Origin of the sequence: Butyrivibrio sp. TB, from assembly GCF_900110805.1 — a bacterium.
Classification (GTDB): domain Bacteria; phylum Bacillota; class Clostridia; order Lachnospirales; family Lachnospiraceae; genus Butyrivibrio; species Butyrivibrio fibrisolvens_C.
In genome coordinates this window covers 57,672-115,342 of sequence record NZ_FOER01000001.1, presented here as the reverse complement: position 1 = coordinate 115,342, position 57,671 = coordinate 57,672, and the positions used below count along the sequence as shown (strand labels likewise).

Below are 57,671 nucleotides of genomic sequence, written 5' to 3'. Positions count from 1 at the left end.
CTCCTGACTGAACGCCTTCCAGATAAGCATCTTATCAAGCTTCACTATATTAAAAGGATACATAAGAAGATAATTCATATTGGCAAGACCAGATCCATAGTCGTCAAGCGAGAACCTGATACCGCCATGAAGCATGACATTCATAAAATCAAGGAGCTGTTCGCTTGATGAGACTGCAGCTGTTTCTGTTATCTCAAGATTGATCATTTCCGGCTTTACATGATATCTTTTCATGATAATCTGTAGTTTGTCCCTAAGATCTCTTTGGATACACTGAACAGCAGACAGATTGATCTCGACATAATCTATGCCAAGCTCTTCGAACTTGCGACTCCTTATAGTCTTACAGACTTCTTCAAAGACATACTCGCCTATTTCTATTATAAGTCCGCTCTTCTCAGCCCTTGGAATGAACTCTTCGGGGCTTATAAATCCGTAGTCTTCATCATACAAGCGCAGCAGCGCTTCGCAAGAGTGATACTCTCCTGTTGCTGCATCTCTTATAGGCTGGTAGAAAACCTTAAAGCCATAGTTATGCATAGCTTCGCGCATGATGCGGTCCATGTCCGCATTTCTTTTGACCTGCTTGAGAATAAGAGAATCGGCATAGATAACTTCCTGGGTATTGGACTTCTCCAGCTGCCTCATACAATATGTGATGGCATCCTCAAGTTCGAATGAAGTCTTGCCATGATCAGGATATCTGACCACAATAAGCTGAGGACGGAGCCTTAGCTCTATATCGCCAACCTGAAACTCTCTTCTTAAGTCGAACTTGATCTGGGATATGATAGAATTCTCATCCATTCCCTTATCATGGATAAGGACTGTGAAGCGGGTTCCTGAATTATAGAACAGGTTCTCTTTGCCAACAATATTCCTAAGCCTTGAAGCTATCATCTCAAGGATCCTGTTACCTGCTACGATGCCTGCCGTCTCATTGACTTTCCTAAAGTCCTGCAGCTTGACCGTAACTATGGTAAAAGGGTTCCTAGTCTTAACAAATCCGCTCAAAGTATCCTCGAATGCCTGTTGATTAAAGGCTCTTGTGAGGGGATCGACATAATTGTCAACATCCTGAATCGACATGTATATTACAAGAAGAGCCATGGATACAGTAAAAGAAGTTATAAGCTGATTGGGATGGAACATCTGGAATATAACGGAAAATAAATTGCCTACAGTAACAGACACCATTCCCATTATCTGTCCGAATTTGAGAGAATCTCTGTTCCTGATGGTCTCAAAGACGCAGTTTAGGAGCATAAATAAAGATACAGCGTACAAGACGATCTTAAAATCTCCCGAACAATATTCATATCCGTCAAAATAAAATATAGCTTTGGTCCAAGGATTGGATAATATAAGGAGAACATCTACCATACCGCACACAATAAGGAATATCTTGTTGAGCATAGTAAATGGTCTGGTCTTGTATATAATCCTCAGAAGATAATAGCAATACCAGAACAGTACGGTATTCATAGATAGGAAGAACACGGAATTGATAAAATAGTTAAAGAAAACAGGAACCTTGTCCGCATTAGGGATTGTATAGCCGGTAATCGCATCAGAAACAGCCGCAACAAGAGAATCCACCAGCAGGATGAGGTAAGCTGCATTGGAACTGGTGGCATAATTCTTTCTTGCGAGGAACAACACAAGAACAAATACAAATATTACAATTGCGCATATGTCAAAAGAAATGTTATATTGCATAAAGTCCTCAGCTATTTCTTTATAGTTATTGCAATCTGATACTATATCGGCATTTTAAACAAAAATAATAAGTTTTATTTCATGGGCATTTTAAACAAAAATTTTTTTAAGAAAACTACCACAAATATTCTCTATATGCTTTCTTAACCCAAAAACAAGTTCAAACAATTAAAGCTTTTTGTGTATACAATTAGTATACTCCATTACCAGTCTATTATAATCCATATAGCTTCCTAATGCACCCCTTTATAACATTTTTGGTAATATTTGACCATAAAATTGCACAATTTTATAAATATTCGATGCCTATGTAAGGTCTTTGCAATATCCACGCAAAAAGGCTGCCACAAAATGCAGCAACCTTCTTGTTCGTTAATAAAGTATAATTTTGGATTTCTGAGAAAAAACAGGAATCTATACTTTTTACCAAGTCTTAAATATCAAGATATCCCTGTCTTGGAGTAACTTTAAAGAAATCTGCAAGTTCTTTCAGTTCAGAATCCTTGATAGTATTGACCTTAGGAAGCGCTGCGCACTTCATGTATACTTCGGCAGCCTTCTCAGCTGTCTCTATAAGTCCGAAGGTCTCATCAAGATCCTTGCCGGCACCATAGATACCATGTGCTGCCCAGACAACAAGACGAGCTGTCTCCATCTTCTTTGCAGTAGCCTGCCCTATCTCATTTGTACCGCAGAGCATCCACGGAAGGACGTTAACACCGTCAGGGAATACTACAATACATTCTGTAGAGAACTCCCAGAGTGTATGAGTGAACTTCTTCTCATCAAGGTCATGAACATAAGTCATAGCCAGAAGATTGGTAGGATGGCAATGCATAACTACATGATTGTCAGGATCTACTGATAGACGTGTGATATGGCTCATAAGATGAGCAGGAAGCTCTGATGTAAATCTTCCGCCGTCATTATATCCCCACAAAAGCTCTGCTGTGTGCCCGTCCTTACCGATTCTGAATAGTCCCATGTTCTTCTCAGGATCATACTGGACATTTTTAAAATACTTGCCTGTACCTGTTACCAGAAAGTATTTTCCAATAAGGGCTGTTGCATCAAAAGGGATATCTATAGTGCGGATAACCGCATCAGTATTTACGTAGTCTTTGATCTTCTCTTCTTCAAGAAGAAGTGAGACATTGCCTCCGTTACGCTCGTCCCAGCCATGGGCATACATATTGGTAACTGTTCTGATCATCTCGATCATAAAAGGTGCTTCTAGAATATTAAACATGACAAACCTCTTTAAGTTTTTATTAGTTCTTCAAATAATACCAAGTTCTTCTTTAGAAGAATGTATTTAAACACTTATGATTAAACGTATATTTATTGACTCTTCTTTAGAAGAACAGCGTTTACCCATTCAGGATTAAACGCACATCACATGAGTTTTCTGAACATAGCAAGTACGTCAGACTTTGTAGCTTCTCTTGGGTTACCTGGGCAGCATGCATCTGCAAGTGCGTCATCTGCAAGCTGTGACAGATCTTCTTCCTTGATCTTCTCATTCTTTTCCGGAATACCTACATCCTTGGAGAGCTTACGAACAGCTGCAATAGCGGCATCACGGTACTCTTCCTGAGACATGTTGTCAACGCCCTCTACATGGAAAGCTCTTGCGATCTCTCTGTACTTCTCGCCAGTGTAATCACGGTTGTATTCCATAGAGATAGGCAGGAACATAGCACATGCTACGCCGTGTGGTGTGTCATAGTGAGCAGAAAGTGTGTGTGCCATAGAATGATCAATTCCAAGACCTACGTTAGAGAATCCCATACCTGCGATATACTGTGCAAGTGCCATCTTCTCACGACCTTCAGGGTCATTCTCAACAGCTTTTCTAAGGTTGTCAGCGATAAGCTGGATAGCCTTTAAGTGGAACATATCTGTAAGCTCCCAGGCTCCCTTGGTTGTGTAGCCTTCGATAGCATGTGTAAGAGCGTCCATGCCTGTAGCTGCTGTAAGTCCCTTGGGCATAGAGCTCATCATATCAGGATCTATAACTGCATATGCAGGGATATCATGCTCATCAACGCATACGAACTTACGCTGCTTCTGAACATCTGTGATAACGTAGTTGATAGTAACTTCTGCAGCAGTACCGGCTGTTGTAGGAACTGCGATAGTCTTTACAGCGTGGTTCTTGGTAGGTGCTACGCCTTCGAGCGAGCGAACATCTGCAAACTCAGGGTTTGTGATGATGATACCGATAGCCTTGGCAGTATCCATGGATGAACCGCCGCCTATAGCTATGATAGAGTCAGCGCCTGCCTTCTTATAAGCTTCAACACCTTCTACAACATTCTCTACTGTTGGGTTTGGTTTGATTCCGGAAAAAAGCTCATAAGCAATGCCTTCTTTTTCGAGAAGATCTGTAACCTTGGCTGTAACCCCAAACTTTACAAGATCAGGATCTGAGCATACGAAAACTTTGGTGAAGTTCTCTCTCTTTGCAATGCCCGGAATCTCTTCAATTGCGCCTTTTCCATGATAAGAAACTGTGTTAAGTACGATACGATTTGCCATAAATCTCTCCTCCTTTGTGTTTTTCAAACTTTCCATTGAATCCGGATGATCATGCCATCTGCCTGTAACACTCTAGTTCCAAATACAAACAGAAAGTTTGAATTGTTTATAGTTATGATATTTACTTTTTAATGTATTCAAACTTCATGCTCTCTTTGAAAGCACTTCTTGTTCGTAGCGCTTGATCTCGTCGTACCAGGACTTATCAGCAGGGACGTTTTCTCGTTTGCAGTATTCTGCCCAAACGTCGGACCATGGAAGTGACTTCATCTCTTCTGAAAGCATAAGACGCTTAGTATAGTCAGCATCATCCTGAGCTTTCTTTAGCTCTTCATTTGGCTGAAGAAGGGCTAAAAGAAGAGCCTTTTGCGTAGCACGAGTTCCGATAACCCAGGCTGCTACTCTATTAATAGACGCATCGAAGAAGTCAAGACCAAGAATAACCTTATCAAGAGCATCATTCCTTACAACTTCCTTCATGACTTCAATAAGCTCGTCCTGAAGGAGAACTACGTGGTCTGAATCCCAGTTAACAGGTCTTGTCACATGGAGCGGTATCTTATCAAAAAATGGAAGAAGCGCAGGAATTTTGTCGCTTACATATTCACTTGGATGATAGTGTCCCATGTCAAGAAGGTTGTATACACCGGGGTGAGTTGCTGCATAGCTCATATAGAACTCGTTAGATCCTGTTGTATAGCTCTCAACACCTATTGCGAAGAACTTGGATTCTACAGTGTCAATAACATGTGGACACTTCTCTGCAAAGATCTGATCAAGAGAGTCTTTAAGACGAAGTCTTGGTGTAAGGCGGTCAGCAGGAATATCCTTAAAGCCATCCGGAATCCATACATTGTTCAGTACCATGTCATTAAGTTCCTGACCAATTCTCTCTGCAATCCTTCTTGAAGCAATTGCATGACGTATCCAGAAATCACGAACCTCTTTCTTTGGAGATGAAAGTGACAGACCATCAACCATCATCTTGTGTGAAAAAATAGTAGGATTGAAGTCAATTCCAAGGTTATGCTCCTTGGCAAAATCAACCCATGGCTTAAAGTGCTCATATGTCTGCTCATCACGGTCCACCCATGGATGCTCATCATCATAGATTGCATAGCAGGCATGAAGATTGATCCTCTTCTTGCCGGGGATCTGGCTTATAGCTTCAAGGAAATCCGCCTTGAGCTCTTCAAATGTTCTGGCGCGTCCCGGATAATTACCTGTTGTTGCAATGCCGTCTCCAGCTCCTCCATTTGGATTATCAAATCCAACAACATCATCTCCCTGCCAGCAGTTAATGCTGATCTCTTTATTTCTGAGAAGTGAAATTGCTTTTTCTGTATCAACGCCATAACTGGCGTAAATCTCTTTTGCTTCTGCGTAACTCATTTTTCCTCCTTTAGCCTTAATTCAAGGCTTGTAGCTTCGATTTTTCTATTCGATGTTTGTTAAATATAGTTTTTATATCAAATACTTATTATCTATATAGCTATTCAACTGATATCACTTAGTCTTCAATACATTTAATATCAAAGCTCTTCTTTATTGCATCTCTTGCTTCCTGAAGATCCTTGTACTCTCCTGAGCATATAAACTGCACTATCAGGTTTCCAAGAGCTGTTCCTTCTGTTGGTCCTGCAAACACAGGAAGTCCTGTCGCCTGAGCGGTTCTTTGGTTCAGGTACATATCCTGTGATCCGCCACCAACAATGTTGATGGATGTGTATTTATTACCGGTAAGTTTTTCAAGCGTCTTAACAGTTCTTCTGTAATCATCAGAAAGAGAATTGTAGATTACTGCCATGACTTCGCCTGTTCCTGCAGGAAGGCTACCTGGAGTATCGCTTGCTTCAGATTTTTTTACATCAGGATTATCTTTTCCTGATTTGTCTATATCTGATAATTTCTTACTATCTTTTTCTCTGTCCAAGAGTTCCTTACCATAGTGATAATCTTCATTGGTACAGGCAAGCGGTCTTCCGGCATCTTCGCAGGCATTTTTTATTTCATCTATCATTGACTTAGGTGCAAGGAATCTTGCATCATCAACATCAAGCACTACGTCAACATCTTTTGCCTGCTTAGCTGCTTCAATAAGCTCTGGGAAAGAAGGCTTTGTGCCTGTAATCTCACCGATCTCACGCCTTACAGACTGGATCATCCAAAGTCCCATGATGTTCTTAAGATATCTATAAGTATTGTTATAGCCACCTTCGTTGGTGAAGTTAGCTTCCTTAGACTCGCCATTTGTTATAGATTCTTTGTTCTCAACTCCCATAAGTGACCATGTGCCTGATGACAGGAACACTGCCTTGTCATCCCTTGCAGGAACAGCAAGATATGCAGAACCTGTATCGTGGGTAGCCGGAAGTATCACATCAAGGTCAAAACCTACATAGTTCCTGACTTCCTGAGTAAATCTTCCAAGCTTTGTACCAGGCCTTGAAAGTTTACCGAATATCTTCTTTGGAAGACCGAGCTTTTCTATAAGTTCATAGTCCCAGTCGCAGGTCTTTGCATCCACAAGCGCAGTCGTAGAAGCATTGGTATATTCATTAGACTTTATACCTGTCAGCTTATAATTAAGATAATCCGGAATCATGAGAAAGCTCTCTGCCTGCTCCATGTATTCAGGATGCTCTTTTTGAAGTGCCACAAGCTGATAGATCGTATTAAATTTCTGATATTGGATTCCTGTTTTAGAATACAGATCGTCAAAAGAAAGGATGCCCTTATCTTCAAGCTCCTGCCTGATGCCATCTGTTCTTTCGTCTCTGTAAGCGACTGTATCACCAAGGATTTCCCCATCGCTGTCAAGAAGCACGAAATCAACTCCCCAGGTATCAATTCCCATGGTATCCGGCGTGAGATTCTGGTTTCTGCACTCTCTGATACCATCTATAATATTTTGATACAATAAATTTATATCCCAGCACAGATGATCGTTCTTCTCAGATACCCCATTTTCAAATCGGTAGACTTCCTGCAGCTTCATAATGCCATTATCTACTCTACCGATAATGTGTCGGCCACTGGAAGCTCCTATATCAACCGCTAAGTGATTTAGTCCCATAGCTATCTCCCATATTTTTAGTATTGTTCTAAATAGCAAATTGATATTACTCCAATAAGTCGGCGTTGATTCTTTTTGTATTATTCCAATGAATCTAATGCCGAAAAATAGTTGTATTATTCCAATTTTGCTTTATCTAGAACTATATTTATTATTTGGCCTGACCTAATACTGATTATAACGTCATATAGTGCCTGTACCATTGTTCAAAGTCCGAAAGACTTTTGCAAAAGTCCACTCTTTAACAAAAAACAAATAACCCTCAATTGAATGCACAAATTTCAATTGAGGGCTATTTGTTCTAAAATTGTATCTTCCTAATATTCAAAAAAATGTGGGAAGCTCAAAGCTTCCCACTCATTAAAGCTCATCTCTTTACGGATAATCCGAAGGTTAATGGAGACCTTTCTAACTATATATTACACTATTTAGTACCTTTTACAACTCAAATATCAAGATTGACTATTTCTGAAAATCAAATAAATTCATAAATAATAATGGCTTTCTGCTATATGGTAGTAATTTTTCACGCAACCGCAGCCATCTCTTCATTGATCAGATCCTCACTCTCAGCCATAGCTTTAAGTGTCATCTCGAGAAGTTTATCAAGTTCCCAGCCAAGTTGTGCCGCGCCACGTTCAATGACCTCTCTTGAGCAGCCTGCAGCAAATCCATTGCTCTTATACTTTTTCTTAAGAGATTTCAGCTCCATATCCTTAGTACTCTTCGAAGGTCTCATAAGAGCAGCTGCCCATACAAGTCCTGTAAGTTCATCTGCTGCAAAAAGAACCTTCTCCATCTCACGAGTTGGCTCAACATCAATAGTCACACCGCATCCCACAGTGATTCCATATCCGTGTGAACATACAGCATGAATGATATCATCACTAACTCCCCCATCTTTTAAAAGCTCTGGTGCCTTAAGGCAATGTTCCTCGGGATAAAGCTCAAAATCAATATCATGAAGAAGTCCGACAATTCCCCAGTACTCAGCTTCATCTGCATATCCAAGTTCATTGGCGTACCATTTCATAACAGCTTCCACTGTCAGCGCATGCTGGATATGAAAAGAATCCTTATTGTACTTTTTAAGAAGTTCAAATGCTTCGTTTCTAGTTATCATCTCTTTACTCCTCCTTTACTATGTCTGCCTTTATCACGCTCCATGCCTCCACCAGTTTATCCACTGACCATGCTGCGTTAGCCGGACTTGTAGACGGAAGGCATATTGCTTTTCTATTAGTCACTTTCTCTGTATACTTTTTGTAATATTTCTCTGCAGTCTTACCATTAACAAAGATTGCTTCAATAGGCGCATTATCCAGTATTACAGACAGATCATTAGCTACTACGTTCTTAATTGTTGAATCAGCAGATCCTTCAATATCGCAGGACGCGATCACATCCCACACTGCAATATGGTTTCTTAATAGAAAAGCTCTTTTCTCATCAATTGTCTGTGGCACACTCTCACCAAATACCGCCGCAGTCACCTTCCAAAACCTGTTCTGTGGATGTCCATAGAAAAACATTACCTCCCTGGACTTCACTGACGGAAAACTGCCTAGTACTAATATTCTTGAATTGTTGTCATATACCGGATTAATTGGATGTTTAATCATTTAACCACCTTCACAATCTCCCATGCCCTTAAAATATTCTCTGCCATGTGAAACTCCTTAGTCGCAAGTTCCCTATCATACGTAATATTTTCAGGAACTTCATCAAAAAGTTCAATTTTATCCATTTCGCTTTCAGGAAGTTCTCCAAGGCAGTGTGCAATCGCCAGATATACACGTCCATTGTTCTTATGAATCCCATCATCCCATAGCTGTTCATAATCCCATAATGGAATGATGTCGCAGTCTGTAATACCAGTCTCCTCGTACAATTCACGCTTTGCAGCCTGCATAGCACTCTCGCCTTCTTCTACATGTCCCCCGGGATTCTCGGAGCTCTTTCTATACTTGTGCCAACACATCACCCACTTATCCTGATACCTTGTAAATATAACCGCAAATTCTATATTTTCAAGCTGCCCCAAAATACAATTTCTTTTTTCCATAAGATGTCTTCCCCTCTAGCAAAATTGCAGTGCCAAGCACTAATCAAATAGATATCATTCAATCTACAATACTTGTTATATCAAATCAATCATATTCATAAATGTTTTTTTATTTCATGAAAATGATACATTTTTGATGCATAATATTTGTAATAATTAACGCAAAAAACTGCCACCAGGAAACTGATGGCAGTTTTTTAATACTAAAAACTCCCGGCAGTGAGTAAATCTCACAATACCGAGAGTTTTTGTTCTGAGAGAACAACTTCTAAATTTAAACAGCCCAGGCACTTCCAGATCATACTAGACTATAACTGCAACAAACTCGTATGGCTTCAGTGTCATGGAATGCGCTTTAAGATCTATATCTCTATTATAGTTTTGTATTAGTATACTTCCCTTAGAAAGTTTTTCCCCTATGGATACTTCTACCTCGTTGTTGTCGAGGTTTCCATATACATAAATTGCCTTCTCTTCAAGACTTCTCTTATAAGCAAATACGCTCTCAGGTACAAGTATATTTTCAGATGGTAATATCGACTGATATTCGTATTCTTCAGATTCTATTTTCTCTTTAAGATCTTTAAAGATATTTTCATATTTAGCTTTAGCCATCTGTCTTACTCCGATTATCTTGTTTTTATCGCAACTTCTTTTCCCGAAAATGCCATGCCAAGTTTGATGATATCACTAATTCCAGCCTGTACCATTTCAGTGTCATAGTGCTTGTCATCTATTTGTGACAGTGCTTTGCCTGCCAGATTAGATAACGCCTTTTGATCTAAATCTTTTTCCCATTTTATTTCCATAATTATTCCTGCATGCTCTTTGTCTTTAGGAAAAAGGCTGACATCATATCTGCCATCACCAGATTCACGATTAGACTTTATCTTGTACTGATTGTCCATGAGAGCTATGAGTCCAAGAACAAGTCCATGATAAAACCCTTCTGCTCCGGCATCGTAAAAACTTATTGATTTAGTCATATATTCGCCAATAGCTTTTTGAAGTCTTTTTTTATCATTGGAATAAAGGCTCTCTGCTATAACATTAGAAGTCGTATCCTTTATAATTCCTATGCTTGTATAATATGATAGTATCTCAGACTTATAGACCGCAAATATTTCGTTATTGGGAATAGCGATTTCACACATGTAGCTTCCATCTGATTGAAGCTGCTTTTTGACAGTTTTCAGATAGCCTGCAACCAGGAGTATGCTGTATATATTTGCCGGATCATCAGAAAGCGATCTATAAACAGTAGTCTGATTGACCCTTGCTACCACTCTATCACCCTGCATTAAAGCAAGTAGTCTTTCATAGACATCATCAGAAGACGTCTTCATAACATCTTCTATGATTTCGTTTCTACCCGCATTAACCCAGTACGCCTGAGGAACACACCCTTTTGATATATAATTGATAACAGACCATGGATTATAAATTTCCTGATCCCCAAAGATATACCCATCATACCACTGTTGCAGCTCACTTTCCTTGTGGGCACATCCATAGTATTCCAGCATCTGATGTACTTCAGAACTTGAAAAGCCAAAAAAGCTTTCGAAATCACTATCCAATATAGTATTGACAGAAAGATTATTTAATCCACTGAAAATACTCTCCTGAGCTATGCGTAAGATCCCTGTCAAGAAGCCATATGCAAGATATTTGTTATCCTTAAATCCTCCGGAGAAAAGATTACGCATAAAACCTATGATCTCGTCATAGAAGTTTTTGGAATACCCTTCCTGTATAGGCGTATCATACTCATCAACGATTATTACGGCATTAGTCTCATAGTGTTCAAACAGCATCCTGGAAAGATTCTCCAAAGCTGCAGATAGCTCTACTTCGTCAGCCAAGCCACTTACTATCTTGTTATAATATACCTTTTCATAATCAGCCAGTTTAGAACTGTCTGCAAGTTCACCGTGTCTGCCATATTCCGTTTGAAGGATTGCTGATATCTTCGACAAAGTAGCTTTCCAGGAATCAAATTTTACATCCTTGAAAGACAAAAAAATGACTGGATATTTCCCCTGATGTTTTGTATACGTCTCTCCACAGGCCCATATCTGCTTATCTTTAAAATAAATACTAGTATCTTCTTCTGACTTTTCAAAGAAAACTCTTAACATATCCATATTGAGAGTCTTACCAAATCTTCTAGGTCTGGTGAACAGTGAAACCAATGGCTTTTTATCCAAAAAATCCTTTATCATCAAAGTCTTATCAACGTAGTAATATTCAGATTGCGCACGGATATAGTCAGAGATACCTATTGGTAAAGGTTTTCTGGAAATATCAGTATCATCTCCGTTAAAATTATCTGCATCTGATCCTTGCGCTGAAACCTTTTTCTTATATCCGCCAGTTTTAACCCTGCTATCTGACGGTTTCCTAGCATTGTCAGGAATCTGCCAACATCTTCCTTCTTTATATGCACCAGGAATTCTCCCATTACTGCACAAATATGAAACTGTCCGTTCTGATAATCCCCATTTAATTGCGATTTCTTTGCTGGTTTTCATATAATCTCCATAATCAGAAGCTATGTTCTTGTTACACTTAACTCTATTATAAATATATTGCGGCAATATATCAAGTTTTATAGAATATATTGCCGCAATATACTATTTTTTCAGATGTATTGCCGAAATGTAGCATCTTTTTTCGGCAATATACAGGCACATCAAATATATTACCGCAATTTATTTATTAGTCACATAGTTTTCTTTTTATTTCATACATTTAATAGTTCTTTTGGTATTATCATTATGCAATAAACAACATTTTGCTCATTGTGACAACGATTATGTTACTATTAAAACGTACGTTTTTATCATTATATTTGCAGGAGAATCCTCATGTTAACTTATACAATGGATGTCGAAAAAGGAAGCATATGGCAAAGAACAACGCCCAGCCAGGCAGCTCTCTCACAGCCTTATGTCGTAACCGAAGCAGGCCTTTTCTATGGCAGGGAGAAATTCTCAACTTCAAGAGGTAACAAAGAAAGCTATCTCATCTTCTATACCATCGAAGGTTGCGGTCAGATAAGCCAAGGAGGGGATACTATCCTTCTTAAAAAAGGCGAAGCCCTTCTTCTAAACTGCAGAACACCTCAAAGCTATGGAACCTATAAAGAAGCCGGCAAGTGGCACCACTACTGGATTCATGCCGACGGTGCAGGTGTTAAGGCTATGGAGCCGTATCTTATTCCAGACGGAAAGCTTCGCAGCGTTCACATTCCAAGGTCTACAAGAGATATATTTGAAAGTATGCTGGGAAAGCTCCCTGAAGAAACCACAGAATCTGCTCTTTCAAGCGGTATGTATGTTCATAGAATACTTAACAGAATGGTCAGGAGCCTTCTTTCAGAGAACACTGAGCATGGCAATGACCATAAAAAAACAATGGAAGCCATCGCAGAATATATAAGGCTACACTATCAGGAAGAGATAAGTATGCAGGATCTGTTAAAAAAGGCTCACATGAGTAAGTCCTACTTCCTGCAGCTATTCAGACAGTATATGGGTACAACTCCCTATAACTTTCTGACCAACTACCGCATTACGCAGGCAAGAGAGCTTCTTGATCTAACAGATCTACCCGTAAGCCAGATAGCAGTTAAAGTCGGATTCAATGATGAATCCAACTTTTCCACAAGGTTTTCAAAGATTACAGGGCAAAGCCCTATGCAGTATAGAAAGAGCGCGATTGCACAGAATCAGACTTCATAATCAAAAGGATTGACACATGCCATTATTATATTTTAATCAAGAATTTTATCTAATAAGTAAACCCTATTAAAAGGTATAGAGAAATAGTATCCGTCGCTGAAGTCTTTGGTCTTAGCGATAACATCTCTAACTACAGATACACCTACCATTTCGCCTTCTTCGCGGCTCATGTCAGGTTTATATCTGGCAATCACTTCATCAGGAACATTAATACCGGACATTTCGTTCTGAATAAAGAGTGCATTCTTGTAGCTTACAAGAGGCATAAGGCCGCAGAAAAGCTTAACGTCAGAATTAACCTCTTTCATCTTGTCTTTAAAGAATGAAAGCTTCTCTATATCCTCATCAGAAAATACAGGCTGTGTGAGGAAGAAGGAAGCACCTGCTTCTATCTTCTTGATCATACGTGACAGCTCAACATGTGTGTTAGGCCTGTTATATGATAATGCTCCGCCATAAGTGATAGGATCCTTATAAAACTCTTCCCTGTTAAGCTCTGCAAGAACTTTCATAAGTCCTACAGAATCAAAGTTAAATACACTTTTGGCTTCCTGTCTCATAAGTGTCGGTACAGGATCTCCTGTAATAGCAAGTACATTTCTTATACCATTCATATAGGCTCCAAGGAGGCCGCTTCTAAGACTTATGATATTTCTGTCACGGCAGCATATATGAGGTATAGTTGCTATTCCCGTTTCAGTGGTAACTTTAAGTCCTGCCAGGATAGAATCTGCTCTTGTTCTTCCTGATGGAGAGTCAGGCAGTGTTATGGCATCAACATTATACTTGGTAAGAGCATTGGCGCTATCCATGAGCTTTTTGTCATCTGCCCCAAAGGGCGGTGCAAGCTCTACTGCTATGAGTTTCTTAGAAGTCTTGCCTACCCAGAATGAAGAGTCCTTCTCTCTTACCTTGATGCTAAGATCAGATTCACCTTTGAAGGCGTGACTCTTTTTAGTACTAAGATCCAGCTCTGCGATTTTGGATGTATAGTCAGGGCTTGTACCACAGCAGCCACCTACAATATCAGCTCCAAGAGACAGTATCTCTTCCATCTTGGAAGCAAAATACTTCTCATTACCTGAAAAGATAGGCCTTGAAAGCATACCCTGAGGGAAGCTTGCATTAGGGAATGCTGATACATACTTTATACCTGTGAAGTCTATCTCATCAAGGATATTCCTCATGGAAGCTGGTCCAATACCGCAGTTAAGTCCTGCTGCATCAACGAGCTTTTTTGCAGATAATTCTTTTATTATATTTCTAACGTGGATTCCTTCGTTAGTATATCCATGTTGATTTGAACACAGTTGAACCCATACAAAAAGATCAGGCTCGTTTTCCTTTTTTTCTTTGAGCCAGTTAAGAGATTTTAGAATATTATCAATTCCAGCAAAAGTTTCGAAAAGGAATATCTTAATTCCGCTGTTATACATAGTCTGGACCATGAAAAAATACTCTTCAGAAATCTTTTCATCATCCTGTCCTGGAATAAATGGAATCGGTCCAACATCTCCTGCTACAAAGATCTGTCTTTTACCCTGATTAGCAGCATTTGTATCATTAATGCGTGCATCAGAGTTTTCATCTGATCCAGATTTGTCGGTATATGAAATTCCTGTATTTGGTATTCCTGTATTTGAATCTTGTATATCAGAAGTATCAGAGTACAGAGAAGAAGCCATAAATGCAAGTCTGCATCCGGCTGATATATGATCGCCCAGCTTCTTCATATCAGGCCCGAGATTTAAAGTATTACAGGCAAATGTATTGGTCCTTATAAGATTGGCCCCGGCTTTGATATAATCGCTATGTATATCGATTACTTTGCTTGGGTCAGTAATATTAGCGCATTCGGGAAGAGCGCCCGTCCCGTACTTTGATGCAAAGTATGTTCCGAACGCTCCGTCTGCGAGCATTATTTTATTATTTAAATAATTCTCAAATGTCATATAATGTCCAGTCTTTAGCGGGCACTCTTATCGTATGGAATACCCTCAGCTTTAGGTGCTCTCGAGTTCATGGATGTAAATGCAAGAACTATAAGAGAGATGATGTATGGCAACATGTTGTAGAAAGTACTTGGGAGGTTAAGCTGTTTGAAAAATGCAAAACCTGTATAAACGTTTGAAAGAGCTCTGAAGAAACCAAACAGTATAGCTGAAAGAGCGATAAGGTGTGGTTTCCACTGACCGAAGATCATAACCGCAAGTGATAAGAAACCAAATCCGGCAACGCCGTATTCGAACTTCCACTCACTAACACCGGCTGTGATATATACGATACCACCAAGTCCGCCGAACATACCTGATATAAGTACACCTGACCATCTCATACGGTTAACGCTGATACCAACGCTATCTGCAGCCTGAGGATGCTCACCGCAGGCCATAAGACGTAGACCAAATCTTGTCTTATATAAAAGTACATAAGCAACAATAAGAGCGATAACAGCAATAGCCATGAACCAGTTGAACTCAAACTTGCCAAAATAAACAAGAAGTGCTTTCTTGGCATTAACATAAGAGATTGTAGCTGATACGTTATCAGGATCAGCGATTGTATTCATAGTTTTAGCAATGATAGTTGCTACAGCTGTAGCCAGCATGTTAAGAGCGGTACCTACCAGTGTCTGGTCAGCCTTAAAATTAATGCAGGCTATACCCAGAAGGCAGGAATAGATCATTCCTGAAAGCATAGAGCAGATAACTGCTGCAAGTACTACAACTATAGCAGGAACAGAGCCATTTGCATAAGATACGTTAAAACTCTTAAGAGCAAGGGCGCCGCCGAAGGCTCCCATAACCATTATTCCTTCAAGTCCAAGGTTGATAACACCGGAGTGCTCTGCATAACAGCCTCCAAGTGCTACAAGTGTAAGAACTGATGTGAACAGAAGTGTGTATTGAATCAGAGGTATCATTTACCTTCGCCTCCTTCCTTAGCTTTATCATCTTTTGTAACTTCTACAGTAGCCTTGGCAGCTCTCTCTTCCTTGTTACGAAGGTAATTATTGATGCAATACTTAAAGAAAAGAGTAAATCCGCAAAGGTAGATGATGATAGCTGACATAAGATCAGCAATCTGAGAAGGATATACGTTAAGATTGATCTTAGATCCTCCAAGTGTGATATGCTCGATGAAATATGCTGCAAATACAGTTCCTATAGGGTTAAGACCGCCAAGGAATGTGGCTGCGATACCATTAAAGCCCATGTCCGGAACGCTTGAACTTGTAGTAGTCCACTGCTCCATACCTGTCAGGTAGTACATACCTGCACCCATACCGGCAAGAGCTCCGCCAATGATAAGAGTTATGATGATATTCTTGCTTCCCTTCATACCTGCATATTTGGCAGCTTCCTTGTTATAACCTGTAGCAATAAGAACATATCCAAGAGTTGTATTCTGCTGGATGATATAGATCACGATAGCGATGATGATAGCAAGAGGAATAGCTATTCCTACATACTTATTACCACCAAAGAGGTTTTCAAGACCAAGGCTTGGAAGAAGTGACTGCTTACTAACAGACTTGATCGGAATAGTATATGGGCTTGTTGACTCTTTGACATTGCCTGTAAGCATGTTAACAAGGTACAGTCCTATCCAGTTAAGCATGATACCGGAGATAACTTCGTTAACATTTCTGTAAGCCTTAAGGAATCCTACAATAGCTCCCCATAATGCACCTACTGCTGTAGCCAGAAGAAGGCATACAAACCATGGAAGATTCCATGCAAGTGCCGCATAAAGGCTGATACCTGCACCTACAGCATACTGTCCTGCTGCTCCGATATTGAAAAGACCGGTCTTGTAACAGAACTGAATAGAAAGACCGCACATAACAAGAGGCGCTGTCTTAACAAGTGTACTTCCAAAATTCTTGAGTCTAAGGTTTGCCTTAGATGCTGCAAGGAAATTCTGAAGGATAGTTGTCATCGCTTCATTAGCACCTGCAGGATTGATACACAGAAGTACTATATAACATATGATGACACCAAACAAAATGCACAGAAGCGATGAAAGGATCGTCTGAAAAGCATTTGATTTTAAGATATTCTTTTTAGTCTTCATGCCTTGACCTCCTCTCTCCTGGCTCCTGACATATACATACCTATCTCTTCTCTTGTAGTAGTCTTAGGATCAAGCTCACCAACGATCTCGCCCTCATACATTACAAGGATTCTGTCTGACACACTAAGAACTTCTTCAAGTTCAAGAGAAACAAGAAGAATAGCCTTACCTGCGTCACGCTCTTTAATGAGCTGACTGTGAATATATTCGATAGCTCCTACATCAAGACCACGAGTAGGCTGAACTGCTATAAGAAGATCATGGTCTCTGTCCATCTCACGGGCGATGATAGCCTTCTGCTGGTTACCACCTGACATACTTCTGGTGATAGTAGCTGTGCCCTGACCCGAACGAACATCGAACTGATCTATGAGTCTTGAAGCATAGTTCTTGATATTCTTTTTCTTAAGGAATCCAAGCTTTGTTCTGAACTCCGGCTCGAAGTATCTCTGAAGCACCATGTTATAAGCAAGTGAATAGTCAAGGACAAGTCCGTGTCTCTGACGATCTTCAGGGATATGTGAAAGTCCTGATGTATTCCTCTCACGGATACTCATCTTGGATATATCCTTGCCATCAAGAGTTATAGTTCCGCCTGTAGACTTGGTGATACCTGTGATACCGTATACAAGCTCAGACTGACCATTGCCGTCAATACCTGCTATACATACGATCTCACCTTTTCTAACCTTGAATGATACGTTGTTAACAGCATTCTTGTGATGATGGTTTGATGGAACCACAAGATTCTCAACATCAAGAACAACATCTGTAGGCTTGGCATCCTTTTTGGATACTACAAGCTGTACATCACGGCCTACCATCATCTTACTGAGCTCTTCCTTGGTAGTACTCTTGATATCAACTGTTCCTATATACTTACCACGTCTAAGAACTGTACATCTGTCAGCAACAGACATGATCTCATTGAGCTTATGAGATATGAAAAGAATTGATTTGCCTTCTTTGGCAAGATTCTTCATGATCTGCATAAGTTCATCGATCTCAGAAGGTGTAAGAACGGCTGTTGGCTCGTCGAAGATAAGAATATCATTGTCCCTGTAGAGCATCTTAAGGATCTCAGTCCTTTGCTGCATACCAACAGTAATATCCTGAATAAGCGCATCAGGATCTACCTTAAGACCGTACTTCTCAGAAAGCTCCATAACACGCTTTCTGGCTTCCTTTTTCTGTAAAAAGCCGTATTTGGTAGTTTCAACGCCCAGAATAATATTATCCAGTACAGTGAAACACTGGACAAGTTTGAAGTGCTGATGAACCATTCCTATGCCAAGATCATTGGCATCATTAGGATTGTTGATCTTAACTTCCTTACCATCTTTTTTGATGATACCTTCTTCAGGCTGATACAATCCGAAAAGAACACTCATAAGAGTACTCTTACCAGCACCGTTTTCTCCAAGAAGTGCATGGATCTCGCCCTTTTTAAGCTGCAAAGATATGTTGTCGTTTGCAACTATTCCGGGGAATCTTTTCGTGATGTTCAGCATCTCAATAGTGTAATTATCCTGCATGCTGAATTCTCCTTATATAAAATAATCGCTTCCCATTAGCGACCTGGTCTATATCATGACCACAGCTCGGTAAACCATGAAAAATAGCAACCAGAATTACTGATTGTAAATTCCATCGATTATCGAGCTCTGATCAGGATATTTTTTAATCCTTAGAATCATAATTCCAATTCATTAAAGAATCAATAGAGAAGTTAAATTTTTTATAGTAAAAATTATCAAAAGCCATTTTATAAAAAGACTGCGGAAAATTCAAGTATTTCCGCAGTCTATTTATTTTTACCTTAATAAAGCAAATTACTTAATGCTTTCCTGATATGTTCCAATCTTAACGTTCTTGCATCCAAGGGATGAAGGATCAGCATTGGAAGAATCGTTATTAACTGTAACTTCACCATTGAACATAGCTGCAACGAGTGCCTTATAATCATCTTCTGTGAAGTCATCGTTGTAGAGTGTAGAATCAGCAAGACTTACATAGTTAAGTGAAAGATCATCAGCTGAAACAAGTCCAAGATTCTGGATCTGTCCTGCATAGTTGTCCCACTCACCGTTCTGGATAGCAGAAAGAAGTGTGTTAACTGTAGCTGTAAGACCCTTACAAGCTGATGTAATTGTCATGCCTTCGCCATAAGAACCATCGATAGTACCCTGCTGGTCAACGTCAACACCGATAACCTTGCCGCCAACCTTCTGAGCTGCTTCTGCTGCAGATGTGTAGATACCGCCGCCGCATGCAAATACAACTTCTGTTCCACCCTGATACCATGTATCCATAACTGCTGTGATATCAGAATCGCCGTAGAACTGTCCGCCGTAAGCGTAGTTAACTGTTACTTCAATGCCAAGCTCAGCTGCAGCTGCGTCAGCACCCTGTACGAAACCAAGACCATAACGGATAACTGCTGGAACAGCCATACCACCAAGGAATCCAAGGTTAGTATAACCAAGCTTTACTGCTGCATAGCCAGCCATGTATCCAGGAAGTTCTTCCTGATAGATAGCTGAGAATACGTTAGGCTAAGAATACTCTTCGCCGCCATTAGCTGTATCGAAGTCATACTGTGATACGTCAAGTGCTACAAACTTAACATCAGGGTTATCTTCTGCTGTCTCTACAACTGCTTCTGCGAATGCATAACCTGGCATAACGATAACGTTATATCCCTCGTCGATAGCCTGCTCGATAGATGAAACACGGTCATCTGTTGAGTTATCAGCAGGTTTGAAGTATGAGAACTCTACTCCGTTCTCGTCACAGTAAGCTTTGCAAGCTTCGTATGTTGTCTGGTTGAATGACATATCAGTGATATCACCGTAGTCAGTAACCATAGCAACTTTCATATCTGTAACTTCTTCAGAAGAGCCTGTCTCTTCAGAACCAGTTTCTTCAGAACCTGTCTCCTCAGAACCTGTCTCCTCAGAACCTGTTTCTTCTGTTGTCTCTTCCTTATCTGTTACATCAGCATCATTGTCAGCTGAACCGCCGCAAGCTACAAGTGACATAGTCATTGCAGTTGCCATTGCAACAGAAAGAATCTTGTGCATCTTTCTCATAATAATGTCTCCTTCCTTAATACGAGTCTGTGACTCTACAAATTGTTTAAAAACAACTCAAAAATATTATACAATAAATTAATATTATTTTCATTATTATTATCAAAAATAAAACTTCCTGTACCCTCTTTTGACAAAATCAGGTACAGGAAGTTTTTGGTTCTAATAATTATCAGCTATTCTCATTAACGTAGATGTTGATCCTGCTCTGAATGATTCCGGCAACATCATCTACTGACTTTTGGCCATTAAAATATGCAGCAGCTTCTTCGGAGATGATATTGAATATCTCTTCATCATATACAACATGTTCAGTTACTCCCTCTATGAAGCCTACAATATAATCTCTTTCTGCCTGAGTCAAAGGAGTAACTTCTACTTCTGTTCCACCCACATACATAGTAGGAGTATATGTCTCTTCCACTCCTTCTTCATTAATCCAGGTTTCAGGTTTCATAGCATCGTCAGCCATTTTTTCAAATGTGCTTCTCTTTACAGGGAAATATCCATAGTCGACATATTTCTGCTGATACTCATCACTAAAGAAACTCTTAAGGAATTCCCAGCAGCCTTCCTTCTTATCAGTAGAAGCGCTTATACATATCTCATTGGTAGGTATGATGGCACTTCCTGATGATCCCTCTGCTGAGTCATTTGTAGGGAAGCCAATCATAGTAACATCTTCGCCAAATGTTCCTCTAAGAACATCCTTATAGGAATCGAAATCGCCCAAATACTCAAGTTCTGCAAGAGCTTTTCCTTTTCTCCAATAGTCCGAAGTATCTTCATAGTTGGAGTAGTCATAATCTTCAGGGAACTCCTTCATAAATGTAAGGAATTCTTTGAACTCATCCGAATCAAAGTAACACTCGTGCTTGTCCCAATTGATATATGACGAAGCATTAAGATATACAGCCATACTCATGATATTATTTCTGGTATATCCAAGTCCGAACATATCCTTGTATTCTATTCCTTTAGAATCAGCGATCTGCTTCATCTCTTTCATAGTCCATGATGTCTTACCTCCTACAGCAGATGTCGCAACTGCTATAGTATAAACCGAGAACGCAGGCACAAGTGAATAGAGTTTGCCATCTCTTCTAAAAGAATCAAAAACATTCTGAAGATAATCATCCGGGACGAATTCGCTGTCCGCCTCAATCAGCGGATCCAGATCCATAAATATATCCTTGGCTACATAAGCCTCCATAGGAAGCTCCGTGGACGCAAGCACGATATCCGGAACATTACCGGCAACTATATCTGTATTAAGTTTGGTAACACCGGCACCATAGTCATTATCCGTGTCATATAGAGAATAGTCAGTGACAGATATACGATATTTAGGATTGGACTTGTTAAAATCCACAATAGCATTTCTTACTGTCGAATCCATCCAGTAACATGCAAGAGTGATTATCTCCTGAGACTTGGCTTCTTCGGCAGGCACTTTCACAACTTTAGTAAGCTTATATGTATAATCTTCCTCATCCATAAGAAGAAGGAGAAACTCTGTATCTGAAAGCTGAACAGCACCTTCTACCATGTCAGAGTTTATATCTGAATCAATATAAGAGCAGCAATATGTTACATCGCTATCTCCATAGTTGTAGGTATAAATTCCGTCTCTTGCAAGAAGAAGAAGGTCCGAATAAGTACCCTGAAGGCAGTAAGAATAATTGCTAAAGCTTCCGGGGAATTCAATATCTTTGCCGACCTTACCATCATCCAGGCTGAATTCCTGAAGTTTGTATACGTCATCATCCCAAGTATATATAAGTACATTGTTGTCCTTTGGAACAATCTGCTGCAGGTATTCAACACCTGTATCATAATCCTTTATGAGTTTGCCATCTTCCTCGGAAAACAGGCCAATCTTACTTCCACCATATGTAAGAACGCCCCTGCCTTCAATTATATAGATGCCATCCCCTGTTATATCTGTATCAGTAATTTGGCTCTGCCACAGCTGTTCTCCTTCCGAAGAATATTTTTCCAGATAATAGTCATCGTAATTATCTTCATCTTCCCCGTAGTTGTACACATTTTTGACCATATAGAAATTGCCATCGCCATCACAGATTGCCTGATTGAAATAGATGGTTTCATTCTCGCTTGAAGCCTTGGCAGAAACAGAGAACTGCTTCACGTCAGTTCCATCTTCCTTAAAGCTTAAAAACTTAAATTCTCCATTTCCATCATCACTGCCATATGACTGACCATATACATAAACTCGATCTTTGTAGGCGCCAATTCTATTTAATTCACTCACATCTGCTTCTTCAGAAAGTGTAAACTTATCTTCTCTGTAGATATGGTCATAATCTGCAACATTGTCAGTTGATCCCTTCTGGGCTCCTTTTTTGCCGCATCCGGTAAATACAGTTGCTGTCAGTGTAAGGCATAAAGCCAGACTAACTAGTTTTCTTGATTTTACCATTGCCTTTTCTCCTTTTCTTGTGTGACTGAAAATCATATATTGCGTCATTAACTTTCTTAACAATATCCCTGGTCTTCCAGGTTCTGTTGTTGTACCAGCTTACCACTATCCATACTAATAGTAGGAAAGCTATAACATATAGTATAAGCTCAGCCATTACTACCATAGCCAGAATATCTTCCCAGCCTCTTGCAATATTCTCCCAATATGGATATGAGAATTCTGTCAGCTGCATCGATCTTGCCGGGAAGGCTTTAAAGATACTGATCAAAGGTCCAAACGAAAATCTCATTCTGGAATCCATTACAATAATGTCATCATTATCTTTAAATCCAAGTTTATCTTTGACAAGGTTTGTTGCATAGTTATCAACCGAGTCAGGCATTATCAGTTCATAGCATGCTATACCTGCTACACCGCTTAGATTAGTAGAAATTATACTGATGCTATCAGCTTCTGCTCTCTCACCATAGGAAAGAGGCTGTATAACATCAGGTACTGACCCTGACGATCCTGAATAATTTCCTCCGGAATAAGAAGATCTTTGCGCTGTAGCTGGTCCTGTTTCTGTGGCAGACGCAGGAGATGTATCTGTTCCTGTTTCGCTGCCTGCTTCGCCAGATGAGCTTGCCGAAGATGTACCACCTGCGTCGTTATTATCTGATGAAGTAGTTGTACCATTTGAACTTCCTGATCCGGTGCCTGTGGACTGACCAGATCCACCTGAAGCTGTAGCACTGCCGGATACTCCGGAAGAAGTATCAGGTGTACTACCTCCTGTATCACCGGAAGATTTAGAACCTGATGATGTAGATCCGCCAGAGCCTTCTTCTGATCCCGAATACATATACATGCCTTCTTCGTTTGGATCTATACTCTGAATCTGACCACCATCAAAGCTACTTGAATCCACAGTTCCATATATCACAAGTGTCTGAAATGATACATATACTATAGGCTTATCAAGTCCTGCCGCCTTGGCGATCTTGCCGCTTTGTCTTCTGACAACGCCGCATATATAGTGTGGGATACCGCCTATATCTACAACCTGTCCGATGATATCACTTGATCCAAAAAGGTTCCAGGCAGTATCTTCATCAATAACTATCTGATCCTTCATATCGGCTTCGGGATCAAAGTAAGAGCCCTTTATAAGAGTTGCAGGATGTATATAGAAGAACTTGCCGCCCACTCCAACTGCTTTTACGTCAACGCTCTTACTTTCACGTGATATGGTCACTCGCCCCGGCGCACTGTAACAATATACAAGCTCATCGCCTTCCTCTTTGAGAGCAGCTTCCTGCAAAGCTTTAAGTATCTTATAATTATATTCCCTGATAGAATCAGGTGTCACACTAAGCGAATGGTTGAAGTAAATACTTATCTGTCCATAGCTTCCGTCATCAATCCAGTTCCTCCATCCGTTTTGGTCAGGCAGAGATGAAACTGCATAATCTTTATATGCTCCAAGGAGCAAGGCTACAACCAGTATTAAGACAAGAGCTATGAGACGCTTTCCATACGGGCTTAGTGCTCTTTTGACTTTTCGTAATAGTTTTTTGATCATAATAAACCCGTCTTATGAATTAGTATCCTGAAGTCTTACCTGATCTCCTGAAGAAATAGGCGCTGTTGAAGTTGTAATAACATATGAATACGGATCGATATTACCTGTAATGGCAGTGTTGGCATCATCTGATGCTACAACTGTCACATCAGCCCTTCTTGCAATATAACGGTTACCAAAAGGTGTGCTTCTGGAATCAAGTATCAGGACGAACTTACCATTATTATCTTCTCTTATGGCACTGTTAGGTACTACAAGGTCATAGGTTACAGCGTTCTCTCCAAGTACAAGGCTAAGGCTCTGTCCTGCAGAAAGATCTGTTCCGGACACTTCAAAGTTAAGAACTTTATGACCATTAGGGTCACTTGAGTCATTGGTTATGGATGTAAGTACTGCAGAAAGGTCTGAATATGCCCATGCATTCTGAGCTGACGCAGCCTGCCCTACTTTGACTTTCTTGGCCTGCTCTGTTGTAACAGAAAAACTCATAGTCAGAACCTGACCTTCAAGCTGTATGGTAGCCATAGTCTCGTTAGCTTTAGTATTCTCGCCTGCCTTATAGGCTACATTAGTGATAGTACCTGCAACAGGAGCATTAACTGTAGCTCCTATAGCTGTCTCTTCGAGCTTATCAACCTTGGCCTTAGCCTGTTCATAATCAGTTCTCTTCTGAACAAGTGCTATCTCAGCTGTTATCTTGGCAAGAACTTCTTTTCTTGCAGTTTCTGCTTTAGTGAGAGCTGCAGCTGTCTGGTTCTTGTTCTCCTTTGCTGACTCTATAAGTCCGTCATAATAGGAAGCATTTCTTGTCTCAAGATTGCCAAAATCAGCAAGTTTAGCCTTTTCCCTTTCAGCTACGCCTTTTTTACTCTCAGCTACGTATTTATTATCTATCGCCTCGCGATATGAGTTGTACTCAGTGATAAAATCCTCGGAGCTGTCTTCATAGACTTGAGCGTCTGTACCATATGAAGCTTCAAACTTATTGATTATCTCATCATACTTCTCAATCTCTTCAGTAAGATTGGTGATCTGCTCTTCAAGGAGCTTTTGCTGATATACAATGTCCGCATCAGACATTGTAGTAGTTCCTGATGTAGCCTTGTCCCTGTCTTCATCTGCAGTTACATACAGGGATGCTATTTTCTTATAATATTCATACTCATCAATTTGAGCCTGAACATCTGTATCTGTCTGAAGTGCTGCTGAGTAGTTCTCATTGGCCTCAGCAAGTTCTTTTAAAAATGAATCAAAAGAAAGTGCAGATCCATTCTTAATAGCCAGTATGTCATCAGCGGGGATATCTGCTGAAAAGAGTGCCAGATCATATGCATCCTTAGCATCCTCTGCTGCTGTCTTTGCAGCTTCAAGCTCCTCTGACTCTGCATCTTCCAGAGTAAAAAGGACCTGATCTTTCTTTACGGTCTGACCCACCTTAACTTCTACAGTAGCAATCTTACGAGTCTGTGTGATCACAACGTCATAAGTACTACCTGCAGTAAGAGTTCCCGTACCTCTGATAGATGGTGCTATCTCGCTGCTGGCAACATAAGATGTAGCCACCTGAGGAAGCGTGACATTCATAATAGTATTGGAAAAAAGAGTAAGCACAAGAAGGATTGCAAGGAAAGCAATTGCTATATTTTTAATAGCATCCTTCCTCTTCTGGGCCTTGTATTCCTGAGGTGTCATACCCTTTGGAATCCTTGCATCCCTTTTTAGCTTCTTAGCATTCATTCGCCTTGTTTCTTCTTCAAAGGCTTTCTCAAGATCATCAACATCTTCATCGTCTTCTTCATCCGATCTTTCATCTGATCCGTTATCAGAATACTCATCTTCTGATGTAGTATCCTGCTCATTGTCTATATCTCTTTCGTATTTTTCTTTTTCACTAATACTATTGTCATTATCTGTTTTTAACCCGTCTGATATTATTCCTGTTATCTCTTCATTATCCGATTCATTGCCGATAACGTCAGATCGATTTTTGTCAAATTTCTTGTCCTTACTCATACATCCTCCCGTTTATAAATAATGCCTTATTCTCAAAAGCTAAATATAATTCTTTTGTATTAGTTTCTTTTATCAGCCCTTTACACCGCCCTGATAAGTGATACCCTCTATCAGGTACTCTTCGCCGTACAAAAATACCAGCATCGGCAAAACCATATATATAACCGCTATCGCAAAAGCAAGTGATATCTCGCCAGAATTGATCTTGGACAAGAACACTGAAAGCGGGTGCAGATAATCATCTGAAAGCAAAATAATAGGCTGCTCAACCATATTCCAATAGTCAATAAATATTAGAATAGCTATAGATACTATTCCACCCTTGCAAAGTGGCATCGCTACATCTGTAAAGATGCTCCATTCATTGGCGCCGTCTATTCTGGCTGCTTCCAAGACAGATACCGGAATCCTTCGCATGAACTTGGTCAGCATATATACTGCAAAAGGCGAGAATATGCCCGGAAGCCATATAGACCATCTTGTATCCAGAATACCCAGATAGTCAGATACAAGGTAGTTAGGAACCAGCGTTACCTGATACGGCATCATCATAATGATAACGTATAAAAAGAAGATAACACCCTTGACCTTGCCGGTATATCTGGCAAATCCATATGAAGCCAGCGATGATACTGCAAGCTGGAACACAACGATAGGCACAACATATATAACCGAATTCCAGAACTTAAACAGATAGGCAGGGCTCTTAAACAAAGCCACATAATACTGAGACAAAGTTATGATATCCGGAATGAACTTAAGATTGACCGTCTTGGACACAAATACCTTGCCGCCCGTCTGCGTTGTCGCAAATATCGCACCATAGTTAGAACTTATCTCACTTGATGCCATGAAGGAATTGGTTATTGTAAGTACTATAGGAAGAAGGAATAATACTGCAAAAAAACCGCATATGATAGTCCCTATAGCAATCTTTATGATATCGATCCTCTTTTTTCTCTGATGATCCCTTATGAACTTCCTGTATAGAGCAAGCTCTTTTTTGATCTGATCTTTGGTGTAGGTCTTTTTCTCTTTGACAGGTTTTGGAGGCTTGGCACCTTCAATGTCCATCCACTTGTTCTGAGGAGCTCTCTCTACGATGCATTCTCTATATTCACTTGTAAGATCCTTGTGCCTTATCATGAGTTCTCCACATCCTTGCCAAAACGCTCTTCTATAGTAAACAAAGCTGCTACCAGTATTACCATTATCACCGACATCAGGATAGCTGCAGCAGACAGATCCTGATAGTCAAGATTTCGGAATTTATTATTCATATAATGCTGAAGTATGTACAACGAGTCATAGGGATAATCTCCCGTCATAAGGTATATCTCTCTGAATACCTTAAAAGAATTGATAAGCGACATCAGCGCCACAAATACAATAGTTGATGACAGATATCTAAGCTTGACATACCAAAAGGTCTGCCATGCATTGGCATTCTCAAGTCTTGCAACTTCAAGCTGATCTTCCGGAACACTTGAAAGAGCTGCCATAAACAATATCATGTTATATCCAAGATTCTTCCATAGAAAAAGAGCTATGATAACAATATGCGCCTGGTCTGATTTGAGCCAGTCAATCTTGTCTGCTCCGAATATACCCATCACCTGATTCACAAGACCATTGTAATGGAACAGAACTTGCCATATAAGTACGATTGATGCTATAGGAACCATCATAGGCGATAGGAACATGCTCCTGAATGCACTTCTGCCAGGTATCTTGTTCTCAAGTACAATTGCAAGAAGGAGCGATAAAACAACGGCCAAAGGAACCGCTATAGCAGAAAACTCTATCGTATGAAGCGCAGCCTTCTGAAAAGCGGAGTTGTTCATAACTCTGGTAAAATTCAAGGTCCCTACAAAGTTACACTTGGTGGGATTATCAACCAGAGAATAAAAAACTACGACTGCAAAAGGTGCACCAAAGAAAAGTACTACGCCAATAAGACTTGGTACTATAAACAAGAATGAAACAGCCATATCTTTAAGTCTTACAGGTAGATATTTAGGTTGTGATGGTGATTTTGTATGATTTTTAGAATTGATCTTTGCTGTTTTCTGACGTGCATTTGCAGACAATAGATCATTCAGCTTATCGATAGCTTTCAACTCGTCCCCTCTGCGATCGCAGCCAGTAACGCCGCAACCCCTTATGCCTTATAATAATAAGCCCATGTATACAAGCTTAAATACACTATACATAACCTCACTGAAAATTCGCTTAAAGAAATATCGATCTAGAAAAAACAATTATTATTGTAGGTTTTCGCCCATCCAAAACATATGCCTTCCCTTGTAGCTGAACCTGCATGGGCAGGTTATAAAGTATTATCGAGTCTTGAAGGAGTCATAAGATTCAGGGCATGATATCTGGATATTTATATTCCGGGGTCCGAAACTCACTTCGTTCAAACATGCGGCCCCCTAGCAGAATATAAATATCCATCTATCAAGCTCCTGAATCTAATAACTCCTTCAAAAGACTCGATAATACTTTATAAACTGCCCACGCAGGCTCAACTACAAGGGAAGGCATATGTTTTGAATGTTTAAAATTTCAATATCAATTATATATTAAATCCGGCAACATTTCTATAAGGTATAAAGGATATGAGGTAGATAAATGTATATTATTAGTATACATTTTCACTCACCGAGCATTTTATTTCCTATGAAGTAGTGCTTATACAAGAGACATATACTTGGCAAGTACGAAATCACAGTCTGAATACTACAAAGCCCACTTGTACGATGCAGCATTCTTGAAGGCTTCGCTGTGGTGGGAAGTATATAAATCATTGAAGTCTTCAAGGATACTGCATCTTCTAAGCAGGCTCCGAGCTCAATACTTCTCTACCATTCTGGTGCTTTCGCGGAGCATTACTTCGTAGGTTTTGAGCATGCGGTTGTGGACTTCTTCGGAATTTATTTTCTGCAGGAGGGTTCTGGCTGCTACTGCTCCAAGGTTTCTGTCGTTAAAGTCAAGAGATGTTATCGCAGGCACTGAGCCGCTTAGAAGTGTTGAGTTATAGAACGATGCAAGGCGGAGATCTTCTGCAATTCTTATATGCTCATTTTTGCATATATCGATAACCCTAAGAGCATAAGTGTCATCCATACAGATAAGACAGTCTATCTCAACTGTAAGTAGGTATGATAATATGTCAGAGATTCTTTTGTCAGTATTAACATCAAGGAATATGATCGAGGTATCAAGCGTAACCTTGGCATCATGAAAAGCTTTGACAAAGCCTCCGTACCTTGTCTTGGTTATGATATGATTGCTGGATCCTCCGATGAGAGCAATTCTCTTATGTCCTTGATGTATAAGTGCACTTGTAAGTTCTCTGCAGGCTTCAAAATGATCATTGTCTATCTGGGTCACTTCATCATCATCGCTGGAGCCTATGCATACAAAAGGTATACCTGAACTTTTTAAAAAGCGGGATGGCATGTCATTAACAAGAGTCCTTGTAAGGATGACTCCGTCTATTTTGCCTTCATCCACTATTCTTCTAAGATTCTCTATATGATCATTAACAATGAGAGATATCATGACATCATATCCCTCATCAGACATGACTTCTATAATGCCTTTAAGAACATTCTGAAAATACGGCATCTCGATAAGTTCATAATCACCTGACCAGGTCACTGCTATATTATGTGTCTTTTGGCTTTTAAAAGTTTTGCTGTCAGAACCATATGGTTTGTAATTGTACTTCTCCACATACTCATGTACTCTGTCAATTGTCTCTTTACTGATGCGTCCCTTACCTGATATAGCTCTTGATACGGTAGTCTTGGATACTCCCAGTGCATCTGCGATATCAGCAATCGTAAGTTTATCTCTGCCCATGAAAACCTCCCTTGATATAGTCCGGCGATGATGTATACTCGAAAGTTTTACATGGGGCACTTGATCCCCCGTAAAACTTTCGAGTATACATCACCGCCTTAACCGTTTTTTCAGTCGTTAACCAAAATATATAAGCGCAACAATTCAGCGCAATCCTTATAATATAACTATAGCGTAATGAAACAGCATATCACAAGGCTTATTAATGCCAAAAGTAAGCCGATCTGATAGATAAAAGTTCACAAAACAAAGTTGAAAATGCGCAATAATTGCGCAAAAAACGCTCCTATAGTTAATAACCTGCAGACTCCCACTCGCCAAATATACGCCGCGCCTTATGGATGCAGGAAAGCGGACAGTTAATAAAGTCTTTTCGCATTATTTTGAACGTGTTATTAAATTCAAGAGCGTGATAGATGCAGCTTTATATTCTTCTTGGGGTCCACATGTCTGAGCGCAGCGAGTTTGGACCCCTGAATATAAAGCTGCAGATATCATGCCTTGAATTAATAACACGTTCAATAATGCGAAAAGACTTTATTAACTGTCCGCTTTCCTGCAGACATAAGGCGCGGCGTATGTTTGGCAAGTACACCATTTTCACATTTTCAAAAAAAGCTTGCATCGCTTTTCTCAATATGATATATTTCTTTTCGTGCTAATCAGCACTTTTTTGTGAAAGTCATTTCACAGATGGTAATGTGGCTCTTGCCTATTCAAAGTTACCATTTAATTCCTGTTTTAGATTATGGAAGAAAGTTTTGAAAGGAGTCATTTTAAAGTTATGTTCAGTACAATTAAAGCTGGAGCCATTAATGGCATTCACAGCTATCTTATGCAGGTCGAAGTCGACGTATCAAACGGACTTCCGGCTTTCAATATGGTCGGTCTTCCAAGTACTGAAGTTCGTGAAGCGCAGGAACGAGTTAAAGTAGCGCTCAAAAATTCGGGGATCAAGATACCTGCGTCACGTATCACTATCAACTTCTCTCCTGCCGATGTCAGAAAAGAAGGCGTAAGCGTAGATCTTCCGGTAGCTATAGGAATCCTATGTTCACTTGGTGAGATAGATGAAAGCAAGCTGAAAGATACGCTTATCATAGGACAGCTGGGTCTTGACGGAGAAGTAAAAGGAATCAAAGGCGTATTACCGATTGTCAAAACAGCTATAGACAATGGCTGCAAGGCCTGCATCCTGCCAAAAGACAATGAAAAAGAAGGCGCCGTCCTTGGAAGCAGTATCAAGGTCATCGGAGTATCATCTCTTGCAGAATGCATCACATATCTAAGTTCCAAGGATAGTGAGAAGGATTGCCTGATCCCGCCAACTGTCGTAAATGTTGATGAACTCTTCCAAAAAGAGTCTGATAGATCCGACGTCGACTTTGCTGATATCAACGGGCAATCAGCATTAAAAAGAGCTATGGAAGTCGCAGCCGCAGGTTTTCACCATATTCTGATGGTAGGGCCTCCGGGATCGGGCAAGAGTATGATTGCAAAAAGGCTCCCAACTATTTTGCCACCGCTATCCAAAGAAGAAAGTCTTGAAGTATCTACGATCTATTCAGTTGCAGGTCTTCTTCCTGCAGGCAAAGCTCTTATCACAGAGCGTCCTTTTCAGTCTCCGCACCATTCGATCACGACTTCTGCTCTTGCAGGAGGAGGAAGAGTCCCACAGCCTGGCGTTATATCTCTGGCACACAGAGGAGTTCTTTTCCTTGATGAGATTGCAGAATTCTCAAGGACGACTCTCGACCTTCTAAGACAGCCTCTTGAAGATCAGGAAGTCCATATATCAAGAGCCGGTGGCAACTTCACATATCCTGCAAGCTTCATGCTTGTAGGTGCTATGAATCCCTGTCCTTGCGGCTACTATCCTGACCGGGGCAGATGCAAATGCAGCCAGAAAGATATCGTCCACTACTTATCTCACATATCAGGACCTATCCTCGACAGAATAGACATATGTATCGAAGCTCCCAAGATTGACTTTGCAGAACTGTCTACAGGAAGCAGCGCCAATGAAAAAAGCAGCACCATAAGAGAGAGGGTCATCAGAGCAAGAGATATACAAAAAGAGCGTTTTAAAGGTACTAACGTAAGATTCAACTCCGATATGTCACCTATAGATATCGCCAGATACTGCAAACTCGGTTTTAAAGAGCAGCGCATGCTTGAGAAGCTATACAGGCAGCTCGGTCTCTCAGCCCGTTCCTATCACAGGATCATAAAGCTTTCAAGAACCATCGCAGATCTTGAAGGAAGTGACCAGATAAAGGACGTACATATTGCAGAAGCTGCCTGCTATAAGATGGCGGATCAGAAGTACTGGAGCTGACTATATCTCAAAGCACAGCCCAATGTTTCATATGATTCAAACATGATGCAGGGTTCTAAATGAACTTTTGGCACCAGACTCATGATATGTCATAAATGTCAGATAAAACTACCAAAGGGATAATTAAAATTATGATAACAAAAATGACTGATAAAGAGCTGGTGGATCACTATATGCTAAATGCCATCAATGGCCTTGGTAAAAGAAAAATCCACGCTCTCTTACAAGAATACAAAAGCGCCTCTGATATCCTCTCTATATCAGATAAGGAAGCTGACAAAATCTTTGGACCCAAGACAGCCGAAAGCTTTAAATATGCCAAGTCTCACTGGGACAAAGAAAAAGAATATAACAAAATGCTAGACTTAGGGATTCGTATAATACCCTATGATGATGAAAGCTTCCCGAATAAACTTAGAACTATTCCGGATCCGCCATCCTGCATTTATGTAAAAGGAAAACTTCCTGATGATAACCTCCCATCTGTATCTATAGTCGGCGCCAGGATGTGCAGTGAGTATGGCCGATATGTTGCCAGACAGTTCGGTCTTGAACTTGCTCAGGCAGGAATTCAGATAATAAGCGGTATGGCTATGGGAGTAGATGGTATAAGCCAAAAAGCTGCCCTAAGATCAGGCCATCCTTCCTACGGCGTTCTTGGATGCAGTCCTGAGTTCTGCTATCCTGACACCAATCAGGATATATATGATATGCTCTGTAAAAATGGCGGAATCATCTCTGAATACATGCCTGGCACAATGCCTCAGGCGCGCCTTTTCCCTCAGAGAAATCGCATAATCTCAGGTCTTTCAGACATCGTCCTGGTAATAGAAGCAAGGAAGAAATCCGGAACCCAGATAACTGTTGATATGGCTCTCGAACAAGGCAAAGAGATATTTGCAGTCCCCGGACGCATAACCGACAGGCTCTCTGACGGCTGCAACGATCTTATAAGACAGGGAGCCGGCATTGCTCTTGCTCCTGAAGATATCATCTCCTGCTTCACTGGTTCAATACAGGAAAGCGGAATCTGCGAACATACAGGTTCTAGCAGGTCATCAGAATCCAATGTAAGATATCAGAGCCTATCACCTTTGGAAAAATCAGTACTTGATGCAATGGATATCTATCCGATATCAGCATCAGAGATAGCTGAAAAGCTTGAAAAAGACAATATAAAAGAGCCTGTCAGTGTAATACTGCAGACTCTTACTATGATGCAAATTAGTGGTCTTATAGAAAACCAAGGTTCTTACTATATCAAAAAGATCAAATAAATCCATATTATATATAGTTTTTACACTAAAAAACTATCGTATAAAGATATAATAGAACCTTATCATATATAGATAAAACCAAATCAAATAAAAAGCAAAAGACAAATATATTGCAACAAAATGTCTTTATAAAACTTTCAAAGCTATCTTGCATCAATGCTCATCTTTACGCGTACTGATAACATTGCCGCAATACTCGCACTTAACAATTGTATTGTCAGGAAGTGATCTGGTTGCGCGGCATCCATTGCAGGTAACTGTCCTGTAACCTGCATCAGAATATTTTCTGATCCTGTCAGGAAAAGAAACACGGCCCGAAGCATCATCTATTATGATATTGCCAAAATATCCTCGGTCAGTATATCTGTGAATCCTATCCAGAGTCTCATCATAGGGTTCATGGGTACTGTCCGCAAGTCTTCTGACAGATCCTGTTTCATCCTGCTGAAGGAAGCTTACATACTTTCTAAAATGGCGGATGCTGCACAGATGATGCGATCCGGATCCAATCCCCCAAAATCCAAGTAGTACTGCCAATATCACCACAAGACTCTCAAGGATCATTCCGGAAAAGGTATACTGCCCCCATTTATATACGACATCACAGATAATATTAACAATCCCATAAATGCATAACACAGAACCTGTTGCTATTTCAAACCTTCCGACTCGCTCCATCAATAGAACGCGTGCACCTGACGCGCCATGTTTTACTACCCCAATCCTACTTTCCATATATCCTCCCATGATATGTGATAGCCCCAAATGCTACTATATCACTTGCAATTCTACACATAGTGTACTAAAAACACAATTGACTTAATTGCTTGCCTACAAATATATCTACGTCTGTCTTAAAATCCTATGATGATCTCTCACAAAAATATATATATCAATTATATACTCGAAAGCATTATTAGTATATACACTAATGAAACATTTTCATCTGCATTGTATCAGGATCCTGCGCAAACTGTATCGCCATCTCCCTTGATATGCTCCTACTTTGATACAGCTGTATTATCGCTTCATCCATAGTTATCATTCCAAGCTTTCTATTGGTCTGCATGACAGTGATAAGCTGATGAGTCTTGCCCTCACGGATCATATTACGAACCGCGCTGTTAACATGCATGACTTCGAATGCCGCAACACGCCCATTTCCATCTGCAGTAGGTATAAGCTGCTGAGATATAACCGCTTCAAGTACGTTGGCAAGCTGTATCCTTACCTGTTGCTGCTGATGAGGTGTGAATACATCAATAATACGATCCACAGTTGTAGCAGCACCTATAGTATGCAGTGTTGACAGGACGAGATGTCCTGTTTCTGCTGCTGTGATCGCAGTCTGAATAGTCTCAAGATCTCTCATCTCACCAACAAGTATTACGTCAGGATCTTCTCTAAGAGCAGCTCTAAGTGCTGCCGCATACGAATCCGAATCAAGTCCTATCTCTCTTTGGTTAACAATAGATTTACTATGGTGATACAGATATTCGATAGGATCTTCAAGAGTTATAACATGAGCCTCTCTGTTTTTGTTAATAAGATCGATTATCGAAGCCAGAGTCGTGGATTTACCTGACCCTGTAGGACCCGTAACAAGGATAAGACCTCTTTTCCTCTGGTACAGATCTATGACTGAAGGCGGTATACCCAGAGTCTCTGCAGGCGGGACCTCTGTTGCAACAAGTCTTAGCGCCAGTGCAACAGATCCTCTTTGCTTGAATACGTTAACACGGAATCGTCCGATACCGGCTATAGAGAAAGACATATCATGCTGTCCATGCTCTTCAAGCGACTCCTTCTGCCTGTCATTCATTATAGAATCGGCAATCGCCTGAGTATCCGGAGGCAACATCCTACCATAGCTATCAAGCGAAATAAGTTGCCCATTAACACGCATCTTGGGCGGAATACCAACAGTGATATGAACGTCAGATGCATTAGCCTCTTTGGCTGTCATAAGAATCTCACGAATATCTGCCATAAAACTTACCTCGCTTTGGGATGCATTTCTATGTACTATGTCCGAAAAAATGTAATTATATTTTACTACATTTGGTGATATTAGTGCAATTTTATAAATAATAATTGAACAAATACCGTTTGGACAGTGTCGTATACATAATGACATCACAGAGCAAGTCTATTAATTAGTAACTAAAACTTCCCAAGTCGTATCTTCGAAAGATCGCCTTGTTTTATCACATCACGATCTATATACTTCTCCTGTCCAGAGTATCCGTCCATTACAGCCCTGTCTGTATACTGCCAGATCACAAAATCCTGTAATGGATAAAAATATACATTTCGTATCCACATAGGCGCATCAAGATCAGCGCCATTTAGATATTTGATGTAAAAGCTCTGAGTTGTGTAGATGACAGGCTTTTACCCGAACTCTTCTTCCATCAGCGATATCATCTTGGTAAGAGTGTCAAGAACCTTGGTTTTATCCGGAGGATTGTCTCTCATATCCCCGTACCACTCAATATCAATTGCAGGAACAAGATCCATCTCGAAAGAGCCAACTGCTGCCATAAAATTCTCCATCTGAGTTTCAGGTGCGCTCTCAAGACTTAGAAAATGATAAAAGCCATATATGATCCCTGATTCCCTGACGCCCTGATAATTAGCATCAAGACGTGTATCCACATGACTGCTTCCTTCAGTAGCTTTAATATAGGCAAAAGAGATCCCCTGATCTTTCAGAACTTCCCAGTCTATATCTCCCTGAAAGTGCGATACATCAACGCCCTGAAGCTCATAATAAGATGCAATAAATGTTGCCACTTTCTGACTCCATAAAAGCTTAACAAAACCTGCTATTAAAAGTGCCATGACAACAAGCACCGCTATAATCTTTATAATTCTTTTCATAAATACTCCCGCATATAAACAAATTCTAAACGTTCTTGAACAAAAAAGTTCAAGAATTCATGCCACATAAAACAAAGCTGATTATAAAGTTCACTACTTTCATTATGTGCTATTTTGCTCATACCCTGCGGGGCGTATCATAAGCCTCTAATAAAATCGCTAAGCTCCCTAGCTGCAACTTCATGAGAAGCTGCTGATGGATGCCAGTCAGCTCCGTAGCCATATTTCTCAAAATCCTGTGGTGTCAGTCGCACTGAATAGACTTTGTCAAATCCGCTCTTTTCCTTAAATGCAGCTACAGCTTCTGCTTCGGTATTATAGAGCCTGTCTCCCATAAGGCCGAAAGCTGCAACTATCTTGGACTCAGGATTAAGGCTGTGGACCTTTTCAAGAAACTCAACATAAGCCTTGTAAAAAGCCTGTCTCTTATCTTCATCATCCTGAATATAGCTGTCATCATTGGTTCCAAGGTTGATCACGATGATATCAGGCTTTCTCTCAGCCTCAAAATCCCACTTCCTCTCCTCCATCTTAAGGCCTCTGAAGGTATTGTATGAATAAGCAAATATATCGTAATAGGGCTGGATCAGCTCTTCAAGTTTTGGCACATTAGGATCAGGTGTATATCCAGAGATAAGGCCATGTCCACTGTATGAAACCATACTGTAATCAGCGCCGAGCTTATCTGCAGTCTTATAAGAAAAGGCCTTATAAACATTCTCTGTCCCTGTTGAAAATGTATGACGCTCATCTGGAACATCTATACCATATCCGCAGGTGATAGAATCTCCTATAAATTCAATATAAGTATCCTTTAAAGGAGTCGGCTCAGCCGGTCCATAAGCAAGTATCTCTATCTCTCCCAGTCCTACCGTAGACATTCTAGGCTCTGAAAGCTTTAAGATTCTTACCACATGCTCTGCTGCCGGGATACTGTCATCAGTGCCGCATACTTCAAATATTTCTTTTGGCTTTTTGATCACAGTATCAAGCTGCGTAATGCCATCTACGATAACTGCAACTCTTGCCTGATCGCGCCAGGGCTGCGGAACACCTTCATCTGCATTAGTTGTGGAATCGCCCAGAAAAGTCACTGTAAGTTTTGTTCCGGTATATTTGAATTCCACTCCTGATCCTGAAAGACTTAAAACCCTGCAATCATCAAACATGATAGTCCTTCCAAGTGGCTTTACATATTCATTTGTTGGTAAAAAACTGTATTCCTTTAGTTCCATGATAATCCTCGCTTATATTTATTTAACTTAAACCTCGCACTTGCCAAACATACGCCAACCTCTATGTTTGGCAAGTGCGAAGCTTGAATAACTGACTTATTTATTGAAAAGACCCGCCAAAACCGGCGGATCCTTCTTATCTAAATTCAATCTTAAGCTCATAATCCCCATCTACTGCCTGGACTACAGGATAATAGATATCGTACACTGCATCCAGCGCAAGATCATCTGCCTGCTGCCCATTAACAACAGTATCGAACTTCTCCACAAGCCTTCTTCTAAGCTCCGACTCAATATCTATATAGTCCTCTACAGTCAGCTTAATGTCTCCTATGGTAAAAAATCCGCTGGTCTGATTACCAATCTCCACCTCATCCGGATTTATATCAATAGTATCAAGCTGCGGATGTGGGATCTTGATAGTAAGTATCTTATTCTCTTGATCATCAATTATATCACCCTGCGCTATTTGATCCAGCTCCACTACGAAACTTCCTTTCCCTGTATACTTGACTGTAAGAGTTTTTGTCGTCTGATCCCAGTCAATTCCCCAGAGTTTATCCGTGATCGTATAACTGACTTCACCGCTTTGCTCATATACAACAAGCTTTCTCGTCTCTTCAGGCTTTGATAATATCACTTCAGAAAAAGAAACTGTTACGCTGCTGTCACTAAGCTGTATAGTATCAGGATCTATATAATTAACGCCGTCGTTGTATTTTTGGTAAGCCCTACCACTGCCATTTCTAAATATTATTGCCACAATCACAGCTCCTATTATAAAAGCTGCGCTTATTAGCCAAATAACAAGCTTTTTTATATCTATCCTATTCTTCATGTTCCACGCATCTCCTTTTGTATCTCCTGCATAGAAAAGATAATTCACATTTGATTTAAGTAAGGCCCGAATCATAATAATTTTTGACCTTACGTCATTTATATCTGGTTGCTATTATCTTCCGGCTCGCCTTTTTCATTGCAAACTGCGCTGATCTTTTTAATAGCCTTCATATCGTCTTTGGTCAGACTATACCCTTTATCTCTAAAACTTTCGAATAAGAATAGCTGATTCATAAACCACAGCATTAGAAGGAAAGTCACAAACGGTACTACCAGATAAGCAAGCATCATGATCGCAATAGTATTGATGAACTTCTGAATGATGCCCTTATAATAATTAAACAGATCCGTCACACCTTCAATTGCCGAATCAAATACACTTGAAACAGTTTCATAAAAGCTCTTGTCCGAAAAAGAGCTTTCCGATATCTCTTCTATCTTGTCGGAGCCGTCCTGTGCCTGTGTTACAGTCTCATTGACATAATCCAAGGAAGAACTGCACAGCCATTTGGATACGCTTGTTCCAAGAGGAACTGCCAATATGATAACAATTGCAAATGCCAGAATCTTATATGCAATTGTTCTGATTATCTTCTTATGAGAAATATAATATACGATAAGTAATATAATACCTGCAGGAATTATAAACCTGAAAATAAAGGGAACTCCAACCGTGATCAAAAGTTTCTCAAACAGGATCATTCCAAGTAGGATCACGAAATATGTACTCATATCTGCCAAAGTGTCCGCAAGAGGCGAAGCATAATCATCCGGCAGGAATGTTATGGCAACCGACACTCCAAGCGTAGCTCCAGTAACCGCCATTACTACCTCTTGCGAATCATCAAGTGACTCAATGGACCTGGTAAAAAGTGAGCACTTCGAAACCACAGATGATGCCACAAATATTGATAACGCCATAATAAATACTAATATTGAAACCTTAAGAACCAGATACGGACTTATCTTTTGTATTTTTTCCAGAACATGCATGATAGTACCTCCAAACAAATAGGCATATATCTATATATCTATTATATCAAAAATAAGTCAAAGATAAGGATCAAGTGTCTTATTTATCAAGTCACTTGATTACAACCTTTGACTCATTCTGTATTTGTCTGCAATCATCAATTTATCTATCTGTTATCCAGCATACTATGAAAATGAACAAATAAAACTATATGCAAAGAACATATTTTATGCTATTATTTCTTTTGTGCTCGTTTCTAGAGCGCTTATATTCAACAGCCATTTAGCTGTCAAGGCGATTTCTCGCCAAATGATTTCCACTGATACTTGCGCAAGTACTTAGGAAACACAATTTATGTAAGAAAGGATTCTATTTATGTCACAAAATCAAATGTCCTCAGTTCCAGAAACTATACATATTACTGAGGAGCAAGCCAGAAAGGACATTCAGTCTTTGAATCTCATTAATGGCTTTCTTTTTGACAGTGTTCTTGTTGATGAAGAAGACGCTAAGATTGTAATCGGGTATATACTCAGTACTACTTACAATCGCAAAGTTGAAGTGGAATCAGTAACTTCACAAAAAGTCTTTCAGGCAACAGACACCAAGTATCACAGTATACGTCTTGATGCCTATGTTAAGACCTCAGAAGACAAGTCATCACTTAATGCAACAATCTACGATATTGAAATGGAGGACAGATCTTCAGACAAAGCAGACTTACCAAAAAGACTCCGTTATTATAACGCTCTTCATGACACTAAGTTTCTGGGAGCCTCCACAAATTACGGAACATTACCTGAATATGTTTCAATCACGATATCTTCATATGATCCGTTTAGCGCCGGAGATATGTACTATGAGGCCAACACAACACTTACTACACATCCCAAAATAGCATATAAGGATGGTATCACACACATCTTCCTGTATTGCAAAGGAGTTCCCAACATCAAGGAATCTGCTCATAGCAAAAAAATGGCCGAAATGCTAAAATATATATTGTCAGGAGAAAAGCCGATTTCTCCTGATCAAGGCATAGAAGATGTCGATAAAATTGTTTCCAAGGTAAAATCCCTTCCGGAGGTAACCAAGAAGTATATGAAACAGTGGGATAGAGAGCAAACGATTCAGCGCGAAGCATATAGCAATGGTGAAAAAAATGGTATACAAAACATAACCGTTCTATTTTCTTGGCTTTTTGATAATGGTCGTGGCGCTGATGTAGAAAAAGCATCCAAAGATTCTGAGTATCTTTCTGAATTATTTGAAGAATACGATAATTGTCATAAGGAGTAATTGAATATGTTCTCAAAAGAGCTACAACTCATGGATCGTAATACCGCCAAATACATGATTGATGAACTTCAGGAACAATTAGACACAGCAAATTCCACGATAAGAGAAAAAGAGGCTGCCCTTTCCGAAAAAGACGCCATTATCGCAAGACTTCAAGCTGAATTAGAAGCCCAAAAGAGCAAGAACTGACTTGTATAAAAAGAGCAAGAACTGACTTGTATAATTAAAGCTCAGCCCTTAGAAATAAGAGCTGAGCTTTTGATTTGATCATTTGTTTTTGTTGCCTATTTACTTTCCACTTGGATGAGGCATGTACTGATACAGGCTCATTGCAAGTGCATTGATCGGCATGGTCTGAAGCCATACCTTGCCGGGACCTGTTACTACTGTGTTGAACAGGCCTTCACCGCCTAAGATGACATTGGCAAAACCTTTCACAGTCTCAATCTGCATACTGCATGTTGCTTCCATAGCTGCAACATATCCGCTATCTACTATTATTGACTGTCCCGGAGCAAGGACCCTTTCCTGAACTGCGCCATCGATCTCAAGGAAGGCATAACCTGTGCCTGTATATTTCTGCATCAGGAATCCTTCACCTCCGAAGAATCCGGCTCCAACTTTGTGCTGAAGGAATATGTCCATATTTACAGACTCTGTAGAAGCAAGAAATGATGTCTTCTGAGCAATGATGGGAGCTTGTCCTATATCAAAAGCAAGGATATCTCCTGGGCTGTGCTTGGCAAGCGTGAGCTCGCCGGGCTGCTCTGCAATATAATGATTAAGCGCGATAGACTCTCCTACAAGTGCCTTTTTGAAAATACCACCAATACCACCTGTCTTGGTTTCCATTCTGATACCGCGACTCATCCATGCCATAGCACCGCTTTGGCATTTGATTGCTTCGCCAGCATTCATAGAAAGTGATAATACTGTAAATGGCTGACTCATTATCTGATACTGCATATCAATACCTCCATAGAAATAACGATCGCGACAATTATATTATATCGTTTATATAGATTATTTACTACGACTATTTTCATTTAAATATCAACTTGTATATGTTTTACCGTCAACTTATAATATACATACGGAGACAAAAACTATATTGCTCATCTACAAAGTGAGGTTTACTATGAAAAAGCAAATAATTATCAAATCCCTGCTACTAACCATAAGCTTAGGTGCTGTAATGACAACTTACGGATGTAGCAATACTGCCAAAGATACTACTGAAAATGCAGAAACTACAGATACCGAAACTTCACAGGCAAGCAATGCTAATGACAGTTCTAACGCCGATGTTGATTCTGAGTCTGATGTAACTGATCAAGAAGCATCAACTACCGAAGTGAGTGATGACGTTTCCGAAGATTCTACAGGTGACAAAGCCGATCCCCAGGCTATCTACCAGCAGTTTTTAGATAATGAACTTGAATTTAACGGACAGCTTTTTTCAGATAGGTACACTTATCTTAAAGAAGACTTCGAGCTGACTCCTGCCGGATATTACTATGACGTTGATGAAGACGGTGAAGATGAGCTTCTTATCTCAACCTTTTATTATGGCTTCGATATATATGATGTCAGAGATGGTGAACTCGTCCTTCTTGATTACGGAGATGGAACTGCTGATGCATGTTCAGTCTTTACCGGTGAAGGCCACACCTATGTAGCCCATAGCGACTTCCTCCATGCCGGAAGACAGGTTCTTACCCTTATAAGATATGATGAAAATGGTGATGTAGTTGAGCTTATCTCACTTTCTGCCTTCTATGAAGATTCTGAAAGTGATACTTATGATGAAAACGCTCAGTTCTCATATAATGATACTGCTATAACTATGGCAGAATACGAAGAATATATGAATTTGTACCAGGCAGCCCCTGTTGAAGATATGAGAGCCGCAGAAATAGATGAATCTTTATTTGAATGAGGCTGCTGAATGTTATTGCCATAGAACGCCATAGACGTATAACAGGTTCATCTGCATATACGATGACCGGATGAAATATAAGCCCTGCGCTAATTGCTATTGTCAGTATCTTTGTCAAAAAACTCTTTTTCATCTTCCAACCACCTCGCAATTATTGAAACCCATATGTTTTGAAAAAATACACATAAAAAATACAGTGGAAATCCTTAGCAATTTCCACTGTATATACCAAAAGTTTAATCGTCCAGTAAAAGCTCTGATAAGACAGCATTACTGACTTCAAGACCTTTTTCTGTAAGTTTTATATAGCCATCATAAGTTTTTACAAGACCTTCCTTGGTCAGCTTATCAAGCGTATTTCCATACACCGCATCAATCGGTCTTCCAAATTTGCGTTCAAAATCCGAAACAGATACGCCTTCATCCATTCTAAGCCCCAGGAACATAGTTTCTTCCATGCAGGCTTTGATGCTTAGCTTATCATGCTCTAGCAATGGCCTTGTACTGTATTTGGATGATATTTTTATTTCAGCAGCATCGGTATTATCTGTATCATCATTATCTGTATCAGTATTATCCGTATCATCTGAGGGAAGATAACATATATCTATACCCTCCCAATATTTACAATAGATATTAATATCATCTGTATTGGTAAAGCGCTCATCATCTACCATACCTGCAGCTCCAATGCCAAATCCCAGATAATCCGCCCTCTTCCAGTATGCCTTGTTGTGATAACATTCGTAGTCACCATCATCTCTTGCATAGTTAGACACTTCGTATCTGTGATATCCGTTTTGGGTAAGAATATCTATTGTTTCTTCGTACATCTTGCGCTCTTCTTCTTCCGTGGGGAGAGGCTTTACCAAACGCACTTTACCAATTTCTTTTCCCTCTGCTTCTTTATCATCCTCACAAGGGTTCTTTAGTACAACGCCTTCTTTAACAAGCTCATCTTCTATGTCATACCGATCTCTATCTATTACGTCCTTATACTTGTCATAAAAAGGCGTACCCTCTTCAATGATAAGGCTATAGGCTGATATATGCTCAGGTCTAAGCTCTATGATCCCTTTAAGGGTATCTGTATAAGACCTAACGCTCTGCCCGGGGAGAGCACTCATAAGGTCAACGTTTATATTATCAAAACCTGCTTCTCTGGCAGCACTAAAAGTCTCATAGAAGGTCTTTGCATCATGTATCCTTCCAAGTTCCTTTAGTTCGTCATCATTTAGAGACTGGCAACCGATGCTGAGCCTGTTTATCCCTGCTTTTTTATATACAGAAAAGCTTTCAGGCGTGGCAGTACCTGGATTCATCTCCATAGTGATCTCTGCGTCTACAGCCACGTCATAGTTTCTTCTTACAGTATCAAGGATCTTTACTATCCATTTAGGATCTACCGATGACGGTGTGCCTCCTCCAAGGAATATACTTTTTATATATGGTGCATATCCCTTGTCTTGCAGCCATGCTGCGCCTCTTTCTATCTCCTTTATAAGAGCTTCCAGATATCTTGTCTGAACATCTATAGCCGCAGGAAAAGACAGAAAGTCACAATAATTGCACTTCCTGACGCAAAAAGGTATATGTATATAAATTGAAATATTTTTATTATTATCAGTATTTAGATCTTGCTTTATATTATCGTCCATATCTAACCTCATGCCGTGAGCATAGCGAGCGGCTAATGGTTCATAATCAAAAGGATCAAAAGATCATAAATCCCATGACCCTTTGATCCTACTTTATCATTTGGACTCGTCAAGTTTAAGAACATTAAGGAATGCATTCTGAGGTATCTCTACACTACCAACCTGACGCATCTTCTTTTTACCTTCCTTCTGTTTCTCAAGGAGTTTACGCTTACGGGAGATATCACCACCATAACACTTGGCAAGTACGTCTTTACGCATAGCCTTGACTGTCTCTCTTGCGATGACTTTGCCGCCAACTGCAGCCTGGATCGGAATCTCGAACAGGTGCCTCGGGATCTCTTCTTTTAGCTTCTCGCACATCTTACGGCCTCTTTCATAAGCGCCGTCCTTGTGTACGATAAAACTTAAAGCATCAACAGTTTCTTTGTTTATAAGAATATCAAGCTTAACAAGTGTTGATGGCTCATATCCTTTGATCTCATAGTCAAAAGATGCATAGCCTCGTGATCTTGACTTAAGTGCATCAAAGAAGTCGTAGATGATCTCGTTAAGTGGCAGCTCATATTTAAGGATCGCTCTTGTCTGCTCTACATAATCTGTTGAAAGGTACTTACCTCTTCTCTCCTGACACAGCTGCATGATAGATCCTATATACTCGGTTGTCACCATGATCTCACCATTTACAATAGGTTCCTCGATATGATCTATCTCAGAAGGATCAGGGAGGTTTGAAGGATTGGTCAGGTCAAAAGATGTACCGTCTGTCTTATATATCTTGTATACAACGCTGGGTGCTGTTGTTACAAGGTCAAGGTCATATTCTCTTTCAAGTCTCTCTTGAATAACCTCAAGATGAAGAAGTCCTAGGAATCCGCATCTAAAGCCAAATCCAAGAGCCTGTGATGTCTCCGGTTCATAGAACAAAGATGCATCGTTGAGCTGGAGCTTCTCAAGAGCATCACGAAGTTCAGGATATCTCGCAGAATCAGCCGGATAGATACCACAGTAAACCATAGGCATAACCTGTTTGTATCCCGGAAGAGCCTCATCACATGGCGTATCAGCTGATGTGACTGTATCACCAACTCGTGTGTCCTGAATATTCTTGATAGATGCTGTAAAATATCCTACCATACCTGCAGAGAGTTCTTCACAGGGAATGAACTGTCCGGGTCCAAAGTAACCTACTTCTACAACTTCTTCTACGGCACCTGTCTGCATGAACTTAACTTTCATGCCTTTTTTCAAAGTACCATCCTTGATCCTTACAAATACGATAACGCCTCTGTAGGAATCATATACAGAGTCGAATATAAGAGACTTAAGGGCAGCATCAGGATCTCCTGAAGGAGCAGGGATCTTATGAACTACTGCTTCAAGGACGTCATCTATACCAATACCGTTCTTGGCAGAGATAAGGGGTGCATCCTGAGCTTCGATACCTATAATATCCTCTATCTCATCCTTAACTTCCTGAGGCTGGGCACTGGGCAGATCGATCTTATTGATAACAGGGAATACATCAAGATCATGATCAAGTGCAAGATACACATTGGCAAGAGTCTGAGCCTCTACGCCCTGAGTAGCATCTACTACCAGTACAGCGCCGTCACAAGCAGCAAGTGATCTGCTGACTTCGTAGCCGAAGTCTACGTGACCTGGTGTATCTATCATGTTGAAGATGTACTCTTCTCCATCATTTGCCTTATATACCATACGTACAGCCTGGCTCTTTATAGTGATGCCACGCTCTCTTTCGATATCCATATTATCAAGTACCTGGGCGCTCATCTCTCTTTGAGTCAGTACTCCGGTTCTTTCTATAAGACGATCTGCAAGAGTGGATTTACCATGGTCGATATGTGCCACTATACAGAAATTTCTGATTTTGCTTTGATCTATTGCAGACATTTAGTTCCTCACTTCATGTATAAGATTAATATCGCAGGTTTGCAACTAATGCGGTGCATTCGATATGCCTTAAATAAAGGAGCAGTCAGGGCAATCACTCGCACTAAATCTATAAATTTTAGTTGTAAATCCTAATAGCTACGTTATAATATATCATGGATATAGCAAAATTTCCATGCAAAATCCTCAATTTACTTGACATTAGGCTCAAATTAATCTAAACTATATCCCGTATGTGAGCATTCGCTGTCCGTGTCCGGTCTGGATGTTCATCTCTATAAATAAAACAATAATTGAATTATATTATTCGGAGGTAATTATGGCTAATATCAAATCCGCCAAGAAGAGAGTTATCACAAGCGCAAAGCGTGCAGAACGTAATCAGGCTGTTAAGTCTGCTGTTAAGACAGAGATCAAGAAGGTAAGAGCTGCTATCGAAGCTGGCAATAAGGAAGAGGCTGCTAAGGCTCTTGTTAATGCTACATCTGCTATCGACAAGGCTGAGTCTAAGGGCGTATTCAAGAAGAACACAGCTTCTCGTAAAGTTTCTCGTCTTGCTCAGGCTGTTAACAAGATGAACTAATAGCTTTATAGATATTGAATTTCAAAAGACTCAATCATCCCCTCTGATGATTGAGTCTTTTTTCTTCTAAATGTTTGACATACCACATCTATCAGCAAGTTGCTGTCGAGAAAGATTTTGATCTTTTCTGACATTTTTAACCTTTATTCACGTTGAGGATTTAATTATCCTCACATAAAAAGTAAGACCTTCGGTTAATGCCGAAGGTCTTACTTTTTATGTGAATATCAAATTGTTCTGGCCCATGTGATCCCGTAGACAGATTCCATAAGCTTACGGATCTCGTTCATCATAACATTGCAGGCAGAATTCTCATCACCAAAGTGCATGAGACCGATCTTCTGCTTCTTATCTTTGAAGAACACATCCCATCCGTCAGAAACCTGTTCTATACAGATGCGGTTCTTGTGTTCTCCGCCAATCTTATAAAGCTTCTCAGGTACAAGATGTTCCTTAAAAAACTCTTTCAGTTCGTTTGTTGTCATACTCTGCTCCCTCCTACGACTATGAATTATCACACCAATATTATGGCGATACATTTTGTAAAATTAATTCGTATGAAAATTTTTGATTACTTTTTGATGTAGTTTTCATTACTACATATAATATATCACCATACTAGATGCTTGTCTAGTGTGCTAACTCGTTCATATTTGATCAAATTACGCAGTATATAAATTCATGTACAAATAATTTGATTAAATATAAATGAGCCAGTACACTATTCCTCTACAAGTCCCCAAATAACGATTTCCGGTATTATGACAATGGATGAACATATCCATTCTCATCCACCTCAACATCTATGGATATCGACTCTATATAGGTATAGATACGTTCTTTTTCTTCAGGAGTATCAGCAGCTGTTGTGACCCATCCGGACTGCGTTCCGGGGATGATCTGCACTTCCACGCTCTCAATAGTGTTGCCTATTCCGGATATCTCAACTTCAAGGAGCATTGTATCAAGGGTCTTCTCATTGAACCAGTAATTGCCAAGAGAATAGGCTACAAGCGCACCGTTATAGTATTCCATACCCTGAAGGCAATGAGAATGCGCGCCTATTATCACATCTGCGCCTGCATCGATATACTGACGGGCAGTTGATGTCTGAGCCTTCTCTAAAGTTGTAGAGTACTCTGTCCCCCAGTGAGGAAGCGCTATTACAAAATCTGCATTCTCAGATGCTTCCTGAATCTCAGCTATAAACTTCTCCGGATCATAGCAGCGAAGGATTCCGGGAGTAGTCGCAGTTGCTTCCGGCGTCATCTTATTCTTCTCAGCTCTTGATGCAGCTACGTATGCTATCGTAAGATCTCCAAGCTGCATATATACAGGACTTGATGCTTCGTCTATATTGCGGCCTGCCCCCACATACGGGATACCTGCATTATCAAGTGTCACAAGTGTATCAAGGAAAGCCTCTTCTCCGTAGTCATATACATGATTATTGGCAAGACCCACTATATCTACTCCCAGCTGACTTAGTATACTAACATTATCAGGATCCGCCCTAAAGGTATATGCCTTACCGGGCATGGGCGTTCCACCATATGAATAGGTGAACTCGTTATTGATCCACATGATATCTGCAGCGTTCATCTCATTTATAAAGTCTTCATCAATGCAGTTATAGATGTTGTCGCCATGGTTATGATAATAGACCATATTGGACCAGGTATCATCGAAGTTTATATCTCCTGCAAAGCAAAGGGTATAGCTAAAAGACTGTTGTACCTCATCATCAGCCATAGGCAAAGCTTCAGGCAATTCGCTATTTGCACTATTAGCATCATCTGTACTATTTGTAACATCCACAATATCAGATTTAGAAGCACCACTACTTATTGCAGATAATTCTTTAGGTGTAGTCCCACAAGCTGTAAGCAGCAGTAAACCTGCAAGTACGCAAGATGCTGCTCTTCTTGTAATTTCATTTTTTCTCATCATTTTATTCTTTCTTATCATTTTACTTTTATATAAAGGCTTAAGTTCAATTCATCGTATCCCCCGCTACAATACTAATTACTAATTATTATTATAACAAGAATACCGACCTTCAAACTACTTCATTTATCTTTCAGTTATTAAATTCATTAGCCTGACATTTGAAGTTTTTATTATCAATCTTTCCACCAAAAAAGACTCCATCCCCTTGGAGCTGTGATCACAAGGGGAGCGGAGTCTTTTTATGTAAATGGGTGTCTTTAATTTTTATACTACAAGATCAATCAGATAATATCGGCTGTGTAAAGTCTACAACAGGATTGGAAGGCTCTGTTGTAGGAACTACGGATACAGCCTTAAGTACAGGTCCTTCTCCGTTGTATTCCTTAACAAACTCTTTGCCAACTTCTGCGGTAACTTCTACCCAGTCCTTCTCATTAAGCTCATCAGTCTTGTCATAATCACAGGCAAAACCAAGGAACTGCATATCCTGTGCACAGCAGTTCATAGACAGACGGCCTGGCACGAATCTTCCCTTAGGAAGATCCTTAGGCTTAGCTACAAGGGCTTTAAATCTGACTTTCTTGCCTTTATAACGATCTGCATGTTCAAGTGCATCAAGATAGAACATCCCATAACCGTAGTTATTAAGTTCTATCGGATCTGCCTTAAGATCAAATGGAAGATCTTCATCAAGAGTTACATCAACTTCGCCGTTTCTGTCCTCAAATATAACTTCAGCCTGCTGATTGACTGCCTTAACATTTCTCTTAAATGCAGGGAGCTTTTCATTGAAGCCGTCACATCTGTTAAAGAGGATCATATCGCTCTTTCTGATCTGCTCTACGAGCATGGACTTCATGTTAGTATAGTACATCTCAAATGTAGAACAGTTGATCATAGTGATCTGCTGCTCAATATTCCAGTTCTTGGGAAGATGGATAGCTCTGGGATCCCACATTCCGTTGAACTCGATAAGAACACGCTCAGGATTATACTTGTTTTCAAAGCTCTGAAGCTTGGCAACAGTAAAATCCGACTCATCTTCTACTACAACTTTTACAGAATTGGTGGACTTAAGGAGTTTCTCCTCATAGTCATTCTCGCCCTCTTCACATACGACGATAAGAGTAAGACCATTACTGCGAAAATAAGGCTGCGCAATAGTATAACGGAAGAAATCCGTCTTACCGCTATCCAAAAAGCCATTGATGATATATACGGGTTTCATTTTAACTTTCCCTTTCATTCCAAACACGCGAACTACCTCGCTATAATAATATTTGAATCATTCCATAGAATAGAAATCTTCTTAAGGCTTCTATAAGCCTGACATTCCTTATCCTCTTCTGCGGAAAAGATCCTCAAGAGCATCTTCCTTAAGGCCAGAACCGATGACTACAATCTTGCCTGTTACATCAGCATGACCTTCACGGATCTGTGTCTCATCAGGAACATAATCAAACTCGATCCACTTGCCATCAGCATCTTCAACCATACCTTTAGAACGAAGTACTACGCCATACTTCTCATCATCGGAAAGCTTATCAAGCATTGTCTCGATGTCTGCTTTTGAGTACTTAACAGGAGTTTCAAGAGCCCAGCTCTGGAATACCTCGTCAGCATCGTGTCCGCCGTGGTGGTGATGATGGTGATGATGGTGGTGTGCATCACTGTGATGAACCACAACGCCCTCTTCATCAGCCTCTGCTTCATGATGGTGGTGATGATGTTCATGCTCATCTTCATCATCGTCATCATGGTGATGGTGATGATGTTCGTGCTCGTCTTCATCATCATCGTCATCGTGGTGATGGTGGTGATGCTCGTGCTCGTCTTCATCATCGTCGTCGTGATGATGGTGGTGATGCTCATGCTCATCTTCATCATCGTCGTCATCGTGGTGATGGTGGTGATGCTCGTGCTCGTCTTCATCATCGTCGTCATCATGCTGTCTCATCATCTCTTCAAGGAGCTCTTTTTCCAGGTCATGATTACCTTCGAATGTATCAAGGATCTCCTTGCCATCAAGTTCTGAAAGAGGAGTTGTGATGATAGTAGCCTTCTTGTTAAGAGTACGGATAAGCTCTACAACCTCTTCGATCTTGGCATCATCAGCCTTATCTGTACGTGTGAGGATGATAGTGCCAGCGCTTTCAATCTGGTTAGTGAAGAACTCACCAAAATTCTTGATATAAACCTTAGCTTTAGTAACATCTACAACTGTTACAGCGCTGTTGAGTATCATATCAGGGAACTTCTCAGTAACATTCTTAATAGCTTCAGCAACATCAGAAAGCTTACCAACTCCTGAAGGCTCGATAAGGATGCGCTCAGGTGAGTACTTATTCATGATCTCTGTAAGATTAGTATCGAAGTCACCAACAAGTGAGCAGCAGATACAACCTGCGTTCATCTCGCGGATCTCGATTCCTGTCTGCTGAAGGAATCCGCCATCTACGCCAACTTCACCAAACTCATTCTCTATAAGAACTGTCTTAGTGCCTGAAAGAGCTTCTGCAAGGAGCTTCTTGATAAGAGTTGTCTTACCTGCTCCAAGGAAACCGGAGATAATGTCTACCTTTGTCATAATATATTCAACCTTCTTTCTGAATTATAATTTACTAGGTTCTTCCCGCTTGGGAGATTTAAGTAATAAGTTGTTCACATTGTAATTGCAAATCTTTTGCAACAACACCAATTTTATTCCTCATGTTAGCCATAGTCAATAAGCTTAAGCTTAAAAAAATCTAAACAAAGCCTTTATTTTATTGTACATAATTATCGCTACAAGCAATAAAAACACACAAAGATCATTGGATGATTACGATGATCTTTGTGTGTTATATTTTCACAAAATTTGAACCCTTTATTTAAATACAGCAGCCTTGGCTCTTTCAGGATATGGATGCGGCATTTCTGTAAGCTTATGAAGATTAGCTCTGTACTTACGCTGGATCTTATCAAGGATCTCGCCTTCAGGCTCTTCTCCATCAAGGATATAGCTGTCAAGCGCAGCGTAGGTGAATCCAAGATTATCCTCGTCTGTCTTACCACACAGGCCGTCAGAAGGAGCTTTCCTTATAAGAGTCTCAGGAACTCCGAATTCTTTGCACAAGATAAGTCCCATCTCTATGACTTCCCTCACTGCAAAAGCATGAAGTATGCTAAAGTCTCCGGCATGATCACCGAACTTGGTAGAATATCCTACATAATTCTCAGAAAGATTGCAGGTATTGGTAACAAGTCCGCCACTTGGAAGGCTCTGAGCCACTGCATATAAGGTTGTCATACGAACCCTTGGATCAATATTGGTAAGAGTATCCCTTGTAGGCTCCACACCTGCAGCTTTGAGACCTTCTATCATCCCGTCAACAGCTGCTTTTATATTGACTGTATAGTTCGTAACTCCAAGACACTTACATACCATCTCAGAATCATCAATATCAGGCTGCTGACCTTTAGGCATCTTAACAGCTACTACTCTGTCCTTGCCAAGAGCTTTTACAAGAAGCATTGCACATACAGTAGAATCTTTGCCTCCGGATATGCCTATTACAGCCTTCTTGTCCTTGAATGGTTCAAAGTAGTCTCTGATCCAGCTTACGATATGATTAATTGCTTCTGCCGGTTCTATTTTCATTACAGTTGTACTCATTGATATTCCTCCATGCCGGTTACTCATCGACTTTATGCGTTAATTCTTTTTTTGTTTTATTAAACGTACCTTCAGAAATCCGCACTAGCTCCGGATTTCGTAAAACGATGATTGTATAAATTGATCATTCATGATCCATACGCCACTTGATGCTGCGCTTTAAGTAGTCAACATATTCAGGATTCTTGCACATGCCCTTGCCGTCTACATCAGATAGCTTAGCTACATCCTGACCATTGCAGAATGTTGTCTTCATAACGATGTTAAGGGCCGGAACATTGGTATCATTAGCAATATATGTACCTATTCCAAATGCAACTTTGGCCTTGCCTTTAAAGTGATCTGCAATAGCAGCAGCCTTTTCAAAATTAAGACTGTCTGAGAAAAGAAGTGTCTTGGTCATAGGATCAATATCAAGAGCCTTGTAATGCTCTATCATCTTCTCACCCCATTCAATAGGATCTGCAGAATCATGCCTTACGCCACTGAAAAGTGTTGCATATGTAAGCTGGAAATCTCTAAGGAAGCAGTCTGTTGTGATAGTATCTGTAAGAGCTATACCATTGAGCACTCCGTACTCCCTAACCCAGGCATCAAGTGCATACCAGTTAGAATATGCAGGATTGTGCTTGTGATTGCCCTGGCCTGTGCACATGATCCACTCATGAGCCATTGTTCCTACAGGTGTGATACCAAACTTCATTGCAAGATATACATTTGATGTACCTATAAAATTACTCTTACACTGTGTATCTTTTCCATCATGAAGGTGAGAGAACTTCTCAACAGCAAGCTCCTGAGCCTGTCTTGAAAGTCTTCTTCTAAGACCAAATTCAGAGAATGTCCCAAGATTGTAACGATTTGAGCGAACATCCTCAAACTTCTTATCAAGTCTTTCTTTGAAAGATTCAAGAAGATCATCATAGTCATACTGCATACGGAAGTATACTTCATTGACGATTGCAAGTGTAGGAATCTCATACATTGAAGTATTGAGCCAGGTTCCGCTTGTTTCGATGCCAAGACCGCACTCAGCATCAGTTGTGATGGTAAAGTCCTCGAATCTTGGCTGCCATAATCTAAGGAAATCTACATAAGAATCCTGGATCCACTTGATGCTTCTAAGATATTCAAGCTCATCCTCGTTAAATCTAAGATCACAGTACAAACGAAGCTGCCTTTTGATCTCTTCTACCATTTCATCTGTAAAATGCACATCCTTGTTTCTGCACTTAAAAGTCCATGTTGTAGTATAACTTGGGAACTGGTGATAGATTGCCTGTCCCATGCTGAATTTGTAAAGATCTGTTTCCAATAAACTTGTGATTATCTGTTCTAACATACCATTTTCTCCTTTTTTGGTAACCCATTATTATGAGGTAGGTGCCAAAAGTTCCTTTTGACACCATATAACTACCGGATTGTTATGTATAACTACTTATCTCCAAGGTTCCTGTCCCTTGTTAAGGATGTGAATCTGACAAGCTTCCATTGCTTTGATCGCTGTATCATGACTTTCAGGAGTTACACCTGCGCTGCAGGCTGCATCTACATATATAGGAAGATTGGGATTAAATGCCTTGACCAAAAGTGCATTGCTGATAACACATATATCTGTGCACAGTCCGCAGAGTTCTACGCTCTCTATAGTCTTGTCCCTTGAACACATCTCAGCGATTCTCTGGCCCAGCTGTACACTTCCGAAGGTCTCCTTGTTGAGCCTTATAGCATTGGATGTGTAGTTGCCAAAAGCAGATGCGATATTCCATCCATAAGAATCCTCTATGCAGTGTGGTACCGGAAGGTTAGCGCCCTCTTCCGAATTCATATATGTATCATCATAGTGAGTATCTCTTGTAAAAATAACCTCATCCCCGTCCTCGTACGCTTTTGCGACTTTCTTGACACAGCCATCTACAATCTTGGGAGCTTCCTTACTTCCAAGTGCCCCATCAATGAAATCGTTCTGCATGTCTACAATAACTATAATCTTCTTCCCGCCATTCTTACTCATATTTCCATCCTCCTTTAAACTTCTCATTAGTATATATCGCTCACAAAGCTTTCATGCCTTGAGTAAATACTATTTGTTTATTTTTAACCTCATGTCACGAGCAAAGCGAGTGACTAATGGTTCGACATTGGCTTAGCTCGCGACACCAATTCGGGTTTGAAAGTGGAACACTTTCAAACTTTATTCTTCTAGTGTGCTGACTCGTTCATATTTGATTAAATATAAATGAGCCAGTACACTATTCTATAATCCATTTAATACACTACAGAGTCATCTGACTTTGCAATACAGCTGCGCTGCCCTTGCAGAATACTTATTACTTGTCTTGCCTGTAGGTACGACTATCCCTGTATCCACATACTTCTTAATGAACTCTCGCCTGAAATTGGCTGTATCTAGTGACTTGAACAGCACTGCCTCATGTATACTCTTAAGTTCGTGTATAGTAAAAGACTTATCATCCTGCAGCAGTGAAAATGCATCCTGTGTATATTCAATCCTACCTGCAAGTCTTTCAAGCGCAGTCTTTATTATTGTAGCATGGTCGAATGCAAGTTGTTCCTCTGATATGTAAAAATAATCTCTGACAAGATAAAGTTTCTCAGTACCTTTGTCATCGCACTCTTTCCTAACTTCAAATACAGCTGCATCTGCTTCCTTGTCTCCTGCAACAACTTCAAGGCTCTTATTGGGAACGAAAGCCATATAAGAAATCGATATTACTCTCATCCTTGGATCCCTGTCTACATCTCCAAAAGATCCAAACTGTACAATCGGAAAGCCGTTAGCCCCGGTCTCTTCATAAAGCTTACTTGCTGCAGACTGGTCTATGGACTCATCCATGTTTATAAAACCTCCCGGAAGCGCCCAGTGATCTTTGTATGGATAAGTGCCTCTTTTTATCAGAAGTATACAAAGCTTCTTGTCCTCAGACATTGTGAAGACTACTATATCTGTTGTGATCGACGGCTTCTTATATTTGTCCGGGTTATATTTTTTTAAAAATTCCTCTTCTTCTATCGATTCCGGCTTGTACATCAGTTCTCCTTCGATATTTCATATGGTCGTTTTGACTATATTCAATATAGTCTATTTGACCATATGATGCAAGAGTGAATATTGTACAAAAAAGAGGAGCATTGCCTGTTTATTATATAGTCATTTTGACTATTTAAATTGTCAATATGACTTTTTGAACTAAAATCAGCTAATATAAACCATGCGAAATTACAGGACGTAATTAAAGCATGTCCAGAAATGCATGGCTTCAGCATAAAGGCAGCAACTGCGCAAAAAAGCCACGCCGCCTCGAACGAAGTAGGTATCATCCGTTCTTAGCGCGTGGCTTTATATCTTTAGACAAAAGAAAAATCAGATCATCCCTCAAATACCGGATGGAAAGCATCCATGCACTTTACAGTTCCCTCTCTTGCTTCCTTAGGGCAGCAAAGTGCAAGATATCTGTCGCCTTCAATCTGATGAACTTCCGGTCCAAGATCAGGAAGAAGACATGTGATAGAATGGCCTCCAAAGTTATTGACCATCTCATACATGATTCCATAGCGGTATCCAAGTGTGAGCACTTCACTTGCTTTGGTCTGATAGCTGTAAGCAAGAAGTGAGAAAGTGATGAAATATCCCTCATATAACTTAAGAAGAGCCCATTTGATAAGCTCAGGATTAGAATCGATCATTCTCTCTTCATCATATTTATGAGAATAGAAGTCACAGATTCTCTCGTGTCTGTATGAAGGCTTGCCATTGGTCCAGCTTGTAACAAAATCGCACTGAAGCTCGCAATAAAAGCCTCTCATAGAGTAGTCCTTAGCTCTTTTCTTTAATTCTTCATAAGCACGCTCCATAGCTGCAAAAGCTCTTGGATTCTTAACGGCAACCTTGTCCCAGTTATCACGAACATAAGCCATCTTAAGATTATTATCAAGGATCATACCAAGATTATATAAAGCAGGGAAGTTGTACTTGCCATGAGTACGGATATACTTGGCAACCATACGGATGTAGGTTCCGGACTCCATAGATCTGACGCTCTGCATAACAGATACGAGATCAAAGATACTTCCTGTCATTTGTGCAACGCTCTCCTTGGTCTCTGTGCAGTTCATCTCCTGCAGGATAAGGTTGGCAACATTATTATTTTTAACAAAAAAATCAGCCATTTTATCCGCGTCATTTTTGCGTATAACTTTAAATGATTCTGTAAGATTCATGGAAATAGTTCCTCCCTGAAAATATCTGTAATTCCTATAAATAATGCATTTGCAGATCCCCATCCGCATTTTAACGCATCTTTTACAATATAAAGTAAAATACAGGTCTATGCAACGATAATTCTGTAGAAATATTCCCGATTTTTATCAGATAAAGTTAGGAATAATTCTAAAACGAAAATCGTGGTTTCTTTTTGGGACGCCACGATATCATGATTATAATCATATTACTAGTTATATTGAATTATGCACAATTTATAAAACGTGTTTTTATACATTATTGCCAAATATCACTTTTGAACGTGCTACATTCTTCTTTAAAAATAATGGTTAAATACCTAGATTCTTATAAAATAACCCGTCACAGCTATAGTAAACGACTTTAGAAAATGCCTTATGCCAATTATCTAATACCAATTATCTAAGGCCAGTTATCTAAGGCTGGCATTTAATTACTGGCATTTGATTATTTGCATTTGATAACTGGCAAAGTGCATATTCTTAAGTCGTTACTATAAGTGACGGGTTAACTCATAGTCTTTATTATATTAGTTCTTGAATGAATGAACAGGTGCAGGTATCCTACCGCCTCTGTTTACAAATGCACTGCAATCGAACTGATTAACGGGCATTATAGGAGCATGTCCTAAAAGTCCGCCAAATTCTACACTGTCAC

Annotated in this window: 47 protein-coding genes and 1 pseudogene (2 of these 48 cut by a window edge); 7 read left to right on the top strand and 41 right to left on the bottom strand. The window is 40.1% G+C overall.

What is annotated here, in order from left to right:
• From BMX21_RS00535 to BMX21_RS00490, 10 genes are all read right to left on the bottom strand, one after another.
• Nucleotides 1-1,719, bottom strand: the 5' portion of a protein-coding gene (locus BMX21_RS00535) for a GGDEF domain-containing phosphodiesterase (protein WP_092040033.1). Its footprint begins 234 nt before the window's first position; the window shows 1,719 of its 1,953 coding nt (coding positions 1-1,719); the start codon lies at nt 1,717-1,719; its stop codon lies beyond the left edge, outside the window.
• Nucleotides 1,720-2,152: 433 nt separating this feature from the next.
• Nucleotides 2,153-2,968 (bottom strand): rhamnulose-1-phosphate aldolase, encoded by an 816-nt coding sequence (gene rhaD, locus BMX21_RS00530; RefSeq protein WP_022754652.1) that lies wholly within the window; start codon nt 2,966-2,968, stop codon nt 2,153-2,155.
• Between the two features lie 146 nt (nt 2,969-3,114).
• Nucleotides 3,115-4,260: a lactaldehyde reductase gene (gene fucO, locus BMX21_RS00525; RefSeq protein WP_092040029.1), complete on the bottom strand. Its 1,146-nt coding sequence runs from the start codon at nt 4,258-4,260 to the stop codon at nt 3,115-3,117.
• A 144-nt stretch (nt 4,261-4,404) separates the two neighbouring features.
• The gene (locus BMX21_RS00520; RefSeq protein ID WP_027204048.1) at nt 4,405-5,652 is read right to left on the bottom strand and encodes an L-rhamnose isomerase; all 1,248 of its coding nucleotides are present in this window, start codon (nt 5,650-5,652) and stop codon (nt 4,405-4,407) included.
• Between the two features lie 118 nt (nt 5,653-5,770).
• Nucleotides 5,771-7,336 (bottom strand): rhamnulokinase, encoded by a 1,566-nt coding sequence (locus BMX21_RS00515; RefSeq protein ID WP_092040024.1) that lies wholly within the window; start codon nt 7,334-7,336, stop codon nt 5,771-5,773.
• Between the two features lie 526 nt (nt 7,337-7,862).
• Entirely contained in the window at nt 7,863-8,459 is a 597-nt protein-coding gene (locus tag BMX21_RS00510; protein WP_092040020.1) for a hydrolase, read from the bottom strand.
• Between the two features lie 4 nt (nt 8,460-8,463).
• The gene (locus tag BMX21_RS00505; RefSeq protein WP_092040015.1) at nt 8,464-8,958 is read right to left on the bottom strand and encodes a DNA-deoxyinosine glycosylase; all 495 of its coding nucleotides are present in this window, start codon (nt 8,956-8,958) and stop codon (nt 8,464-8,466) included.
• The gene (locus tag BMX21_RS00500; protein ID WP_092040011.1) at nt 8,955-9,401 is read right to left on the bottom strand and encodes an NUDIX domain-containing protein; all 447 of its coding nucleotides are present in this window, start codon (nt 9,399-9,401) and stop codon (nt 8,955-8,957) included. The genes BMX21_RS00505 and BMX21_RS00500 overlap by 4 nt, the downstream gene beginning before the upstream one ends.
• A 303-nt stretch (nt 9,402-9,704) precedes the next feature.
• Nucleotides 9,705-10,016 (bottom strand): hypothetical protein, encoded by a 312-nt coding sequence (locus BMX21_RS19900; RefSeq protein WP_092040008.1) that lies wholly within the window; start codon nt 10,014-10,016, stop codon nt 9,705-9,707.
• A gap of 14 nt (nt 10,017-10,030) precedes the next feature.
• The gene (locus BMX21_RS00490) at nt 10,031-11,935 is read right to left on the bottom strand and encodes an AAA family ATPase (RefSeq protein ID WP_092040005.1); all 1,905 of its coding nucleotides are present in this window, start codon (nt 11,933-11,935) and stop codon (nt 10,031-10,033) included.
• Between the two features lie 336 nt (nt 11,936-12,271).
• Here BMX21_RS00490 and BMX21_RS00485 point away from each other — a divergent pair, with 336 nt between their 5' ends.
• Nucleotides 12,272-13,147: an AraC family transcriptional regulator gene (locus BMX21_RS00485; RefSeq protein WP_092040001.1), complete on the top strand. Its 876-nt coding sequence runs from the start codon at nt 12,272-12,274 to the stop codon at nt 13,145-13,147.
• A 32-nt stretch (nt 13,148-13,179) separates the two neighbouring features.
• On the opposite strand, the gene BMX21_RS00480 is transcribed toward BMX21_RS00485, so the two are convergent.
• The 11 genes and pseudogenes from BMX21_RS00480 to BMX21_RS00430 form a co-directional block, all read right to left on the bottom strand.
• Nucleotides 13,180-15,099 (bottom strand): homocysteine S-methyltransferase family protein, encoded by a 1,920-nt coding sequence (locus BMX21_RS00480; RefSeq protein ID WP_092039998.1) that lies wholly within the window; start codon nt 15,097-15,099, stop codon nt 13,180-13,182.
• A 14-nt stretch (nt 15,100-15,113) separates the two neighbouring features.
• Nucleotides 15,114-16,070: an ABC transporter permease gene (locus BMX21_RS00475; RefSeq protein ID WP_022754641.1), complete on the bottom strand. Its 957-nt coding sequence runs from the start codon at nt 16,068-16,070 to the stop codon at nt 15,114-15,116.
• Entirely contained in the window at nt 16,067-17,224 is a 1,158-nt protein-coding gene (locus BMX21_RS00470; protein WP_092039995.1) for an ABC transporter permease, read from the bottom strand. Before BMX21_RS00470 ends, BMX21_RS00475 begins: the two co-directional genes overlap by 4 nt.
• Nucleotides 17,221-18,759: an ABC transporter ATP-binding protein gene (locus BMX21_RS00465; protein WP_092039990.1), complete on the bottom strand. Its 1,539-nt coding sequence runs from the start codon at nt 18,757-18,759 to the stop codon at nt 17,221-17,223. The genes BMX21_RS00470 and BMX21_RS00465 overlap by 4 nt, the downstream gene beginning before the upstream one ends.
• A 297-nt stretch (nt 18,760-19,056) precedes the next feature.
• Nucleotides 19,057-20,091, bottom strand: a pseudogene (locus BMX21_RS00460) (BMP family lipoprotein).
• 397 nt (nt 20,092-20,488) lie between these two features.
• Nucleotides 20,489-22,759 carry an ABC transporter substrate-binding protein gene (locus BMX21_RS00455; RefSeq protein ID WP_177173872.1) on the bottom strand — a complete coding sequence of 757 codons (2,271 nt, stop codon included), beginning with the start codon at nt 22,757-22,759 and terminating at the stop codon, nt 20,489-20,491.
• On the bottom strand, nt 22,734-24,326 hold the full coding sequence (locus tag BMX21_RS00450; RefSeq protein ID WP_092039982.1) for an ABC transporter permease: 1,593 nt from the start codon (nt 24,324-24,326) through the stop codon (nt 22,734-22,736). Before BMX21_RS00450 ends, BMX21_RS00455 begins: the two co-directional genes overlap by 26 nt.
• 12 nt (nt 24,327-24,338) lie before the next feature.
• The gene (locus BMX21_RS00445) at nt 24,339-26,339 is read right to left on the bottom strand and encodes an HlyD family efflux transporter periplasmic adaptor subunit (protein WP_092039978.1); all 2,001 of its coding nucleotides are present in this window, start codon (nt 26,337-26,339) and stop codon (nt 24,339-24,341) included.
• 72 nt (nt 26,340-26,411) lie between these two features.
• Entirely contained in the window at nt 26,412-27,485 is a 1,074-nt protein-coding gene (locus BMX21_RS00440; protein ID WP_022754634.1) for a carbohydrate ABC transporter permease, read from the bottom strand.
• Nucleotides 27,482-28,459 carry a carbohydrate ABC transporter permease gene (locus BMX21_RS00435; RefSeq protein WP_242952837.1) on the bottom strand — a complete coding sequence of 326 codons (978 nt, stop codon included), beginning with the start codon at nt 28,457-28,459 and terminating at the stop codon, nt 27,482-27,484. Before BMX21_RS00435 ends, BMX21_RS00440 begins: the two co-directional genes overlap by 4 nt.
• A 733-nt stretch (nt 28,460-29,192) precedes the next feature.
• Nucleotides 29,193-30,209: a LacI family DNA-binding transcriptional regulator gene (locus tag BMX21_RS00430; RefSeq protein WP_092039974.1), complete on the bottom strand. Its 1,017-nt coding sequence runs from the start codon at nt 30,207-30,209 to the stop codon at nt 29,193-29,195.
• A 784-nt stretch (nt 30,210-30,993) separates the two neighbouring features.
• Here BMX21_RS00430 and BMX21_RS00425 point away from each other — a divergent pair.
• Both BMX21_RS00425 and dprA read left to right on the top strand, forming a co-directional pair.
• On the top strand, nt 30,994-32,547 hold the full coding sequence (locus tag BMX21_RS00425; protein WP_092039971.1) for a YifB family Mg chelatase-like AAA ATPase: 1,554 nt from the start codon (nt 30,994-30,996) through the stop codon (nt 32,545-32,547).
• Between the two features lie 131 nt (nt 32,548-32,678).
• Nucleotides 32,679-33,824 (top strand): DNA-processing protein DprA, encoded by a 1,146-nt coding sequence (dprA, locus tag BMX21_RS00420; RefSeq protein WP_177173871.1) that lies wholly within the window; start codon nt 32,679-32,681, stop codon nt 33,822-33,824.
• Nucleotides 33,825-33,977: 153 nt separating this feature from the next.
• Here dprA and BMX21_RS00415 read toward each other — a convergent pair whose 3' ends face one another.
• The 7 genes from BMX21_RS00415 to BMX21_RS00390 form a co-directional block, all read right to left on the bottom strand.
• The gene (locus BMX21_RS00415; protein WP_092039962.1) at nt 33,978-34,559 is read right to left on the bottom strand and encodes a hypothetical protein; all 582 of its coding nucleotides are present in this window, start codon (nt 34,557-34,559) and stop codon (nt 33,978-33,980) included.
• 193 nt (nt 34,560-34,752) lie between these two features.
• Nucleotides 34,753-35,814, bottom strand: coding sequence for a type IV pilus twitching motility protein PilT (locus BMX21_RS00410; protein WP_022756172.1), 1,062 nt, complete (start codon nt 35,812-35,814; stop codon nt 34,753-34,755).
• Between the two features lie 173 nt (nt 35,815-35,987).
• Nucleotides 35,988-36,149, bottom strand: a complete 162-nt coding sequence (locus BMX21_RS19260) for a hypothetical protein (protein WP_177173870.1) — start codon at nt 36,147-36,149, stop codon at nt 35,988-35,990.
• A 69-nt stretch (nt 36,150-36,218) separates the two neighbouring features.
• Complete coding sequence (locus tag BMX21_RS00405) at nt 36,219-36,707, bottom strand: glycoside hydrolase family 25 protein (RefSeq protein ID WP_092039957.1); 489 nt, start codon at nt 36,705-36,707, stop codon at nt 36,219-36,221.
• Between the two features lie 137 nt (nt 36,708-36,844).
• On the bottom strand, nt 36,845-37,942 hold the full coding sequence (locus BMX21_RS00400; protein ID WP_092039953.1) for an SGNH/GDSL hydrolase family protein: 1,098 nt from the start codon (nt 37,940-37,942) through the stop codon (nt 36,845-36,847).
• A gap of 136 nt (nt 37,943-38,078) precedes the next feature.
• Nucleotides 38,079-38,780: a DUF4230 domain-containing protein gene (locus BMX21_RS00395; RefSeq protein ID WP_177173869.1), complete on the bottom strand. Its 702-nt coding sequence runs from the start codon at nt 38,778-38,780 to the stop codon at nt 38,079-38,081.
• 98 nt (nt 38,781-38,878) lie between these two features.
• Nucleotides 38,879-39,775: a hypothetical protein gene (locus BMX21_RS00390; RefSeq protein WP_092039943.1), complete on the bottom strand. Its 897-nt coding sequence runs from the start codon at nt 39,773-39,775 to the stop codon at nt 38,879-38,881.
• 433 nt (nt 39,776-40,208) lie between these two features.
• Between BMX21_RS00390 and BMX21_RS00385 the strand changes: the two genes are divergently transcribed.
• Together BMX21_RS00385 and BMX21_RS00380 are read left to right on the top strand one after the other, a co-directional pair.
• Nucleotides 40,209-41,054 (top strand): PD-(D/E)XK nuclease family transposase, encoded by an 846-nt coding sequence (locus BMX21_RS00385; RefSeq protein WP_177173868.1) that lies wholly within the window; start codon nt 40,209-40,211, stop codon nt 41,052-41,054.
• Nucleotides 41,055-41,060: 6 nt separating this feature from the next.
• Entirely contained in the window at nt 41,061-41,243 is a 183-nt protein-coding gene (locus BMX21_RS00380; protein ID WP_027217569.1) for a hypothetical protein, read from the top strand.
• Between the two features lie 99 nt (nt 41,244-41,342).
• On the opposite strand, the gene BMX21_RS00375 is transcribed toward BMX21_RS00380, so the two are convergent.
• The gene (locus BMX21_RS00375; RefSeq protein ID WP_092039937.1) at nt 41,343-42,020 is read right to left on the bottom strand and encodes a TIGR00266 family protein; all 678 of its coding nucleotides are present in this window, start codon (nt 42,018-42,020) and stop codon (nt 41,343-41,345) included.
• A 172-nt stretch (nt 42,021-42,192) separates the two neighbouring features.
• Here BMX21_RS00375 and BMX21_RS00370 point away from each other — a divergent pair, with 172 nt between their 5' ends.
• A complete protein-coding gene (locus BMX21_RS00370) occupies nt 42,193-42,993 on the top strand; it encodes a hypothetical protein (protein WP_092039933.1) in 801 nt (266 codons plus the stop codon).
• Nucleotides 42,994-43,229: 236 nt separating this feature from the next.
• On the opposite strand, the gene hemW is transcribed toward BMX21_RS00370, so the two are convergent.
• Nucleotides 43,230-44,651, bottom strand: coding sequence for a radical SAM family heme chaperone HemW (hemW, locus tag BMX21_RS00365; RefSeq protein ID WP_177173867.1), 1,422 nt, complete (start codon nt 44,649-44,651; stop codon nt 43,230-43,232).
• 96 nt (nt 44,652-44,747) lie between these two features.
• Complete coding sequence (gene lepA / locus BMX21_RS00360; protein ID WP_092039927.1) at nt 44,748-46,565, bottom strand: translation elongation factor 4; 1,818 nt, start codon at nt 46,563-46,565, stop codon at nt 44,748-44,750.
• A 319-nt stretch (nt 46,566-46,884) separates the two neighbouring features.
• On the opposite strand from lepA, the gene rpsT reads away from it, so the two are divergent.
• On the top strand, nt 46,885-47,148 hold the full coding sequence (gene rpsT, locus BMX21_RS00355; protein ID WP_022755149.1) for a 30S ribosomal protein S20: 264 nt from the start codon (nt 46,885-46,887) through the stop codon (nt 47,146-47,148).
• A gap of 227 nt (nt 47,149-47,375) precedes the next feature.
• Here rpsT and BMX21_RS00350 read toward each other — a convergent pair whose 3' ends face one another.
• The 10 genes from BMX21_RS00350 to BMX21_RS00305 form a co-directional block, all read right to left on the bottom strand.
• Complete coding sequence (locus BMX21_RS00350) at nt 47,376-47,633, bottom strand: hypothetical protein (RefSeq protein ID WP_022755148.1); 258 nt, start codon at nt 47,631-47,633, stop codon at nt 47,376-47,378.
• Nucleotides 47,634-47,907: 274 nt separating this feature from the next.
• Entirely contained in the window at nt 47,908-49,098 is a 1,191-nt protein-coding gene (locus tag BMX21_RS00345) for a CapA family protein (protein ID WP_177173866.1), read from the bottom strand.
• Nucleotides 49,099-49,375: 277 nt separating this feature from the next.
• The gene (locus BMX21_RS00340; protein WP_177173865.1) at nt 49,376-50,326 is read right to left on the bottom strand and encodes a TIGR03943 family putative permease subunit; all 951 of its coding nucleotides are present in this window, start codon (nt 50,324-50,326) and stop codon (nt 49,376-49,378) included.
• Nucleotides 50,327-50,434: 108 nt separating this feature from the next.
• Nucleotides 50,435-51,685 carry a CobW family GTP-binding protein gene (locus tag BMX21_RS00335; protein WP_092039921.1) on the bottom strand — a complete coding sequence of 417 codons (1,251 nt, stop codon included), beginning with the start codon at nt 51,683-51,685 and terminating at the stop codon, nt 50,435-50,437.
• A 279-nt stretch (nt 51,686-51,964) separates the two neighbouring features.
• A complete protein-coding gene (gene nadE, locus BMX21_RS00330) occupies nt 51,965-52,753 on the bottom strand; it encodes an NAD(+) synthase (protein WP_242952836.1) in 789 nt (262 codons plus the stop codon).
• Nucleotides 52,754-52,877: 124 nt separating this feature from the next.
• Complete coding sequence (pncB, locus tag BMX21_RS00325) at nt 52,878-54,095, bottom strand: nicotinate phosphoribosyltransferase (RefSeq protein ID WP_051199645.1); 1,218 nt, start codon at nt 54,093-54,095, stop codon at nt 52,878-52,880.
• A 96-nt stretch (nt 54,096-54,191) separates the two neighbouring features.
• Nucleotides 54,192-54,767 carry a cysteine hydrolase family protein gene (locus tag BMX21_RS00320; protein ID WP_092039918.1) on the bottom strand — a complete coding sequence of 192 codons (576 nt, stop codon included), beginning with the start codon at nt 54,765-54,767 and terminating at the stop codon, nt 54,192-54,194.
• 270 nt (nt 54,768-55,037) lie between these two features.
• Entirely contained in the window at nt 55,038-55,805 is a 768-nt protein-coding gene (locus tag BMX21_RS00315) for an NUDIX hydrolase (RefSeq protein WP_092039915.1), read from the bottom strand.
• Between the two features lie 338 nt (nt 55,806-56,143).
• Nucleotides 56,144-56,995 (bottom strand): hypothetical protein, encoded by an 852-nt coding sequence (locus BMX21_RS00310; RefSeq protein ID WP_092039910.1) that lies wholly within the window; start codon nt 56,993-56,995, stop codon nt 56,144-56,146.
• 548 nt (nt 56,996-57,543) lie between these two features.
• Nucleotides 57,544-57,671: the 3' end of a PFL family protein gene (locus BMX21_RS00305; RefSeq protein WP_092039907.1), read on the bottom strand. The gene runs 1,237 nt beyond the window's last position; only the last 128 of its 1,365 coding nucleotides appear in the window; the start codon falls outside the window, past its right edge; its stop codon occupies nt 57,544-57,546.

Bases quoted from the DNA above. Each gene is read 5' to 3' on its own strand.
- rhaD (WP_022754652.1), bottom strand. From the start codon at position 2,968: ATGTTTAATATTCTAGAAGCACCTTTTATGATCGAGATGATCAGAACA.
- fucO (WP_092040029.1), bottom strand. From the start codon at position 4,260: ATGGCAAATCGTATCGTACTTAACACAGTTTCTTATCATGGAAAAGGC.
- BMX21_RS00520 (WP_027204048.1), bottom strand. From the start codon at position 5,652: ATGAGTTACGCAGAAGCAAAAGAGATTTACGCCAGTTATGGCGTTGAT.
- BMX21_RS00515 (WP_092040024.1), bottom strand. From the start codon at position 7,336: ATGGGACTAAATCACTTAGCGGTTGATATAGGAGCTTCCAGTGGCCGA.
- BMX21_RS00510 (WP_092040020.1), bottom strand. From the start codon at position 8,459: ATGATAACTAGAAACGAAGCATTTGAACTTCTTAAAAAGTACAATAAG.
- BMX21_RS00505 (WP_092040015.1), bottom strand. From the start codon at position 8,958: ATGATTAAACATCCAATTAATCCGGTATATGACAACAATTCAAGAATA.
- BMX21_RS00500 (WP_092040011.1), bottom strand. From the start codon at position 9,401: ATGGAAAAAAGAAATTGTATTTTGGGGCAGCTTGAAAATATAGAATTT.
- BMX21_RS19900 (WP_092040008.1), bottom strand. From the start codon at position 10,016: ATGGCTAAAGCTAAATATGAAAATATCTTTAAAGATCTTAAAGAGAAA.
- BMX21_RS00490 (WP_092040005.1), bottom strand. From the start codon at position 11,935: ATGAAAACCAGCAAAGAAATCGCAATTAAATGGGGATTATCAGAACGG.
- BMX21_RS00485 (WP_092040001.1), top strand. From the start codon at position 12,272: ATGTTAACTTATACAATGGATGTCGAAAAAGGAAGCATATGGCAAAGA.
- BMX21_RS00480 (WP_092039998.1), bottom strand. From the start codon at position 15,099: ATGACATTTGAGAATTATTTAAATAATAAAATAATGCTCGCAGACGGA.
- BMX21_RS00475 (WP_022754641.1), bottom strand. From the start codon at position 16,070: ATGATACCTCTGATTCAATACACACTTCTGTTCACATCAGTTCTTACA.
- BMX21_RS00470 (WP_092039995.1), bottom strand. From the start codon at position 17,224: ATGAAGACTAAAAAGAATATCTTAAAATCAAATGCTTTTCAGACGATC.
- BMX21_RS00465 (WP_092039990.1), bottom strand. From the start codon at position 18,759: ATGCAGGATAATTACACTATTGAGATGCTGAACATCACGAAAAGATTC.
- BMX21_RS00455 (WP_177173872.1), bottom strand. From the start codon at position 22,759: ATGGTAAAATCAAGAAAACTAGTTAGTCTGGCTTTATGCCTTACACTG.
- BMX21_RS00450 (WP_092039982.1), bottom strand. From the start codon at position 24,326: ATGATCAAAAAACTATTACGAAAAGTCAAAAGAGCACTAAGCCCGTAT.
- BMX21_RS00445 (WP_092039978.1), bottom strand. From the start codon at position 26,339: ATGAGTAAGGACAAGAAATTTGACAAAAATCGATCTGACGTTATCGGC.
- BMX21_RS00440 (WP_022754634.1), bottom strand. From the start codon at position 27,485: ATGATAAGGCACAAGGATCTTACAAGTGAATATAGAGAATGCATCGTA.
- BMX21_RS00430 (WP_092039974.1), bottom strand. From the start codon at position 30,209: ATGGGCAGAGATAAACTTACGATTGCTGATATCGCAGATGCACTGGGA.
- BMX21_RS00425 (WP_092039971.1), top strand. From the start codon at position 30,994: ATGTTCAGTACAATTAAAGCTGGAGCCATTAATGGCATTCACAGCTAT.
- dprA (WP_177173871.1), top strand. From the start codon at position 32,679: ATGATAACAAAAATGACTGATAAAGAGCTGGTGGATCACTATATGCTA.
- BMX21_RS00415 (WP_092039962.1), bottom strand. From the start codon at position 34,559: ATGGAAAGTAGGATTGGGGTAGTAAAACATGGCGCGTCAGGTGCACGC.
- BMX21_RS00410 (WP_022756172.1), bottom strand. From the start codon at position 35,814: ATGGCAGATATTCGTGAGATTCTTATGACAGCCAAAGAGGCTAATGCA.
- BMX21_RS19260 (WP_177173870.1), bottom strand. From the start codon at position 36,149: ATGTGGATACGAAATGTATATTTTTATCCATTACAGGATTTTGTGATC.
- BMX21_RS00405 (WP_092039957.1), bottom strand. From the start codon at position 36,707: ATGAAAAGAATTATAAAGATTATAGCGGTGCTTGTTGTCATGGCACTT.
- BMX21_RS00400 (WP_092039953.1), bottom strand. From the start codon at position 37,942: ATGGAACTAAAGGAATACAGTTTTTTACCAACAAATGAATATGTAAAG.
- BMX21_RS00395 (WP_177173869.1), bottom strand. From the start codon at position 38,780: ATGAAGAATAGGATAGATATAAAAAAGCTTGTTATTTGGCTAATAAGC.
- BMX21_RS00390 (WP_092039943.1), bottom strand. From the start codon at position 39,775: ATGCATGTTCTGGAAAAAATACAAAAGATAAGTCCGTATCTGGTTCTT.
- BMX21_RS00380 (WP_027217569.1), top strand. From the start codon at position 41,061: ATGTTCTCAAAAGAGCTACAACTCATGGATCGTAATACCGCCAAATAC.
- BMX21_RS00375 (WP_092039937.1), bottom strand. From the start codon at position 42,020: ATGCAGTATCAGATAATGAGTCAGCCATTTACAGTATTATCACTTTCT.
- BMX21_RS00370 (WP_092039933.1), top strand. From the start codon at position 42,193: ATGAAAAAGCAAATAATTATCAAATCCCTGCTACTAACCATAAGCTTA.
- hemW (WP_177173867.1), bottom strand. From the start codon at position 44,651: ATGGACGATAATATAAAGCAAGATCTAAATACTGATAATAATAAAAAT.
- lepA (WP_092039927.1), bottom strand. From the start codon at position 46,565: ATGTCTGCAATAGATCAAAGCAAAATCAGAAATTTCTGTATAGTGGCA.
- rpsT (WP_022755149.1), top strand. From the start codon at position 46,885: ATGGCTAATATCAAATCCGCCAAGAAGAGAGTTATCACAAGCGCAAAG.
- BMX21_RS00350 (WP_022755148.1), bottom strand. From the start codon at position 47,633: ATGACAACAAACGAACTGAAAGAGTTTTTTAAGGAACATCTTGTACCT.
- BMX21_RS00345 (WP_177173866.1), bottom strand. From the start codon at position 49,098: ATGATGAGAAAAAATGAAATTACAAGAAGAGCAGCATCTTGCGTACTT.
- BMX21_RS00340 (WP_177173865.1), bottom strand. From the start codon at position 50,326: ATGAAACCCGTATATATCATCAATGGCTTTTTGGATAGCGGTAAGACG.
- BMX21_RS00335 (WP_092039921.1), bottom strand. From the start codon at position 51,685: ATGACAAAGGTAGACATTATCTCCGGTTTCCTTGGAGCAGGTAAGACA.
- nadE (WP_242952836.1), bottom strand. From the start codon at position 52,753: ATGAGTACAACTGTAATGAAAATAGAACCGGCAGAAGCAATTAATCAT.
- pncB (WP_051199645.1), bottom strand. From the start codon at position 54,095: ATGTTAGAACAGATAATCACAAGTTTATTGGAAACAGATCTTTACAAA.
- BMX21_RS00320 (WP_092039918.1), bottom strand. From the start codon at position 54,767: ATGAGTAAGAATGGCGGGAAGAAGATTATAGTTATTGTAGACATGCAG.
- BMX21_RS00315 (WP_092039915.1), bottom strand. From the start codon at position 55,805: ATGTACAAGCCGGAATCGATAGAAGAAGAGGAATTTTTAAAAAAATAT.
- BMX21_RS00310 (WP_092039910.1), bottom strand. From the start codon at position 56,995: ATGAATCTTACAGAATCATTTAAAGTTATACGCAAAAATGACGCGGAT.